The 57671-nt window shown below is 46.7% G+C and carries 52 protein-coding genes and 1 riboswitch (1 of these 53 running past the window's edge); of the genes, 17 read left to right on the top strand and 35 right to left on the bottom strand.

The window, feature by feature from the left end; all coding sequences use genetic code 11:
- Positions 1-170 precede the first annotated feature (170 nt).
- From AC58VC_RS24150 to AC58VC_RS24135, 4 genes are all read right to left on the bottom strand, one after another.
- Positions 171-716 carry a hypothetical protein gene (locus AC58VC_RS24150; RefSeq protein ID WP_497372110.1) on the bottom strand — a complete coding sequence of 182 codons (546 nt, stop codon included), beginning with the start codon at positions 714-716 and terminating at the stop codon, positions 171-173.
- A gap of 61 nt (positions 717-777) precedes the next feature.
- Positions 778-2208 carry a DEAD/DEAH box helicase gene (locus AC58VC_RS24145; protein WP_497372108.1) on the bottom strand — a complete coding sequence of 477 codons (1431 nt, stop codon included), beginning with the start codon at positions 2206-2208 and terminating at the stop codon, positions 778-780.
- A gap of 145 nt (positions 2209-2353) precedes the next feature.
- Positions 2354-2875: an RNA polymerase sigma factor gene (locus tag AC58VC_RS24140; RefSeq protein WP_497372106.1), complete on the bottom strand. Its 522-nt coding sequence runs from the start codon at positions 2873-2875 to the stop codon at positions 2354-2356.
- Positions 2876-3045: 170 nt separating this feature from the next.
- Entirely contained in the window at positions 3046-3855 is an 810-nt protein-coding gene (locus tag AC58VC_RS24135) for an alpha/beta hydrolase family protein (RefSeq protein WP_497372104.1), read from the bottom strand.
- A gap of 81 nt (positions 3856-3936) precedes the next feature.
- Between AC58VC_RS24135 and AC58VC_RS24130 the strand changes: the two genes are divergently transcribed.
- Positions 3937-4194: a DUF2573 family protein gene (locus tag AC58VC_RS24130; RefSeq protein WP_497372102.1), complete on the top strand. Its 258-nt coding sequence runs from the start codon at positions 3937-3939 to the stop codon at positions 4192-4194.
- A gap of 53 nt (positions 4195-4247) precedes the next feature.
- Here AC58VC_RS24130 and AC58VC_RS24125 read toward each other — a convergent pair whose 3' ends face one another.
- Both AC58VC_RS24125 and AC58VC_RS24120 read right to left on the bottom strand, forming a co-directional pair.
- Positions 4248-5024, bottom strand: coding sequence for an SDR family NAD(P)-dependent oxidoreductase (locus tag AC58VC_RS24125; protein ID WP_497372100.1), 777 nt, complete (start codon positions 5022-5024; stop codon positions 4248-4250).
- A 107-nt stretch (positions 5025-5131) separates the two neighbouring features.
- Positions 5132-5590 (bottom strand): chemotaxis protein CheX, encoded by a 459-nt coding sequence (locus AC58VC_RS24120; protein WP_497372098.1) that lies wholly within the window; start codon positions 5588-5590, stop codon positions 5132-5134.
- A gap of 286 nt (positions 5591-5876) precedes the next feature.
- On the opposite strand from AC58VC_RS24120, the gene AC58VC_RS24115 reads away from it, so the two are divergent.
- Positions 5877-7568, top strand: coding sequence for a PAS domain-containing sensor histidine kinase (locus tag AC58VC_RS24115; RefSeq protein ID WP_497372096.1), 1692 nt, complete (start codon positions 5877-5879; stop codon positions 7566-7568).
- The gene (locus tag AC58VC_RS24110; RefSeq protein WP_497372094.1) at positions 7565-8359 is read left to right on the top strand and encodes a TIGR01457 family HAD-type hydrolase; all 795 of its coding nucleotides are present in this window, start codon (positions 7565-7567) and stop codon (positions 8357-8359) included. The genes AC58VC_RS24115 and AC58VC_RS24110 overlap by 4 nt, the downstream gene beginning before the upstream one ends.
- 117 nt (positions 8360-8476) lie before the next feature.
- Here the strand turns inward: AC58VC_RS24110 and AC58VC_RS24105 are convergent, their stop codons facing one another.
- The 3 genes from AC58VC_RS24105 to AC58VC_RS24095 form a co-directional block, all read right to left on the bottom strand.
- Positions 8477-8635, bottom strand: a complete 159-nt coding sequence (locus AC58VC_RS24105; RefSeq protein ID WP_497372092.1) for a hypothetical protein — start codon at positions 8633-8635, stop codon at positions 8477-8479.
- Between the two features lie 88 nt (positions 8636-8723).
- On the bottom strand, positions 8724-9302 hold the full coding sequence (locus tag AC58VC_RS24100) for a PadR family transcriptional regulator (protein ID WP_497372090.1): 579 nt from the start codon (positions 9300-9302) through the stop codon (positions 8724-8726).
- Between the two features lie 13 nt (positions 9303-9315).
- The gene (locus tag AC58VC_RS24095; protein WP_497372088.1) at positions 9316-10842 is read right to left on the bottom strand and encodes an MDR family MFS transporter; all 1527 of its coding nucleotides are present in this window, start codon (positions 10840-10842) and stop codon (positions 9316-9318) included.
- 223 nt (positions 10843-11065) lie between these two features.
- Here AC58VC_RS24095 and AC58VC_RS24090 point away from each other — a divergent pair, with 223 nt between their 5' ends.
- Both AC58VC_RS24090 and AC58VC_RS24085 read left to right on the top strand, forming a co-directional pair.
- Positions 11066-11968, top strand: coding sequence for a LysR family transcriptional regulator (locus AC58VC_RS24090; protein ID WP_145657963.1), 903 nt, complete (start codon positions 11066-11068; stop codon positions 11966-11968).
- 27 nt (positions 11969-11995) lie between these two features.
- Entirely contained in the window at positions 11996-12802 is an 807-nt protein-coding gene (locus AC58VC_RS24085) for a histidinol-phosphatase (RefSeq protein ID WP_497372086.1), read from the top strand.
- Between the two features lie 51 nt (positions 12803-12853).
- On the opposite strand, the gene AC58VC_RS24080 is transcribed toward AC58VC_RS24085, so the two are convergent.
- On the bottom strand, positions 12854-15148 hold the full coding sequence (locus AC58VC_RS24080) for a bifunctional diguanylate cyclase/phosphodiesterase (protein ID WP_497372084.1): 2295 nt from the start codon (positions 15146-15148) through the stop codon (positions 12854-12856).
- Positions 15149-15369: 221 nt separating this feature from the next.
- On the opposite strand from AC58VC_RS24080, the gene AC58VC_RS24075 reads away from it, so the two are divergent.
- Positions 15370-16254: a helix-turn-helix domain-containing protein gene (locus tag AC58VC_RS24075; RefSeq protein ID WP_497372082.1), complete on the top strand. Its 885-nt coding sequence runs from the start codon at positions 15370-15372 to the stop codon at positions 16252-16254.
- Positions 16255-16282: 28 nt separating this feature from the next.
- Positions 16283-17353 carry a ParB/RepB/Spo0J family partition protein gene (locus AC58VC_RS24070; protein WP_497372080.1) on the top strand — a complete coding sequence of 357 codons (1071 nt, stop codon included), beginning with the start codon at positions 16283-16285 and terminating at the stop codon, positions 17351-17353.
- Here the strand turns inward: AC58VC_RS24070 and AC58VC_RS24065 are convergent.
- The 3 genes from AC58VC_RS24065 to AC58VC_RS24055 form a co-directional block, all read right to left on the bottom strand.
- Positions 17345-17848: a GNAT family N-acetyltransferase gene (locus AC58VC_RS24065; protein WP_497372078.1), complete on the bottom strand. Its 504-nt coding sequence runs from the start codon at positions 17846-17848 to the stop codon at positions 17345-17347. The two genes, AC58VC_RS24070 and AC58VC_RS24065, sit on opposite strands and share 9 nt — an antisense overlap.
- Before the next feature lie 28 nt (positions 17849-17876).
- Positions 17877-18383 carry a CYTH domain-containing protein gene (locus AC58VC_RS24060; protein WP_497372076.1) on the bottom strand — a complete coding sequence of 169 codons (507 nt, stop codon included), beginning with the start codon at positions 18381-18383 and terminating at the stop codon, positions 17877-17879.
- A 79-nt stretch (positions 18384-18462) separates the two neighbouring features.
- Positions 18463-19281 (bottom strand): AraC family transcriptional regulator, encoded by an 819-nt coding sequence (locus tag AC58VC_RS24055; protein ID WP_497372074.1) that lies wholly within the window; start codon positions 19279-19281, stop codon positions 18463-18465.
- 113 nt (positions 19282-19394) lie between these two features.
- Here AC58VC_RS24055 and AC58VC_RS24050 point away from each other — a divergent pair, with 113 nt between their 5' ends.
- Positions 19395-21101 carry a glycoside hydrolase family 2 protein gene (locus tag AC58VC_RS24050; RefSeq protein WP_497372073.1) on the top strand — a complete coding sequence of 569 codons (1707 nt, stop codon included), beginning with the start codon at positions 19395-19397 and terminating at the stop codon, positions 21099-21101.
- Between the two features lie 63 nt (positions 21102-21164).
- Here AC58VC_RS24050 and AC58VC_RS24045 read toward each other — a convergent pair whose 3' ends face one another.
- Together AC58VC_RS24045 and AC58VC_RS24040 are read right to left on the bottom strand one after the other, a co-directional pair.
- Positions 21165-21944 carry an APH(3') family aminoglycoside O-phosphotransferase gene (locus AC58VC_RS24045; RefSeq protein ID WP_497372071.1) on the bottom strand — a complete coding sequence of 260 codons (780 nt, stop codon included), beginning with the start codon at positions 21942-21944 and terminating at the stop codon, positions 21165-21167.
- A gap of 25 nt (positions 21945-21969) precedes the next feature.
- Positions 21970-22554 (bottom strand): P-loop nucleotide/nucleoside kinase family protein, encoded by a 585-nt coding sequence (locus tag AC58VC_RS24040; RefSeq protein ID WP_497372069.1) that lies wholly within the window; start codon positions 22552-22554, stop codon positions 21970-21972.
- Positions 22555-22829: 275 nt separating this feature from the next.
- Here AC58VC_RS24040 and corA point away from each other — a divergent pair, with 275 nt between their 5' ends.
- From corA to AC58VC_RS24020, 4 genes are all read left to right on the top strand, one after another.
- A complete protein-coding gene (gene corA / locus AC58VC_RS24035) occupies positions 22830-23780 on the top strand; it encodes a magnesium/cobalt transporter CorA (RefSeq protein WP_497372067.1) in 951 nt (316 codons plus the stop codon).
- A gap of 66 nt (positions 23781-23846) precedes the next feature.
- Complete coding sequence (locus AC58VC_RS24030; RefSeq protein WP_497372065.1) at positions 23847-24527, top strand: response regulator transcription factor; 681 nt, start codon at positions 23847-23849, stop codon at positions 24525-24527.
- Positions 24524-25888, top strand: a complete 1365-nt coding sequence (locus tag AC58VC_RS24025) for a HAMP domain-containing sensor histidine kinase (protein WP_497372063.1) — start codon at positions 24524-24526, stop codon at positions 25886-25888. The genes AC58VC_RS24030 and AC58VC_RS24025 overlap by 4 nt, the downstream gene beginning before the upstream one ends.
- Before the next feature lie 108 nt (positions 25889-25996).
- Positions 25997-27694, top strand: coding sequence for a S41 family peptidase (locus tag AC58VC_RS24020; RefSeq protein ID WP_497372061.1), 1698 nt, complete (start codon positions 25997-25999; stop codon positions 27692-27694).
- Positions 27695-27704: 10 nt separating this feature from the next.
- Here the strand turns inward: AC58VC_RS24020 and AC58VC_RS24015 are convergent, their stop codons facing one another.
- Positions 27705-28208 (bottom strand): DinB family protein, encoded by a 504-nt coding sequence (locus AC58VC_RS24015; protein ID WP_497372059.1) that lies wholly within the window; start codon positions 28206-28208, stop codon positions 27705-27707.
- A gap of 370 nt (positions 28209-28578) precedes the next feature.
- On the opposite strand from AC58VC_RS24015, the gene AC58VC_RS24010 reads away from it, so the two are divergent.
- Positions 28579-29484, top strand: coding sequence for a phosphotransferase family protein (locus tag AC58VC_RS24010; protein ID WP_497372057.1), 906 nt, complete (start codon positions 28579-28581; stop codon positions 29482-29484).
- A 59-nt stretch (positions 29485-29543) separates the two neighbouring features.
- Here the strand turns inward: AC58VC_RS24010 and AC58VC_RS24005 are convergent, their stop codons facing one another.
- The 15 genes from AC58VC_RS24005 to gcvH all read right to left on the bottom strand — a co-directional run bounded on the left by AC58VC_RS24005 (position 29544) and on the right by gcvH (position 48928).
- Entirely contained in the window at positions 29544-31388 is a 1845-nt protein-coding gene (locus tag AC58VC_RS24005) for a hypothetical protein (RefSeq protein ID WP_497372055.1), read from the bottom strand.
- Positions 31385-32128, bottom strand: a complete 744-nt coding sequence (locus AC58VC_RS24000) for a formylglycine-generating enzyme family protein (RefSeq protein WP_497372053.1) — start codon at positions 32126-32128, stop codon at positions 31385-31387. The genes AC58VC_RS24005 and AC58VC_RS24000 overlap by 4 nt, the downstream gene beginning before the upstream one ends.
- 37 nt (positions 32129-32165) lie before the next feature.
- A complete protein-coding gene (locus tag AC58VC_RS23995) occupies positions 32166-33665 on the bottom strand; it encodes an extracellular solute-binding protein (protein ID WP_497372051.1) in 1500 nt (499 codons plus the stop codon).
- 220 nt (positions 33666-33885) lie between these two features.
- On the bottom strand, positions 33886-34572 hold the full coding sequence (locus AC58VC_RS23990) for a FadR/GntR family transcriptional regulator (RefSeq protein ID WP_497372049.1): 687 nt from the start codon (positions 34570-34572) through the stop codon (positions 33886-33888).
- 341 nt (positions 34573-34913) lie between these two features.
- On the bottom strand, positions 34914-36620 hold the full coding sequence (locus AC58VC_RS23985) for a dienelactone hydrolase family protein (protein WP_497372047.1): 1707 nt from the start codon (positions 36618-36620) through the stop codon (positions 34914-34916).
- Positions 36617-37513, bottom strand: coding sequence for a ribokinase (gene rbsK / locus AC58VC_RS23980; RefSeq protein WP_497372045.1), 897 nt, complete (start codon positions 37511-37513; stop codon positions 36617-36619). Before rbsK ends, AC58VC_RS23985 begins: the two co-directional genes overlap by 4 nt.
- A gap of 26 nt (positions 37514-37539) precedes the next feature.
- Entirely contained in the window at positions 37540-39645 is a 2106-nt protein-coding gene (locus AC58VC_RS23975) for an ADP-ribosylglycohydrolase family protein (protein WP_497372043.1), read from the bottom strand.
- A 15-nt stretch (positions 39646-39660) separates the two neighbouring features.
- Complete coding sequence (locus tag AC58VC_RS23970) at positions 39661-40821, bottom strand: ADP-ribosylglycohydrolase family protein (protein ID WP_497372041.1); 1161 nt, start codon at positions 40819-40821, stop codon at positions 39661-39663.
- 81 nt (positions 40822-40902) lie between these two features.
- Positions 40903-42378 (bottom strand): extracellular solute-binding protein, encoded by a 1476-nt coding sequence (locus tag AC58VC_RS23965; RefSeq protein WP_497372039.1) that lies wholly within the window; start codon positions 42376-42378, stop codon positions 40903-40905.
- Positions 42379-42409: 31 nt separating this feature from the next.
- Positions 42410-43294: a carbohydrate ABC transporter permease gene (locus AC58VC_RS23960; RefSeq protein WP_497372037.1), complete on the bottom strand. Its 885-nt coding sequence runs from the start codon at positions 43292-43294 to the stop codon at positions 42410-42412.
- A gap of 12 nt (positions 43295-43306) precedes the next feature.
- Complete coding sequence (locus tag AC58VC_RS23955) at positions 43307-44233, bottom strand: ABC transporter permease (protein WP_497372035.1); 927 nt, start codon at positions 44231-44233, stop codon at positions 43307-43309.
- Positions 44230-44541, bottom strand: coding sequence for a DUF4387 domain-containing protein (locus tag AC58VC_RS23950; RefSeq protein ID WP_497372033.1), 312 nt, complete (start codon positions 44539-44541; stop codon positions 44230-44232). Before AC58VC_RS23950 ends, AC58VC_RS23955 begins: the two co-directional genes overlap by 4 nt.
- A 2-nt stretch (positions 44542-44543) precedes the next feature.
- Positions 44544-45905 (bottom strand): acyclic terpene utilization AtuA family protein, encoded by a 1362-nt coding sequence (locus AC58VC_RS23945; protein WP_497372031.1) that lies wholly within the window; start codon positions 45903-45905, stop codon positions 44544-44546.
- A 40-nt stretch (positions 45906-45945) separates the two neighbouring features.
- Positions 45946-46950 carry a LacI family DNA-binding transcriptional regulator gene (locus tag AC58VC_RS23940; protein WP_145658025.1) on the bottom strand — a complete coding sequence of 335 codons (1005 nt, stop codon included), beginning with the start codon at positions 46948-46950 and terminating at the stop codon, positions 45946-45948.
- Between the two features lie 1588 nt (positions 46951-48538).
- The gene (gene gcvH, locus AC58VC_RS23935; protein ID WP_497372029.1) at positions 48539-48928 is read right to left on the bottom strand and encodes a glycine cleavage system protein GcvH; all 390 of its coding nucleotides are present in this window, start codon (positions 48926-48928) and stop codon (positions 48539-48541) included.
- A 162-nt stretch (positions 48929-49090) separates the two neighbouring features.
- Positions 49091-49188, top strand: a riboswitch (glycine riboswitch).
- A 204-nt stretch (positions 49189-49392) separates the two neighbouring features.
- Here gcvH and gcvT point away from each other — a divergent pair.
- From gcvT to gcvPB, 3 genes are read left to right on the top strand one after another with little or no spacing between them, the layout of a single operon-like run.
- Positions 49393-50487 (top strand): glycine cleavage system aminomethyltransferase GcvT, encoded by a 1095-nt coding sequence (gcvT, locus tag AC58VC_RS23930; protein WP_497372027.1) that lies wholly within the window; start codon positions 49393-49395, stop codon positions 50485-50487.
- Between the two features lie 24 nt (positions 50488-50511).
- The gene (gene gcvPA / locus AC58VC_RS23925; RefSeq protein WP_497372025.1) at positions 50512-51864 is read left to right on the top strand and encodes an aminomethyl-transferring glycine dehydrogenase subunit GcvPA; all 1353 of its coding nucleotides are present in this window, start codon (positions 50512-50514) and stop codon (positions 51862-51864) included.
- Positions 51861-53354, top strand: a complete 1494-nt coding sequence (gene gcvPB, locus AC58VC_RS23920) for an aminomethyl-transferring glycine dehydrogenase subunit GcvPB (RefSeq protein ID WP_497372023.1) — start codon at positions 51861-51863, stop codon at positions 53352-53354. Before gcvPA ends, gcvPB begins: the two co-directional genes overlap by 4 nt.
- 61 nt (positions 53355-53415) lie before the next feature.
- Here the strand turns inward: gcvPB and AC58VC_RS23915 are convergent, their stop codons facing one another.
- The 4 genes from AC58VC_RS23915 to AC58VC_RS23900 all read right to left on the bottom strand — a co-directional run bounded on the left by AC58VC_RS23915 (position 53416) and on the right by AC58VC_RS23900 (position 57262).
- Positions 53416-53925, bottom strand: a complete 510-nt coding sequence (locus tag AC58VC_RS23915) for a DinB family protein (RefSeq protein ID WP_497372021.1) — start codon at positions 53923-53925, stop codon at positions 53416-53418.
- A gap of 74 nt (positions 53926-53999) precedes the next feature.
- Positions 54000-54974: a helix-turn-helix transcriptional regulator gene (locus AC58VC_RS23910; RefSeq protein ID WP_497372019.1), complete on the bottom strand. Its 975-nt coding sequence runs from the start codon at positions 54972-54974 to the stop codon at positions 54000-54002.
- A gap of 86 nt (positions 54975-55060) precedes the next feature.
- Complete coding sequence (locus tag AC58VC_RS23905) at positions 55061-55984, bottom strand: Gfo/Idh/MocA family protein (RefSeq protein ID WP_497372017.1); 924 nt, start codon at positions 55982-55984, stop codon at positions 55061-55063.
- 9 nt (positions 55985-55993) lie between these two features.
- The gene (locus tag AC58VC_RS23900; RefSeq protein ID WP_497372015.1) at positions 55994-57262 is read right to left on the bottom strand and encodes an MFS transporter; all 1269 of its coding nucleotides are present in this window, start codon (positions 57260-57262) and stop codon (positions 55994-55996) included.
- 132 nt (positions 57263-57394) lie between these two features.
- On the opposite strand from AC58VC_RS23900, the gene AC58VC_RS23895 reads away from it, so the two are divergent.
- Positions 57395-57671, top strand: the beginning of a protein-coding gene (locus tag AC58VC_RS23895; RefSeq protein WP_497372013.1) for a hypothetical protein. It continues 281 nt past the right edge of the window; only the first 277 of its 558 coding nucleotides appear in the window; its start codon is at positions 57395-57397; the stop codon falls past the right edge of the window.

Genomic DNA, 57671 nt, shown 5'->3' with positions numbered 1-57671 from the left:
CTTCTAACGATGTTTTACATCGTTGCTGCTGCCTCTGCAGTCACTTTCTCTCCTGTTACGATGTTTCTCATCGTTGCAGGAGAGAAAGCATCCATCAGGAAAAGCGTATACAAAAAACAAAGGAGCTAAGCGCCCATACCGCTTAGCTCCTTATTTAATTATACACGCCATTATCGTAGAGCCTTCAATTGAATGAGGACGGCTTTCTCCTCGAACCGTACATCCTTTACCCCTACAAGAAGCGGCAAGTGATCCTCAATTGAGAGCTCCATCGGAGCAAACTGAAGCCATTCCTTTGGGACTTGTATGCCTCTAACCATCGTGCTCTGATGCTGAATGACCACATTCGGCGGATCCCATGCTAGTGTAAAAAGCAATTGGGCTCCGACTGGCACCTTGTCCTGCCATCTAACATTGACGTCAGCCACGAGGTTGCTGCCCTGTAAAGTAAGTTTAGCCCCTTCGATTCGAACACCGTTAGGCAGATTTTGATGGGCAGATAGCTGTTTTTTCACAAGATTGTTCAAATCTTGCTCCGTTATCTGAACCTCGAGCTTCCGGTTCTTGACAATGTCCGCGATTTTACTGGCAATTGAAATTTCTTGATAATTCAAGTCTAGATCTTCAGTAGGTTGGATGTGCCGGATGAACATCACCATGGCGGCTGCAAGGATAAGGATAACCACGATGAGAAAAATAAATCGTTTTTTCAGCACGCTTCAACACCCCGCAGAAGATAGATTCGGCAAGCCGTACAATTGCAGATGCAAATTACGGCTACTCTTTGTTCTGCTGCTTTTCCTTCAGCCAGCGGGGAGCACCCTTGCTCTTGCGATCCCGCTCGCGCTGGGCTTTACTCACGGCCTTGCCCCCGGCGGCCGTGTGCTTCGGCGCTGCCGGCTTCGCCGGGCTAGCGTTTGATTCGCGCGCGTCCGTCGCAGGCGCGCTAGTGCGCACCGCGCCCGCAGGCGCGGCAGCATAGTGCGAGCCGGCGGAGCCGCTGCGCACAGGTGCTGCATCCCGCGGGCGAGCAGCTTCACGGCGGCTGCGCATTGTAGCCGCACTGCGATCCTGGGCTGGATCGACGAGCCGGCCCTCGTACATCGCCTTCGGCTCGATCGTGATACCGAGCTGCTTCTCGAATTTATCGAGAATGAACTGCTCCTTCGGGGTCACGATAGAAATGGTCGTGCCCTCGCGGCCCATCCGACCAGTCCTGCCTACGCGGTGGAGATAGTACTCCGCGTTAGTGGCAGGATCCAAGTGGAAAACGTGAGTCACGCCTTCTATATCAAGCCCTCTTGCTGCAACATCCGTTGCCAGCAGCAGTTGGAATTTCCCTTCCCGGAAATTCCCCATTACTTTAGCCCTATCTTGTTTGCTAGCTTCTCCGTACAAAGCCTCAATAGATAATCCAACATACTGCAGCTTAGCTACGACTTGAGCGATATCATCTGTGACATTGATAAATACAATCGCAGACTTCGGTTTAATTAAACGTACAAGTCTTCGAAGCGTATCCACCTTTTCGCGCTCTTGGCAGAGCACGTACATATGCTCTAGCGTTTCCGCAGTGCGCTGGCTTGGGTTGATTTTAATAATGACAGGCTCCTTCAACCATCTACCTGCCGCTTGTTCGGTGCTTTGCGGAATTGTCGCAGACACGAACACCTTTTGGCTGGACTTCAGCATTCCTTTTAGAACAGACTCCACATCTTGCATAGAACCAAGTTCGAAGACTTGATCCACTTCATCAATGACACCGACTTTCACATGGTGCAAAGTCAGTTTCTTTATTTTCATAAGCTCAAGCAAGCGCCCTGGAGTTCCCACAACAATATGAGGGTGCAGTCGAAGCTTCTCGACTTGTCTGACCACAGCCGCTCCGCCAATCAAAGACTGCGAACGAATCGGGCCGTCAGCCGTTAATTTTTCAATTTCCTGCATGATTTGCATACCCAGTTCCCTGGTTGGAACAACAACTAGAACCTGCAGCTGTTTCTGCGTTGGATCGATTTGTTCTAGTGCCGGCAGCAAATACGCTAACGTTTTGCCCGTACCTGTCTGCGACTGAATGATTGCATCGCTGCCTTGTTTCAAAACTGGAATTGCTTCTGCCTGAATCGGCGTTGGGTCACCAATACCCAGTTCTTTCAATTTATCTAAATAAGTTTGTGCGATTTGCAGTTGTTCAAAGCTTGTACTCAATGACGTAAACCCCTTTTCTCATTCAACCTAATGTCCTTATTATATGCCACGCCGTATATCGATACAAATCAGTACTTTGAAAAAGCCACCAATAAACTGCCCATTCCTCCTCTATATAAGCAGAAATAAGAGTCCTCATGGACTCTTATTTCCCCGTTCCCCATTCTTCTAACAGCTTCTGCTTGATGACATCTCTTGCCCGGAACAACCGCTGCCGCACAACACCTTCCGTAACCCCTAATTCAATCGCCATATCCCTGTAAGATAAATTATGTATCCATTTCATTGCAATAATTTGACGGTAGGAAGGAGTGAGTTGATTAATATAAGATATGATGGCTTCCCGCATGAGCTTCAGCTCGACTTCTTGATCCAGGGAACCCAAATAATCCGAGGTAGGTGCTGTTTCCTTGATGCACAGCATAAGTTCCGTTTCTAGTTCATCTCTGTTGCGTTTGTGCTTGCGAAGGTGATTCAGCGTTACATTCCGGGTCAGCTTCTTGACCCAACTTTCATATTTATCAATATCCTGAAGCAGCGGCGCTTTCCGCACAGCCCGAAGAAAAGACTCTTGAATAATATCCTCCACGGCCGCATGATCCCTAAGTATAAAATAAATCATCGGATAGACAAGGAGATAGAACTCATGATATATCTGTTCCTGCACGCTCTTCTCTAAAGTGTAAAAATCACTGCTAAATAACAGTCTGAGCGACTTCGAAATAAACGCCCCCTAGCCAACCAGGTAAAAAACAAATCTGTTTCTTACCCTTATTTTAGGGCAAAGCTAGGGAGTAAACAACAATAAAAACAAAGTAATATGGTAATAAAACCCACTTAGTGCTTATGTTGGTTTTTTTCGCGCAGCCAGGCAAAAACGTCATCAAGTGCCTTCTCATCTTCTTTGCGAGGAAAACGGTGGTCCAATCCTGCAAACAGCGCCATTGTGTAAGATTTACCTGCTTGTTCCAGGGCGGCAGCCAATTTCTTGGCGTGACTGATATCCACTTGTGAATCTAAAGTGCCATGAATAATATAGATAGGTGTGTCGATTTCGTGAACCCAGTACGCTGGAGACCGCTCCACGTAGGCTTCAATTTGTTTCTTCGGATGACCGACAACACGTTTTAGCATCCGCCGCAGGTCAACGCGCTGCTCATACGTGTCGAGCATGTCGCTCACACCTCCCCAAACAACAACAGGACCTACCCCGCTGCACTCTCTTGCCGCGCGCATCGCCATAACGGCTCCGCGTGAAAACCCGATTAAGGATACAGGTCCTGGTTGCACTTCCTCTAAAGACTGAACCATGGGGATCGCGTGAATTAGATCATACCTGTCTTCCCCGCCAAAATCCTCACGCCCTTCACCGCCTTCATTCCCTCTATAATAAGGAGCAAAGACGACATAACCACGCCTAGCCATGGATATAATTCGCCTTTTCCGAACCATGCCAACGCGCTTAATCCCACCCCGACAATAAATCACAGCTGGCCGAGGGCTTGTCCCTTCCGGAACGGCTAGCAGCCCTTTCACCTTCAACCCCTGACTTACATAAGTGAGAATAAATAACGAAATATGCTTAACAAAGCAGCGAATCTGCTCTCTGCCTATTAATTGACCATCTTGTAATTGTACTATGGACATGGGTCCCCCTATTTTGACAGCTGTCAGATCATCAGATAAACTAGAAGTGTCTTACTATTTTCCATCCGAAGGGATGAAACTATGAATACAGATTTTGAGAATGAATTCAACGCTCTTGTGTTAAAAACCGCAGAACTCATTACGGGAGATACGTCACCTGAAATGCTTGAGAAAATAAAAGTATGGGCATTTTTCAATCATGTTCATAAATCGCTCCCGGCACTTACTTCGCATTGGAATCAAACCCATCCCGAAAGCAAAGCGGAAGTGCGTCGTATTTTCGAAGAGATTCGTGATTTAAACCAAGCACTGCAAGCCAAAAAGCCTGAGCCCAAGTAACTTCGCTCAACGACGAAAAAAGCGGATTCCCAGTCCATAGACCGGGACCCGCTTTATTTTTTATTTAAAATTCCCGATGCCAGACGGTCGAACAGCCGCGGAAATAAGTGAAACAGCTTAATGCCAACGCCTGCTACAAAAGGGAGATTCTTCTCTGGTATTTTTTTCTCTATGGCATGGATCAATTCTTTCACAACTTTCTCTGGTTTGAGCATAAACCAAGCGACATTTTTAACATAGTTCCCGCTCGGATCTGCTTTATCGAAGAATGGCGTGGAAATTGGCCCAGGATTAATCGCCGTAACAGAAATCCCGCTTCGCATTAGCTCCTGACGCAAGCTGTTCGTGAAACCAAGCACGGCATGCTTCGTTGCCGAATAGCCCGTAGATTTGGCTGAACCGATTTTCCCTGCCATGGAGGCAATGTTCACGATATGACCGCTTCCTGCCTTCAACATATGAGGCAATACGGCTTGCGTACAGCGGACAACCCCCATGTAATTCACGTTCATCATATTTTCAAAATGTTCCAGCGGCGCGCCCGCAAACGACTCAAATATCCCATAACCGGCATTGTTGATCAAAATGTCGATACGACCGAACCTCGCCATAATCTGACTAACTACGTCATATACTTGCTGCGTGTTCGTAACATCAAGCGCATAAACAGCGTGCTGGCCTTGAATGCCTGCCGCAATCGACTCGAGCTTGTCTGTGCTGCGGGCTGTTAAAATGGGAATCGCCCCCAACGCCGCAAACTGTTGTGCCATGACAGCGCCGATGCCGCTTGACGCACCTGTAATCAAGACGATTTTGTTCGAAATGTTCAACGTCATTTCTCCCCATTCCAGTAAGTTACAAAAAAAAGAGAACCGCTTATTTGCAGTACTCCATTTCTTCAATCTTATGTATACAACATTATAATCCAATATTCATATTACGTAATTAACACTTGAATGTCCAGTTCCCCAATGCTATCCATAATCAAAGGAATCGTTAGCGCCTTCTTCGGTACAAAACCAGCCGCTGTCGCTGATTCAACAAGCTTCGGAGGCGTGATATCTACTCTTACTCCTTGATTAAATAACATGGTGCTCGCATTCCCGCTAATCATATTACCTAGCTCCGATATAGCGCTCTTGCCCATTTCGTCCATTTCCGTAATTATAAACCCGCCCATCATCGCGGAAACCATCTTCAAAGCGACGTCCTCAGCCAAGCCGAATACGATATCGCCTTCCATTTGTCCGGTCATCCCGATTTGGATCCAAATATACTTTTCCACAAATTTGACGTCTTTGACGCCGAGCTGCCCTGTAGTTGGGCGAATGTTAGCAACCTGCTCGATGACAATTCTAGCCGACTCCAAAAAAGGATTAATGTACTCAGCCTTCATAGCTCCGCTCCGATCTCATTTGTGAATAAGTTCCACGAAAAACGACCTTTTTCAACATTATACCTAAAATACTAGGACAAGTATACTGTATTTTTTCATAAAATAGTTCCTTATACTCACATACAGACACTCTTCCTGCCTTCATACTAAAATTGTCGAATCTGGATTTAATGATCTTAATCAGCAGGAAATACAGCAGGTAATCTGGAAGAATATATAAATATGTGTCGAATCCTGTTATGCTTGCAGGGTGTTCGTCCTTTTAAAGGAGAGCTGAAAGGCAACCATGATGAAACAGAAAACGACAATTAAACATGGCACGTTATATCAACTTACACTTGTCTATCATATTATCGCTCTGCTGCTAATAGGTGCGGACTTCTTTATTATTCATCAGCTTCCCTATGTCGACGAACACCATTTCATTCGGCTGACCATTGATATCGTCGTTCTTGGTACAATCGTTGGACTGGCTTGGTACGGACTCCGAAGAGTCAAAAAAGAAGAAGTGGCCATTCTGGAAACCGCAGAGCGCTACCAATCTCTATACGACAACCATCCGGACTCGATTATTTCTTTCAGCCTAGACGGTGAAGTGCTGTCAGCCAACCATGGGCTTGAAAGCCTGCTCGGTCTTGGGCGCGAGAACTCCACGACTTCTTTTATTCCAATGATCAGTCCGCCTGATTTGCTTAAAGCTTTGCATCATTTCCAAGTGGCTTCCGCTGGGATGCCGCAAAATTTCGAAGCTGCTTTTATTCATGCAAGCGGGATTCCTATCCCTTCTAACGTGACATTCGTCCCGACGATTATTGATGATCAAGTCGTAGGCATTTACGCGATTCTCAAGGACCTTACAGAGGTTAAAGAACAGAAGAAAGTCATCGACAAACTCTATAAGCAAAATCAACTCATCCTCAACTCCGTCTCAGAAGGCATCTATGGGATTGATATGAGCGGCCGCACGATCTTCTGGAATCAAGCTGCTGAAACAATAACCGGCTGGAAAGTGGATGAAATGCTCGGCAGGCAAATTCATAATCTGATTCGGCCTGAGAAGAGCGATGGCACTCCTTTTTCACGCGAAGAAAGTCCCATTCTGAACACGATTCTGAATCGGGATGCTCCCATTATGAAAGAGGACCTGTTCTGGAGAAAGGATGGCACGGCTTTCCCTGTCGAGTTCATGTCGAGTCCCATCCTGGAGGAGAAAGGGCACATCCTCGGTACCGTTATTACATTTAAAGATATTACCGCATTAAAAAAGACTCAGGAGCTGCTTATCAAGTCGGATAAACTTTCCGCTGTAGGTCAACTAGCCGCTGGAGTGGCGCACGAAATCCGCAATCCATTGACGGCCTTGAAGGGATTCCTTCAATTATTAAAAACGAAAAGTATAAAAGAGCAATACTACATAGAAATTATGCAAAAAGAGCTGCAGCGCATAGAGTTTATCGTGAATGAGTTCCTGTTCGTCTCGAAGCCTCAAGCAACCAATTTCGATATCCGAACCGTTGACTCTATTGTGATGAGCACGATCGAGCTTCTCCAGCCTCAAGCGTTATTGGATAACATTCAAATTGAAGCCGATATTGAGCTGGGTCTGCCTCCTGTCACTTGTGACGAACGGCAAATTAAACAGGTTTTCATTAATATTTTAAAAAATGCACTGGAGTCCATGGAAGAGGGCGGACTAATGCGTATCGAGGCCGCAGCTGACCCTATAAAGAAAAACATTATCATCCGTTTCATTGATCAAGGGTGTGGTATTGCACCGGAGCGGCTGCCCAAGCTGGGAGAACCTTTCTATAGTACAAAGGAAAAAGGTACCGGGCTTGGCCTCATGGTATGTTACCGTATTATTGAGGCGCATGGGGGCATGATGGAAATTCAAAGCAAACTGGAAGAAGGAACGACGGTTGAAATTACACTTCCTTCCACACAAGTCAAAATCACCGAAGGAGTGCCTGCAACATGAACGGTTTTCTCATAGATTTGGATGGTACGCTATATCGGGGGCATGAACCGATTCCACACGCAGCCACTTTCATTCAGTGGTTGCAGCAGCACCATTTGCCCTACTTATTGGTGACGAACAATTCGTCCCGTACACCTGAGCAGGTCGCCGAGCATCTGCTAGAGCTAGGCATTGAAGTGCCGGCGACGGCGGTCTATACCTCCTCGCAGGCCGCCGCCAAGTACTTGACCGAGCAGCCTGGGGGCACCCGGGTGCATATGGTTGGCGAAGCCGGACTGCGGATCGCCCTTGAGGCATCCGGCTTCGCCATAGAGGGGACGACGCCTCCGGATTACGTCGTCCAAGGCATTGATCGCAGCTTCACTTACGCGAAGCTGACTGAAGCGGTCCGCCACCTGAAGGCTGGCGCGACCTATGTGTTAACCAATCCCGACCGCATGCTGCCGTCGGATGGAGGGCTTATGCCAGGGGCGGGCTCCCTGGCCGCTTCGATCACCGCCGCCTCCGGCGTGGAGCCGGTGGTGATCGGGAAGCCCTCGCCGATCATCATGGCTTACGCCATAGAGCGGCTCGGTCTTCCTGCCGCCGATGTTTGGGTCATCGGCGATAACGTGCATACCGACATCCGCGGAGGCGTGGTGTCGGGGTGTCGCACGGCGCTCGTGCTGACCGGCGTCGCAACCGCGGATAACGTGCACGAGCAGATGGCGTCGGCGGGCGTGACGCCGGACCTTGTCTGCGATGATTTGGCACATTTCATCGCGCAGTTTACTGAGCTTAGTGGGTTGTAAGCCGCTTGCGTGCGGGGATGGCAGGATTTTCGCACCTGTAACGATGAGAAACATCGTTGCATCGCACATGAGCCACGCCGAAAGCATCTATAACGATGCAAAACATCGTTAGATGCCCTAGTTATGCGGGGATGGCGGGGTTTTCGCACCCGCAACGATGAGAAACATCGTTGCATCGCACATGAGCCACGCCGGCGCATCCATAACGATGCAAAACATCGTTGGACGCCGATTTGCGCGATAATGGCGGAATTTTTCGCACATTGCTGATAACACAAAAAACCTCCAACCCACACTACGTGTGAAATTGGAGGTTTTTTCAGCTATGCGGTTTCTTCTATTTAACGGTTTCTTCCGCACACAATCAATCTAAATGGTCCCAGTCCACATCAGGAGGAGAGCCTTTTTCCTGCAAGCGCCCCTCTCGGGCATCCTTTTGCAGCTGCTCGAGCCATTTTAACTCGCTGAAAGAACGTTTATAGGTGCCAATCATCATCTGTAAGACAACACGTGGAACCGTATTTTGATGTTCTTCATACAGGCTTTTCATTCTGTTCATGCTCATTTTCTGGGCCATAATTTTATTTTCAAGCGTATCGGCTATTTTGGTCTGATCGCCATGTACGGAAAATGGCAGAGCAACGTAGAGCGGGTGATAGTGCTTGATTTCTTCATGAAACTGCTCGATCAGCAGCTCTTGAAATTTAAGCTTCCCAGCCTCCGTAATTTGAAAGACGGTTTTCTCTGGACGATTCGTATCGCGCACAACTTCAAGTGCTTCCACATGACCGTCTTTGCGCAGTTGATCCATAGCATAATAAAGCGAGCCGTCTTGCAGCTTCATATAATTATGCATGCCTCTTTCTTTCATCGTTTGCCGAATCTCATAAGTATGCCGATTGGCTTCCATCAACAGACCAAGTATGACGAGCTTCATCGACATAGCGGTTCTCCTCCTAGTGTCCTACAGGTGCACTCCCTTTGACAGGAGCTTTGCCTACTTCCAGCTTCGCATTCCCCATAAGCAAGATAAACGCGAGTCCAATTACAGCTAAAACAATCGTTGTTTGAAAAACAACAGCAATGGAATCAGCAAGTGCGGTCAGCAGCTTATGCAGCACATCAACAGGAATATTCGCACGAACCTGAGGCTGCAGCAAGATGCGCGCATCATGAAACTTTTCAGCCATAACCGGATCTTGTAGGGATTCTGTAATGTTATCTCTAAGTGAGTTTACCTGAATACTACCGAATACTGCAACTCCGATGGCGGAACCTACGGAACGGAAGAAGCCAACAAGCGAAGTTACGGTACCTCTGCGTCGGAAGTCTACTTTATGCAAAGCGGACATAGAAGTAATCGGGAAGCAAGCTCCGATACCGAGTCCCATTAGAATCATAAAAGTCGTGATGACCCAGCGCTTGGAATCAATTGAAATGCCGCCCAGTAGCGATGTAGCAACAATCAATAGCGCTGCGGAAACCAACATGACATTGCGGTAAGAGAATTTGCCTATGAAACGTCCGCCTAACGCAGAGCTGACAACAACACCCAGCATCATCGGCGTGAGTGTAGAACCCGCGCTTGTAGCAGAACCCTCAAATACACCTTGAATAAACAAAGGAATGTACGTACCCGCTGAAATCAGAACAGCCCCGTAAGCGAAGCTGACACCCATGCTTGCGGTGAACAGGCGATTCTTGAACAAGTCGAGTGGGACGATCGGTTCAGCTGCATATTTTTCAATCGTCAGGAAGACTGCCAAGAGAACAGCAAACCCTGCGAAAAGACTAATGATTTGCCAAGAAGCCCACGCATATTCTTTACCGCCTAGCTCAAGTGCAAACATCAGAGATACAATCGCAGCTGTCAGTAAAATTGTACCGCTCCAGTCGATTTTGGCCTTACTGTGCTCCACTTTCTCATGGTAGGAAAAAATAATGACTAACAAGGACACAATGCCAAGTGGCAGATTAATGAAGAAAATCCATTCCCATGTTACATAATCCGTGAAATAAGCGCCAATGATCGGACCGAGTACACTTGATAAACCAAATACGGCCCCGAAAAGCCCTTGCATTTTACCCCGTTTCTCCGGTGGGAAAATGTCAAAAATAATGGCAAATGTAATGGGCATCAAGGCACCGCCCCCGATACCTTGGATCGCACGATACACGATCAGTTGAGTCATCGATGAGGCTGTTCCGCATAGGGCAGATCCGATCATGAATACGATGATCCCTATGATGAAAAATAACTTACGACCGTACATATCCGAGAGCTTTCCGAAAATAGGCATGGCTGCCACGTTAGCAATCAAATAGGCTGAGAAAACCCAGACGAACTGGCTGAACCCCCCTAGTTTGGACACAATGGTTGGCATCGCTGTAGAAACGATCGTCTGATCCAGCGATGCCAGCAAAAGTCCTAACATCAACCCGACGACTGTCCAGGTGGGGTTAGACTTGCGTGATAACGACATGAAATGAATCTCCTTTATCATTCAATTTATTATATACTAATTATTATAATCAAATTTGAGTATATGGCAACGAAATTCGACAGGCCGTTGTCCGTGTTTTCCGGGAAACATTGCCGACCCCCTCCTTCCTATCATATAATAAGGTTAGAAAAGGTTTTTATGCCCTTTACAATTTCGATAAATTTTTTTTGTAATTACAATTTGAATAGCAGGAGGTAATCGCATGAATATGAACCAGTTGGAAACGTTGCTCACGATTTCCAAGACGATGAGCTTCCGCAAAGCTGGCGAAATTCTCAACTTGACCCAACCTGCCGTTTCCGCGCAAATTAAGAGCCTAGAAGACGAATTCGGCACGATTCTCATCGATCGCAACCAGCCTGTCACTTTAACGGATAGCGGAAAGCTATTCCTGGAGCACGCTGAGAAAATGCTGCGGATCGCCAGTGACCTCAAGCAGCGCTTGTCAGATTTACACCAAACACCTCAAGGTCATATCCACATCGGCACGACGACCTCAATTGCCATGCAAATTTTACCTCGGGTGCTTTCTTATTTCCAAGACCAATTCCCTTTGATCAAAACGACCATTCACTCCATGACATCTTCGCAAATTATGACCTCTGTTGAGAATAGTCAAATTGACATCGGGATTACTTATTTATTCGAGAAAAATCAAGCCTTAGAAACTTCCGTGCTGTATTACGACAATTTCGAGCTCGTTGTATCGACGCAGCACCCACTCAGCCGATTCGCCCATTTGTCCATTGAAAAACTGCGCAATATTTCATTCATCATGCTTTCTCCAGAAACCGCTGGGCGACGCTTTGTCGATCAAGTTTTCAAAAACTATGATGTCTCACCGCATATTGTCATGGAGCTGTCCAGCAGTGAAGAAGTGAAGCGGATGGTCGAGTTAAATCTCGGCGTCGCCATCATTTCCAAGCTGTCTGTAGCGGATGAGCTGCGGCATGGCACTTTGAAAATAGTAAAAGTAAATGAGTTGGATATTACCCATCCTGTAGGTGTAGTATATAAGTCGGGACGTTACTTAAATTCTGCTATGCAGCAGTTCCTTCGAGATTTAAAAGGTATGCCAGAAACCCAATTTCTTGGCTCAGAATAAACTAACAGGCTTAGGAGGTATTCTCGTATGAAATTCGACCTACATACCCATCACGACCGGTGCGGGCACGCCCAGGATAAAATTCGCGACTATATCGAAGCCGCCATTGCCGGCGGTTTAAAGGCGATTGGGATCTCGGACCACTCTCCTTATTTCGGAAGTCCGGAAGATCACGCACAACCTTTAATCGCCATGGCCAAAAGCGAATTTCCCAGATATATCGATGAAGTGCTTCAGCTTAAAAAAGAATACGAAGGTAAAATTGATGTATTGTTAGGCGTAGAATCCGATTATTTCCCTGAGCACGTTGACGTTTACCGTCAAGAGTACGCCAAATATCCGTTCGACTACATTATTGGTTCTGTGCACTTATCCGGTGGTGTCAGTATTTTCAATCGCAACAGATGGAAACATTTAAATGATGCACAGAAAATCGAGCATAAAGAAGAGTACTATCGTCTTATTGCAGAATCCGCTCGCTCCGGCATGTTTAACATCCTTGGGCATATTGATGCTATGAAAGGCTTTTATCCTGCTTTCTCTGACATCCCGACACCAGCAGTCAACGAAACTTTGAAAGTCATTGGCGAGTCCGGTGTAGCCATCGAAATCAATACGTCAGGTAAGACCAAAGATGTTGGAGGTTGGTACCCCTCGCACGCGATGTTAGAACAAGCCCTTCACTATGGCGTTGAGGTAACGTTCGGCTCTGATGCGCATATCCCAAGCCGTGTTGGCGATGACTGGGAAGAAGTGAGCAAAACGCTGAAAGAGATCGGCTTCAAACATTGGGTTTATTTCAAAAATAAACAAAAACAAATTGTCGCTCTATAAAAAAAGGCTGTCCCAAAAGTAGATTATTCTACTCGGGGCAGCCTCTTTCGTTTAAGTTGTTTTCATGAAACCGAGCTTCGGTTGCAAACTCTCTTGTAGCATGGACTGCGCCCTATCGGCCGACATGGGTTGAAAGAAGTAGTAGCCCTGAATTTGACTGCAACCATTGGCAACCAGGAAGACCGCCTGTTCTTCTGTCTCAACGCCTTCAGCAATGATTTGCAGTTGAAATGATTTGGCCACAGAGATGATCGCTTTGATCATAGCCCTATCCTTGTCATCCGTTTGCACGCCGCGGACAAATGATTGATCCAGCTTGATTTTGGTAACGGGAAACCTTTTTAAATAGCTGAGCGAGGAATAATGCGTGCCGAAATCGTCAACGGATATCGCAATACCTAACTTGCGTAAACGGCCGAGAGCCTCCAACTGATCATCCCGCATCGCGACATTTTCAGTGATCTCAATTTCCAGATACTTCGCATCTAGACCTGTCTCTTCCAAAATTTGAATGACTTTATCGACAAACCGATCATCGTTCAGCTGCTTAACGGAGAGGTTAACGGATATCGTGAGCGGTTCTTCCAAGATGTCATGCCAAGCCTTCATCTGCAGGCATGCTCCCCGCATCACCCACTCACCGATGGCCACGATGAACCCCATTTCTTCAGCAATCGGAATAAATTCGGAAGGGGAAATGTATCCCTTCGTCGTATGTTTCCAGCGCAACAAGGCTTCAACACCAATGACTTTACCTAGTATGCAATCAACCTGAGGTTGATAAACAATCTCAAGTTCGTTCCGATCCATGGACTGACGAAGGTGGTTCTCCATTTCAAGCTTTGATACGGAATTCATCGCCATTTGCTTATCGAAGAAGCTGTAGGAGCTGCCGCTCTCTTTTTTGGCGATATACATCGCGATATCCGCATTTTTAAGCAGTGATTCCCAGGTCACTCCGCCGTAAGGATATTGCACAATCCCTATGCTTGCACTGATGAAAAAAGCACGACCCGCAATTAGGCACGGCGGCTTCATGATCTCAATTAACTGCTCGCAGAAGTCCTGTGCGTCCTGTTCATCTGGACAATCTTCGAGCAGAATCGCGAACTCATCCCCGCCGAATCTGGCGAATGTGTGATAGCGGAGCGCGGATTGCTGAATCCGGTTTACAACTTCACGCAGCATCAGATCGCCCATATGATGACCATGCGAATCATTGACCATTTTAAAATTATCCAAGTCAAAAAACAGCACCGCCAGCGAAGTATGATTGATTTCGTTGTAGACGATCTGTTCCTTCAATACCATTTGAAAATACGCACGATTATGAATCCCTGTCAGCACATCATGGTAGGCCAGATAAGAAAGCATTTGTTCCGATTCCAGCAGCCTTTTGGTCGAATCCTGCAACTCCTGTTGTCCGGCTAGCAGCTCCTCGTTCACTGCCGTCAAATCTTCATTGGCGAGCTGCAGTTCTTGCGTACGCTCATTGACAGCCTTGCTTAACGTGTTCCGCTGCCTAACCATATAAAGGAAGAAGAGCAAACCGAGCACCAATATCGTAATGAATGAAGCTCGCGTCACTACAATCTGCTGATTGATGCTCTGAGCCGCACTGCTCGGAGGAAGCGCACCCAGCTCCCAATTATTATCCGCAAGCTCAATAACGGCCTTCGTGTGTCTTGCTTGGAAAACCGAGTCATCGCCAAAAAAGGCAGGTTGACCTGGGTTACGGATGGCTAGTCGATCATTTCTTGGATCCCCGTTCTTCATGCCCGCTTCAGCAAGCAACTGATCCACATCGACTCCAACAGATACGAATCCCCAGAATTCTCCTTCTTGGTAAATCGCTTTGCGCGCAACTAACCCGTTCATCCCCTGCAGGAGCTTAAACGGACCATCCATGGTCATTTTCTTAGTTTGAAGAGCATGTAAAATTTGCTGCTGCACATTCACCCTAGGATCGTTCAACAAATCCCAATTCATTATGCTTTCATTGCCCTTAAGGGGAAAAACGGCTTTCACAATCCCTTTGGGCGCGATAATTAAATTAAGTGTAGAAGCTTGAGCGCCAAGATACAGTGAAGCAATGTAATTCAAAACTTCTTGGTCGTCTTTGTTTTCCAAGTAGTTAGAACTGACATAGGCCTCTAAACTGACCATTAGGTTAAAATTACGGTCAATCACGGATTGCAATACCAAAGCCCTCGAGGATAATTGCGACTGTTCGGTCATTCTAAGCTCATTAAATAAGGAGTCTTTATACTTACCGAGAACAAACTCAGAGGAAGAGACCAATAGGATGAAAACTAGAGCTATTATTGTGTATTGCATCGTTTTCATGCGACTCTGCTCCCGTCAATCCTAAACTTTTACGTCATAATTCGACATGATTCCTCTCTATTATTCCATCTGCGAACCACTAGATCAATCTTTTTTATTCGAATTACACGACTTCCAAAATTAGGATATAGCAAATAGCTTCGAGTCGGAATAGGTCTTGCACTTTTCACAGATAGTGTGAAACAATAGAGGCAAGTCACACCCTTGTGGGGGGATGTCCAATGAAAACTCATCTCGGATCACTCGGAAATCTGCGTCCTACGGTTAACTTTAGTAATTATTTTCAAGCTCCAGCGGGTACTTTTTGGGGTCCACGCACGATTCCTGACTGCCAGCTCATCCTCTTGGTAGCTGGTTCTGCCAGTTTTGAATTCGCAGGGAAATGCCTGAATTTACTGCCGGGGAATTGCCTGTTCTATGGTTCAGACACGCCGCATCGTTTGGCCATTTCATCAAGCGGTCCCTCGACACTGGGCAGCATCCATTTTAGCTGGGACTCCGCCTCGAGTGAAGCTATTCATCCAGAACCGACCATCATTTTACATACGAGAGATCAGTTGGTAAGACCTGCCAAAACCTACACCGTTCATGTGGAAGGTCACGGAGACGTGGATATGTGGCATTTCTATGAGTTTACGCAGCTGGAAAGCCTGTTCGCGCGGATTGCCAAGGAATTCGTTCATCAGGAGCCTGGTTATGGTTCGATTGCTCGCGGTTATCTCATTCAAATTCTTACGTCCTTGTTACGTTACCAAATGGACAAACGTTTTCGCGCTGCAACCGAGCACAGCAAAATTGCTGCATCCATTGAGGCGATTCAGCAAGATGCGTCCCGAAATTGGTCAACGCCCGAGCTTGCTGCTATAAGCGGTTACCATCCCACTTACTTCGCAGAGCTGTTCCGCGAAGCAACCGGCTATGCCCCGAAGCACTATTTGGTTCTGGAAAGAGTGAAACAAGCGCAGCTGCTTTTGCTGCAGGAACCCACCATTGAAGCTGTTGCGATGAAATTAGGGTATTCCAGCATTCATTATTTTTGCAGAAATTTCAAGGCTGTTACTGGATTGACCCCTACGGAGTTTAAACAACGCAATGTCGAGCTTTAGATGAAACCTGAACGATTGGAGATATGTTATGGATATTATTGAAATTCCTATCGCATTAATTGATGAAGACACAGACCAGCCCAGATATCAGTTCGATGAAGAAGCTCTTCAAGAACTCATGAAAAGTATTGAGGAAATTGGTTTGCTTTCTCCGATTAAAGTAAGAACGACGGCAAACAACCGCTACAAAATCATCTATGGGAACCGCAGGTATAAAGCTAGTAAAATGCTCGGAAAGCCAACCATGTCCTGTATTGTATCTACGGTTACAGATGAGATGGAAATCTATTTGGAGCAAATTGCGGAGAACTTGACGCGGGAAGGCTTTTCCCCGATTGAGGAAGCCGAGGCTTTCCATAAGCTGATGAACGATGCGAAATTCAGTTCTTCAATTAAGTACCTCTCCAGTAAACTGGGTAAACCTGAATCTTACATCAAAAATAAATGTGATCTATTAAAATTCGGCAACGCCGTCAAAAAGCTGATCGTTAGCGGCACAGAAATTCGCAAGGACAAGCTGACAGAAGATCAGCTGCTGCCAATCAAAGATTTGGCCATCGAGTATCGCGATCCGCTTGCCTTGATTATTGCGAGAGACGAAATGCCGGTTAGCGACGTGAAAAAAATCGCAAAAATGTTCAAGGATAAAGATATTTCGGAGAGCACCAAAGGGAAGCTTTTGTACAAATCGGGGCACGAATTGGTCGAAACGTGGTCTGTTTTTCAAAACAACCGCGCAGAACGGGCTAAACCTGCTCCCGCAAAGGCTCCAACTAAAGCGCAAAAAGCAGAAAAAGCCAGCACGGCAATCGATACGCCTCTGGCGGAACAAAGCGGGCTATCCTCGCCAAGCAGCCAATCTCAACAAGATGAGACTTCGACAACTGCGACAATGGCAATGGCTCCTATTCAAATTAAACTGCAGCAACTACTCTCCGTTGTACAAGCTCCATGCGAGAGCGATTTACAGAACGATGCTACCAAGCTCGACAACAGCGAAAAAGACAAGTTTCTGAACGATGTCAATACGCTAGTCGAGCACTTGGAAAAGCAATTAGGCGAATGGAAAAAAGTCAGAGAGCTAGCTCTTTCAAAATAGCTTCTTAGCATAACACTGCCTCGGTAGACCACCGTACATCGGGCGGGAGAATTGCAGCGTTAATCCAGCTGATTCTAGATTTCGTCGGCTTATTACATTGTCTGGGTGAACAGTAGCATATATGTACAGCATATCTTTCTCCCGCGCGCGCTGTTCTCTCCAGCCATGGAAATGACGCTGCAGTCCTTGTCCTCTCGCCGATTCGTGGACAATGGTGCCTTCCAGCGAAGCAACTCTTGGTAATTCTGCTTCCGGCACGCCAAACTCACGTCCGAGATTACTGGCGCTTAGCCCAGGGAATGCGATCACCGTATAAGCAACAAGTGTATCCCCCTGATAAGCGCCGTACATCTCACCTTTTTGTTCAACTTTTTCGTATAGCCCTTCCAAACGATCCATCGAATACAGAGCGCCAGACGGCAGCCGTGAAACCACATCCACCATAAGTGCTTGCACCTTCGGCACATCCCGCTCCCCTAATCGTCTTATGTCCAAAATGAGATGATCCTCCTTCAAATGTCCTCTAATCCCCCATGGCTGACTTTTTCTGCAATGCAACCCACATGGACTTGTTACGGAATTCGTCCTCTGAGCCCAGCTCACGCCCGAACCACGCAGGTGCTTCAAATTGCTCAGCTGCTTCGATGCTTGGAAACTCGACCTCAACCACCGCTAAATCTACTTGCTTGTATTCGTCAATTTCAAAGTATAGCCCCGCATGTTCAACCGTAGTACGAATCTTCTCTAACGGGATCAAACCCGTGTGGTCCAACAGCTGCTTATAGACAGTCTCAGAGATGTTGTACTCAATTTCCTCCCGAACCATCCCGTGACCGGATTTGAACGTATGTGTAAAATGCGACTCGCCAGAGCTATCAACCAGCTGACGCACCCGAATTTCCTGATCCTCCGAAAAAGCTAAATATGTTTGATAAATGTACTGCTTGGATACTAGCTTAATTTCTTGATTTTCCAATTTAGTTGCAGGAAATACAGGCAATAAAAATTTTTTCTCAATTTCGGCACTCATCGGTAAAGCCCCTCTCCCAAACCAAATCTTATTTTAAACACCATTTTACCATAAAAATGCATATACAACCGATACCGAGCTATTTATACAAAGCTCTGAAACGAGCCGGGGAAACTTCATTCCATGCCCGAAACATTTTACCAAAATGAAACTCATCGGCAAAACCGCAAGCCACCGCGATCGCTTTCATCGGCTCTTCCGTCAGCAGCAGCAGCGTTTTGGCTTTCTCATTGCGAATTCGGTTCAAGTACTCCTTGGGGGATATACCGGTTTGCTGCATGAACATTTTCCGTAATTGAGAAACAGAGATGTGAAAATTCCGCGCCAGCTCCTCCATCTTGAGTGGACGGTTGTAGCAGGTTTCCATCCAAAACTTCGCTTGCTGAAAAGCTTTCATATACGGGTCGGTTGGCGCCTGCGTATCTCTCATATAATGAAGCAATCTGGATAGCACATATTGAAACTCTGCTTGTCTTTCATGCGGATCGGTCCCCTGGATCGACCACATTTGCTTAAATTGTTCATGAATCCAAACCGCTTGTTCCGGGGCGTACAGTTTAATAAAAGGCAGGTTCAGCGTGTCCAGATACACAGGTTTTTGCCAGATCGCATGCTCGTAAGGCACATCAAAAGCATCAAATAAAAGCATCCGGATGTAAAGCGGTTGATCAGTGGAAGATGACATCGTCAGAGAAAAACCGGGCTTTAGGTAGATCAGCGTCCCTGTCTTCACTTTAATGGGCTCCTCTTCAGGCGAATGCGAAAATTCCCCCTCCCCGCTCATGATCCAGTAAAGCGAATGAACATCCATCGTATTGCGAATATCCTTCCAGCCAGGTACGGGAAGTTTCTCATATGTCAGACGAAGATGATAAATTCTGTGAGCTTTCGATTCCATATAGCCACCACCTGCAAAGCGATTTTGACAAATAATAAAATACTTTATCCATAGATAATACCCATTCCTCCATGATACGCTTTACGAAACAGACATGAAAGGGGCTTTTTCCTTTGATTCGTACTTTTGGACAACATATCCTTCGCAAAACTCGCACACTTGATGGTCTATGGGATTTTGTCACAGATCCAAGCAATTTGGGCACTACACAAGAATGGTACAAGAAATTTCCTTCTGACTCCCGTAAGCTCGTTGTTCCTTCCTGTTGGAATAATGAATTAGGCTTATTCGAATACATTGGCGCTGCTTGGTACCGCACTTATTTTGATACAACACAAGATAGCAACATTCGTTTGATCTTTGAGGGCATTCTTCATCATGCGGATATCTATGTAGATGGTCAGCATCTCGGGTATCATTTTGGAGGATATACACAGTTCAGCATGCTGCTTCCGCATTTGGCCCAAGGCCAGCATGAACTTATTATTCGCGTAGACAGCACGTTGGATTGGCAGACACTCCCAACCGATGTAGCGGATTGGTACTCTTACGGCGGTATTATCCGTTCTGTCGAGTTACAAGAGCTGCCTGATGTCTATATTGATACGATGAAAATTGATTATCATCTCACAGGCGATCAAGCGGATATCAGCTTACAAGTACAAGTCAACTCGCTCAGCGGCATAAACAGTGAAGTCGAGGTTAATGCCTCTACAAATGGACTCGTTTTCCCAGCTGTTACTGTACATCTGTTAGCAGGTCAATCTACACAATTGACCCTGCACGGAACCCTCGCTAACATCCGTAGATGGGATGTGGGCAGTCCCGAGCTGTACACGTTCACCGTACAAGCTGGTGAGGACGATCTTATCGACCGTACAGGATTCCGAACCGTTGCCGTCGACAATGGCCAGATCCTTTTGAACGGGAAACAGCTTTATCTGCAAGGGGTTAACAGACACGAAGAGCATCCAGAGTGGGGCTTTGCTTTCCCTCCTAAGCTCATGCTGAAAGACCTCTCTATTCTGCAAGATCTAGGCTGCAACATCGTGCGCGGCTCGCATTATCCGCAAAGCCAGTTCTGGATGGATCTCCTCGATGAACACGGCATGCTTTTGTGGAGCGAGATTCCGATGTGGGGCTGTTTTATGAGTACAGAAACGCTGGCTAGCCCTCTCTTTGCAGAGCGTGGCGTTAAGATGCTGGATGAAATGATTACCCGGGATTATCATCATCCTTCTATTATTTTCTGGGGAGCTCATAATGAAATTGATACACGCACGACGGAGGCGCTTGAGCTTACGAAAAAGTTTGTGGGTAAAATCCGCAGCATGGATAAAAGCCGTCTAGTCACCTATGCTACCATGCACCCCGTGGAAGATATTGTCCTCTCTTACTTCGACGTCATCGGCATCAATAAATATTACGGCTGGTACGAAGGGAACGTAAACGGATTCCGCGATATGCTGCAAAATTATTATCGCAATGCCGAAGCGCAAGGCGCTGGGGACAAGCCTCTGATCATGAGCGAGTTCGGTGCTGCCGGTATTTTCGGAGACGCAGGCTGGGAACCGCGCTTGTTCAGCGAAGACTACCAGGCTGACGTTGTGCAACAGGCGCTGCAAATTTTCCGCGAGGATCCGCGCATCGTCGGAACGCTGATTTGGCATTTCGCCGATATCCGCGTCGATGTGCGCAGTGACCGCCCTTATTTCCGCGATCGCGCGCGGAGCTTTAACAACAAAGGACTGCTGAATGAGTACCGCAAGCCTAAGCTGGCTTACCGGATCGTGAAGGAAATCTATCGTTCGCAGCGATAAGTAAGAAGGGACCTGGCCTTGGCGGCTGGGTCTCTTTTTTTGGGGGACTGTAGTTCCTCTCATTTAGAAAAACTCATCCATGAGTTGATAGTAGTGGACTTTGGCCTCATCTACCGCTGTTAGTCCATAAGCATCAAGGAAAGCTTGCACATACGCATTGCCAAAGTTATACCCTATACTTCGGATTGCCAGGGCTACATCCTGATATCGATCTGCGATTCCTGCCCTGCCCCAATCAATAAAACCGTGAACGCTTCCATCCTTGAGGATGATATTGGGTAAACAGTAGTCCCCGTGCGTAAAAACCAAATCCTCGGTTTCCGGCTTCAGGTGCACAAGCTCCTGCGCTAAATCTTCCGCTTTGCGTCCTTCTCTTTGCCGGTCAAAATCTTCTTCATCAACAAGCTGCTGCTCCACTCGTCTCCTGGCTTCCACGATCTTCGCATCCAGCGTTTGGTCAAAAGGACATCCTTCAACGGGTATTTCATGTATAGTTCTTAGACCAATGGCCAATTGCTGCATTAATTGCGGCAGCATGCTTTCATAGGACTTATCCGAGGCATTGATTCCCTCGATCTCGGTCATTAGCAAGAATTCATTAGCATCGTCTTTTCCATCATACACGATCTCTGGGACAGGCAGCTTGCCTTGCAGCCAGACTAACCGTTCTTTCTCACGATGAAGGCTTTCAGTTGCAGTTAGGGATTGGATTTTTATGTATAAATTCGATGTGGCACCTGACAATAAGTACGTTTGAGATTGGGATAAACCGAGGGTGATTCGTTGCCATTCGTAACCGCTGATCAATCTCGACAATTCTGCTGGAAGCATCATATCTTGCATGCTGGCTGTTCCCCCGTTTTCTAATTTAGATGGTTTGAGAGTTCAACAAAGCTGTCTGAATCGATTTCATAACAAAAACATAATCAAAACCGTCAGGAGTGGTTGTGTCAATTTCTACGATTGTACCGCCAAGAGTTAGCGGAGTAAGATGCCCGAACAAAATCCGCTGCTTGTTTTCTTCCTGCTCAATCCATGCCAAGTCAGAGTGAGCGGCATGGCGTTCTTTTGCCCCCATACGCGTAAGGAATCGCTCTAGAAGTACTTTCCCATCCGCTTTACACAAGATTTGAAAAGGCTCGAATCCGTAAGCATCCTGTAATTTCAGAAATTCAGCGCTTCTTAACTCAGGTCGGCCAAAAAAACCTTCAATGATCATGGATTGGCCTGCTGCTAACAAGGTGCTTGCTACGGAGTAAAGCATAGTAAAAGCAGCAGGTGCCATCAATGGAGGGCATCCATGCCTCTCGCAATCTAACGCATCATAAAGGGTTTCATATATACCGTCCCGCGAGAATAAAGGTAAACGCAGGTCTTGTTCAAGGCGCTTCGCTAGCGTCGTTTTTCCTGTACCTGGAAGACCATTGACTATAATAACTAAGGGCTTTGACACAAGCTGCACCTCCGATCCCTAAAAAAAGGGACCTAGCCAACGGGGCCAGGTCCAAAGTTTATATTAAAAAAGGGGGTCTTGTTTATTATAATACCCCACGAATATTAGAGGACTGTAACAGAAATATTCCAATTGTGTTACAAAAAATTTGTTATTGTTACTTTATTCTGTAATTAGACAAAAATCGCCTGATTATTGCCCAGGAAATTCTGACTTCATGTCATTGTATGGTAAAATAAGAAGTTAATAACGTATTTGAACCTAGGAGTTTTATTATGATTCGATCTCTAGCGATTACAACCGATAATACCGTACATCATGATATCCCTCTTCGCCAGCTCGACGACGCCAGTATTAAGTGGTATTGGGTTGACTTTCATAATCCCAGCGAAGAAGAAGCATTGGAGTTAAAAGACCATTTCCATTTTCATCCATTAGCCATCGAAGACTGCTTCTATTTGCTGCAAAGACCGAAGATGGACCATTACGAAAATGTCCATTTCTTTGTCATGCACGCGATGAATGCTAAGACACTAGATGCGGAAGAAGTGGATATGTTTCTGGGAAACAACTTCATCGTCACGTTCCATCTACATGATTCCAGAGAAATTGAGGATGCCTGGTGTCGTCTGTCCGAGCTTGAAAACTTGCGAAGCGAAGGCCATATTTATGCCGCCTACTTAGTGCTCGACAATTTGGTTGATCAGTATTTCCCGAGTGTATATCAATTAGAGGATCAACTCAACGAGATTGAAAATAATGTGCACTCTGAGAGCATTGAGGTGCTCATGAATGATATTTTTGAAATCCGCTCCAAGCTGCTAAAAATACGCCGGACCATTGTGCCTATGCGCGATCTTCTGTACAGGGTCATCAATACTGATCGAATTGAACAATTTCGCCAGCACATTGTATTTTTCACGGACATTCATGATCATTTGCTTAAACTTTCTGAGATGATTGAATCCAACCGAGACATGACGGCCGATATGCGCGACAGCTACATCTCCTTGAACTCCAATCGAATGAATTCAATTATGAAAACATTGACGGTCATAACCACGATTTTCATGCCATTGACGTTCGTTGCCGGATTATACGGGATGAATTTTGCCTATATGCCCGAATTGGAGTGGCACTGGGGGTATTTTGCTATTCTCATCATCATGTTCGGCATAGGTCTTGGCATGTTCGCCTGGTTCTGGAAAAAGGGCTGGTTTAAGTAGCACTTTTCAAGATCAGCGCATAGATAAGAAACTCGAAAATGGTTTTCAAAAGGAGTTCGTATACAAGTGACCAAAATACTTATTGCCGATGATGACCGGCATATTCGTGAGCTGATGAGTTTTTTTTTGCAAAATGAAGGGTTTGACATTATTGAAGCAGGAAATGGACAAGAAGCGCTCTCGGTGCTGGAAGATACAGTCGTTGAACTTGTCATCCTTGATATTATGATGCCGCTGCTGGATGGCTGGGATTTATGCAAAGAAATCAGAAATCAGAATCCTCATATCCTCCTTTTAATGGTGACGGCGAAAGGAGAATCCGCACATAAGGTGAAAGGCTTTCAGCTCGGGACAGACGATTATCTGGCGAAACCATTTGATCCGGTAGAGCTTGTGCTGCGAGTCAAAGCGCTGTTGAAACGCTCCCGGATATTCTCCTCCAAGCTCATACAACTGGGTGACATTGTGCTGAATCTTAACACTTACAAAGTCGTTCGCGGAAAAGAGGAACATTCACTACCTTTAAAAGAATTCGAATTGCTGTTCAAGCTAGCCAGTCATCCAGGCCAAATTTTCACACGGGAGCAACTTATCATTCAAATTTGGGGGATGGACTACGAAGGCGACGACAGGACCGTGGATGTGCACATCAAGAGGCTGCGACAGAGATTTGCCAGCGATATCAAGCATTTCTATATTGAAACAACACGAGGTCTTGGATACAGACTTGTGGTTGTTCCACAATGAAGAGTTTATATGTCCGTGTGGTGCTAACCTTTTTAGCTGCAATCGTCATCGGATTAATTTCATCCTTCATTATCGGGGTCGCCATATTTCAAAAAGAGTTAAATGAAATCGGACAGAACGATATGATGAAGGTAAGCAATAATATTGTGGGGCTTTATCAACAAACGCAGCCTCAGGATCTGGAAGCTTTTATGGAGAAGGCATCCCAGATGACCGCGTACCCGATTCAAATTTTCTCTATTTCTGGTGAAATGAAATTATACGGATCGGATATTAAAGGGCAGGTTGTTGCTATTGACCAAGCCCCCCTCCAACAGGTGCTTAAAGGTGATATATACCGATCAAAAGTTAAAGCTGAAGGAGCCATGTATGTCGGGCTTCCGTTTGCGTTCAATGGTGAAAATTATGCCCTTTTTTTACATTCATCCACCAAAAATGAGAAGACTCTACTTCGATTTTTAATTACTATTCTGCTACTCGTACTCGTTATTGGAAGCTTATGCATTCTTATTGCTGCCCGTTTTCTGGTGATGCCCCTTAAATTATTGACCAAAGCAACCAAACAACTTGCTAAGGGCGATTTCGAGGTGAAATTAAAGCTTAAGCGAAAAGATGAATTAGGGATTCTTGCTCGAAGCTTCGACGAGACGGCTCGTGAGCTTAAGCAGTTAGAAACGATGCGCCAGGATTTTGTTTCAAATGTTTCCCATGAGATCCAGTCGCCGTTAACTTCCATTTCGGGTTTTGCGAAAGCGCTGAAGCTTGACCATCTGGTAACACCTGAGAATCGGAAACGGTATTTGGATATCATTCTGATGGAAAGCGATAGACTGTCACGACTTAGCGATAATTTACTCAAGCTTGCTTCCCTCGAATCTACGCATCATCCTTTTGTTTTAAAAACCTTTAACCTCGATGAACAAATCCGACAGGCTGTTGTTTCCTGCGAGCCGCTCTGGACTGCCAAACATATTCGGATCGACTTGACGCTGCCCATTGGCGCTAAAATCACGGCGGATTACGATCAGCTCAATCAAGTGTGGATTAACCTGCTTGGAAACAGTATCAAATTCACACCTGATCATGGAACGATTCGGATTGAAGTTTTCACAAATAGCCATTCGCATACAGTTACCATTAAAGATTCAGGGATTGGAATTAAGCCTGAGGAATTGAGCCATATTTTCGTGCGCTTTTACAAAACGGATAAATCGCGTAACAGCATGGGCAGCGGTCTAGGTCTCGCCATTGTGAAGCAAATTATTGTGAATCATCATGGAAACATTGAAGTAGAAAGCACAGTCGGTCAAGGTGCGAAGTTCACCGTACTTATTCCGATCTCCCCGCCAAATAAGCTTTAACTGACAGCCAGTACCTGAGGGTACTGGTATTTCTCATTCACGCTCCGTTCATATTTCTTTTCTAAGCTTTAAAAAGCAACCTAAGCTTGGTATGAAGGAGATAACGAAATGAGTATTATTGGAAATCTGTTTGGTTCATTGAAATGGTTCACTGATTATGAATTACTATTACTTGCTATCGATCTCATTGTTTTGGTGTGGTATGCAATACCTATTCAAAAATATGGTAGATGGTTTGATTTTCTGCCCAGCGCTGGCCTCCTTATCGCAATTGCAAGTGTGTTACATGGTGATACAACTATTCTGGCTTTGTTACTCTACGCTGTAACCGCGGTACTTTTCTTATGTACAGTCAAGAAAGTATTTAAACCTGTTCGACGCATCCCTATGCCCAAATACAGAATTCTAAGAGTCGTCCTATGTCTAATTGGTTTCACCCCTCTTGTCCTATCCATGATGTTGGCAGGTGAGTCTCATTTCAATCCGGTGAGCCATTTCAGCAAATTGAGTTATCCCCAAGCCTTTGTACAATTGAACGAGCGACTCTCCAGAGAATACCCTTTTGGTGAATGGAAAAAAGTGAACTGGACGGCATTGAGAGATAAGTACGAACCCCTTTTTCAACAAGCAGAGCAGCAAAAGAATAAAGATTTATATTATAAAACGTTAAGATCATATCTTTATTCTTTTCGAGACGGGCATGTCAAAATCGTGAATGAGAAATTGTACGATGACAATCTGGTTTTCAAACAAGAAGTCGGCGGCGGCGTTGGTCTTAGTACGATTCAATTAGATCAAGGCAAGGTATTGGTCAGTTTACTTTTAGCGGGCAGTCCCGCTGACAAAAGCGGCATCAAGCTTGGGGCGGAGATCATTTCCTGGGATGGAAAAGAGGCACGAGAAGCTTATCGTGCTACCAACTGGAGCGAAAACCCGATGGCTACGGATGGAGACCGGAATGATAATCAAGGAAGGTTTATGGTAAGAGCGCCAATTGGGAAGGACATCCAAGTGACTTTTAAAAACAAAGGCGATACTGAAATAAAAAAAGCAACTTTAACGGCATATGACGACAATTACGAGACACTAAAGAAGACAAGAGTAAAATTAAAAGAAACGGATGCGCCTGTAGAGGGCAAAGTTCTAAGTAACGGATATGGCTACGTGAAGATTAGATACTTTCTTCCAAGTGCGACCATGCCTCATCCGGAACAAGTATTGGGAAACCTCTTAAAAGAGTTTCATGAAAAACAAATAAAAGGCCTGATTATTGATGTTCGTGACAATCCGGGGGGAGATGATGACCTGGTTACTGCGATGGCAGGTTATTTGGTGAAAGAGCCGAAGTTTTATGAATATGTAAGTTATTATAATCATAGGACTGGTAAATTTGAAATTAACCCTAATGAAACTCGCACAATTAAACCCATAACGCCTTACTATGACGGAAAGTTAGCTGTTCTGATTAATCAACGAACTGGAAGTTCTGGAGAAGGTATACCGATTGCAATTAAGGGCTTGCCCCATGCCCGAATTGTCGGATTTACATCAACAAATGGTTCATTTGGAGTTGTATCAAGCCCTATAGAAGTTGAAATGCCGGAAGGTTACGTCCTGCAATTGCCAGATGGCAGATCGCTGAATCAAGAAAAAATGATTCAAGGCGATAGTGACGATAAGGGACTCGGAGGGGCAATTCCCGATATTAAGATCCCCTTAAATGAACAGACTTTCGAAGAAAAGTATATGCGAGGACAAGATGTTGAGCTGAATTATGCGATTGAAGCTCTTGAAAATTGGAAGTAACACGATTCATTTATCCAGCGTACCAAAACAGCGCGTACTCCGTCATCACAGAGGCGTGCCCTATTTGGCGCAGCATCGCTGTAATATTTCCTCGGTGATAGGTGCCATGATTGACCACCTGAAGGAGCATTTCCGCGCGGCTGGTATCGCGCACCCCGGCATAAGGATTATCTAGTACAATCGTTTCCTCCAATGATTCTTGCGCATCCAGAAATGTTTTGAACCTGTCTGCCAATTGAGCATACATGATTTCAATTTCCTCGATGCTCTTGGTTTCCGCGTCAGCCGTCAATTGGGTCGAATCCGCCATGGCTTCCTTCATGCTTTTACCGTTCATCATATCCAACCAACCGGAATCCACAACATAAATGTGAGCGATGGTCTTAGACACTGTAGGAAAAACACTTTGAATCTCCCTTGTGTAAATGTCCTGGCCCAGTTTTTTCAAGTGATTCAGCATCGTTTGATTTGCCCATACATGGTAATCGTACATGTTCCGTATTTGTTGTGTCATAGCAATCTCTCCTTCTTTCCTTCGGCTCAATGCTTACTGGCTGGCCTTTCTCATTGTTACCTTAATCATACAGGAGATACCCTGACAGCGTGCTGTCAGTATTGATTCGTGAGACCAAATTCTTATCCTAATTCAAATGCGCGAACTTCTTCCAAACACACTAATTCCGCTTTCTTCACTAAAATGAAATAAGTTCATTGTTCACTCCTTTTAAAATAATCGCATGTCGAATTGTTTTATTTTTCCTGCTACAGATTTTCGTGATAGACTAGGAAGTATCCTGCTTTCATGTATCATATAGCCAGGCTGCGAATAACAAACATAGGATGAATAAGGGAAGGTGATGGCAATGTCCGGCATTAAACCCAACATGGATACCAGATCAGCAGAAGCTTTCTTGCAGCAGATTTTGAACAAGCCGGTTACCGATGTACGGCCGATCGAGCAGGGCGAAGTGAGCAAAGTGTTCAGCTACAGTCAGCACGATGAGGAATTTATCATTCATTTTAATAGTGGCAGTGAAGGTTTTGTTAGAGAGCGTTATGTGCATGAAACATTCTCGTCTCAGTGCCTGCCGGTTCCTCGTGTTATGGAGATTGGCCGTGTGAACGAAGATCTATGCTATTCCATTGCTGAAAAGGTACCGGGACGCACCATCATTTCCTATGTGGAAGCCGAAATCAAGCAGATTCTTCCCGATCTTGTTCAGCATTTTAAAATAATGAATGAAGTCCAGCTTGGTCAAACCAACGGGTATGGCTGGATTCAACCTTCGGGTGACGGCACTCACGAGAGTTGGCCTGATTTCCTGGCTTCCTTCTTTCGGGAGGAGCAGACTGGCTTTTGGCATAACTGGTATGATCTGTTCGCGGACACTTTCTTGGAGAAAGACGTTTTCCAGCGCCTATATGACATTATGATAGAGTTATCCACATACTCCCCGCAGCAGCGTTATCTCGTGCACGGTGATTTCCATTTGGGAAATATGTTGACGGACGGGCATCGTGTCACGGGCATCGTTGACTGGGAGATGGCCTTCTATGGCGACTTCGTGTTCGACTTGGCGACGCAGCATCTCTGGACGCCACAACTGCAATTTCCAGAAATGGTGCGCAGCGCTTGGGCTAGTGAGGGGCGAGACATTCCTCATTTCGAGGAGCGGCTGAAGTGCGCGCTGCTTTTCAAAGGCGTAGATGGCCTTCGATTTTATGCTAAAAAAGGCGATCGGAACGCTTACGATAGTGTGAAGGCTGAGCTTTTGCGGTTGGTGGATTGAGGTAAAAAAGGGCTAAGCGATTTCAATCCGCTTAGCTCTTTTGTTTTTGGCGTCCGCCACTAGTAACAAAGTTTAATAATCGACAACTCTTTAGACTTCACAGTTCCGCGAATAAGATCATACCCCTCCAGCTGCTCCACATGCACCGGAAGATCATCCCACAGCTCTTCTACACTCGTGATTTCCGAGCTCGTACATGTCAACAAATCCCCACGAATCTCTTCATTCGTGTCGTTATAGACCGAGTAGATGACGCTCTTCCCATCATCGCATGGGAAATAATTACAATATAATCCACTCTGTAGAGTGGGATATAACGGGATAGCACTTGAGCTCTGATAGTTGGCCTTGTGCTCCCGCCAAATGTGCTTCCACTTCTTAATTGCTGCCTGTTGAAGTTTGTTATAGGGCAACCAACTGCCAAAAACATCCTGCCAAACCAGTATGCCTGTGCCATTAAAGATAGCCCGCTTAATGAGCAAATCCTTACGGATGCCAACGTGCCACCGCGAAATAATCGGTGAAAAATGCTCGGTCATCACATATCGGAAGATATCGGTCTCCGGCATTGATTCTTTATTCTTAAACTGGTTCCACGAACCAGTGATGATTTCAATTTGATGCTTCTTTTTCGGGCGCCCTTCAGAGCAGAAAACGAAGTCAGGTTTGATTTCATGAACCGCATCGCGGAAACTGTCGGGAACACTGTCCATCGTATCTAGGAATACGCCGTCGATATTCGTTTCTCTCACGATCTCCACGATACTCAGGGTGGACTGCTTCACAGACTCATCAAAGCCAATATCCCACGGTTTAAAAGGTAAAAATACTTTTACACCGCGCTGATGAAACTGCTCAACCGTGTTTTTCAATCCAAGCATGCCTCCAGGAAACTCCCCGAAAAACTCCCACTGATTTCTGCTGTCTACTCCAAGGCGCGGATACTGATGCCATAACAGCACAGAATCGTAGCCTCCGAATGCTTCACCTTGCTGAAGTAAACGTTCCACGTCAATCTGTTTCTTGTCAAAGTCATAAACTTCTTTGCTGAAGATATACGTAAAATGCTGCAAAAACATATCGTTGTACCATTTCAACTCCGGCCGCTCGTACTCTTTAAAGGAAATCAGCTTGCGGGCATTCTGCCTCCAGTTGTTGAAGAACTCTACCCACCCGCGCTCAATCGCCGAGAACTTGATTTCCATCACATCCGCCGGCACGGGGTCAGGACGAAGTAATAAGCGGTGCTGCTTAAGCTCCGTAAGTGATGTCATTTGTTGTAATTCCATATTGCGATTTTGCACCCAAATGAACCAATATTCATTTAAATTGGGGAATTCCAAGCTCAAACCATGCTGCTGATTGGGATGGAAAATTCCGAACGGCATCGTAAACTCAACGTGCATCTGCATCATACTGCTGCCATCTCGTTTAGCTTGAGGATTGGACGGAAAATAGTAATGGTTCGGCTGCTCTTCGTCCAATCTAAGGTTCGCTAGGAATGGCATGTGCAAGTAAACTTCCTTGGGCCCTGATTCATCCCACTTAGCCCCAAGCTGGATCAGGTATCGAATCGATTGCTCCTCGAGATGATGAAGAAAAATGACTTTGGCCATCAGTTCATCCTGCCCGCATTGAATCGATAATGAAACGGATACTAGTTCTTCCGTTTGATCACCGCCAGACTCAATCCCGGTAATGAGCCACTGGCTGCAAGGAAGCATGTATCCTCCTTCAAGCTCCATCGTGAACAATTCAGCTTCTTCAGATGTCAACTCAGCTCGCTGCGGGATGCCACTGTGAAATACCTGATGCAGAATTAGATGGCCGTCATGCTTGATAGCAAACCCCATCTTCTCATTTTGAATCGTTGTTATGTTCGTCACTTTATCGGTCAGAATCATCGTGTCACCTCGTATACGCAGCGGAAACCAACGGTTTCGCAGCGGTTTAACCCTTCATTCAGCAGTTGGAATTTCAGATGATAGTCAGTAGGATGTGGACCGCCTTCCGCATGCCACGTATGTGGTGCTTTATAGTAAGATCCTCCCCGTAAAAATGTGAATTTGTGCTGATCATCATTTACAGTGTCATCCATCCATTCCCAGGCATTTCCGGACAGGTCAACACAGCCATAAGGACTAATGCTTGCGGAAAAGGCATCAACCGGCATCGTATCGAAACCAGAAGAATGACACTTATCGGCGTTATATTGATCGCCCCAAGGCCACTTCAATTTCTGGTTGCCTCCCGCCGCGAGCTGCCACTCCGTCTCCTTCGGAAGTCTTCCGCCTTTCCATTTTGCATAAGCTCTTGCATCCTCTTGACTGACCCAAATGACCGGATGTTTCTCCTTGCCTGGAGGGATACCATTTTCTTGCCAATGCTTGATGAAATTGTGACTGTCCTCTGGATAATAGCCGCTCACATCAAGAAACTCTTTGTATTGCTCGTTCGTAACAGGGTATTTGTCCATATAAAAAGCCTGCACTGTAACTAGAAATGGGCCATGATCACACTGGCAATCCCCCTCCATTATGCGATGTTGAACACGATAAATGTACGATGTTTCTGGAATGAACACCCGATTGTCATCTTCAGTATGAAATGCCTGTGTTTCCATTGCCTTCACCTCTCTATTCATTGGTAAAAAGTGGGGCTTGCGCCCCACCCAAAGTCGTTTATTTGATCGTTTTATTCGCGTATTCCGTCACATCTTTACCGCCTGCTGCGTTCCAATCCTGAACAAACTTATCGAAATCTGCTGCGCTTTTCTTGCCAGTTACGAGATCCGCTGCAAACTCTTTGTACTTAGCAGTGGAAGCATCCCACTTGGAAGCGAGCTCAGCAGGAATCACAAAAGTATTGTCTTTCGTCGACATAGAAGCGAACAATTGTAGAGATTTGCTTGCCGGCTCAGAGAAATAAGGTGTCGCTGGGTCAAACTCTTTATCCGGTTTGAAGTTAACTGTGGACTCTACAAAGTGCGGGAACCAAGCTGCAAATTTGTCTGTTAATTTGATTTTGTTGTTCACGATTTGGTATTCATCGCCTTCAACGCCAAGCTTATCTAGCATTTGACCTTTTTGTCCTGCCATATATTCCAGTACCGCAAATGCCATTTCTTTGTTCTTGGATGTCTTAGCAATAGCAAAACCGCGGCTTTCCTTACTGATATCTACCGGGGTATAACCTTGTGCTTTGCCTTTTGCTGGCGGCAGTGTCATGACCTTGGCAGCTGCTCCATTTTGACTAACCGATTTGTTATTGTAGATGTCGATAACCTTGCCTTGTGTGCCTGCCATGATAGCCGCTTGCCCATCATAAAATGCTTTCTCTTTCGTATCCCACTTCTTGGTCAGGAACTCGGGATCCAGAAGGCCATCTTTGTACAATTTTGCGTAGAATAGCAGCTTATCTTTTTCAAACTGTGTTGTTTTACCGAAGGTATATTTACCGTCATCACCTTTGATCCACGTGGATGTCAGACCGAAGGACTGACCGAACATTACGTCGAGCTCATCGAGTGTTCCAGCCACCGTGTAAGCATATTTCGCGCCGCTTTTCTCCTTCAAGTCCTTGAAGAAGGTATAGTAATTGTCACTCGTTGGATTGGAAATCAGATCTTTGCCCGATGCGGTTTTATCAAACCAATCTTGACGAACGACAGGCACAGCGCTATTCGGAGGCGACAGCCATAGCAGATACGGATAATTCTTCATTCTCTCTTGGTTAAAAACGTTCATCGATGCCTTCACATTCGTCGATTTATCGATAAATGGCGTCAAATCCTCCAGAATTTTTTGCGTAACGGCAAATTGGTAGTCACCGCCTTGGAAGTAAATAAGATCAGGAATATTACCGCTTTGCAGCAGCAAGCCTAGCTTCTCCGAGTAGGTTCCGCTTTGTACAGGGACTACTTTCAGCTTAATATTTTTGCCTTCCGCCTTCATTCCTTCTTCGATACCTTTCAGCAGCTTCTGAACACCAGGGTCATCCCCCATTAAATCTTTAGCTACAATGGAGAGAGTTACCGGCTCTTTATTCGCATCCCCCGCCGTTGTTGCAGCTGGTGCAGACGTTGGAGCTGCCTCGTTGCTCGGAGATTTGCTGCCGCCGCTGGAGCATGCGGTTGTTACAACCATTAAAGCCGTGACCACCATAAGAAGAGATTTTTTCAATTCTATTTCCTCCCTTTTTTTGTCTATCTATATATTCTGAAGCCGTCTTCCATTCCTTTATTCGTATCGTAGTAGTGCCTCTAGAAGAATGGGATACGGCACGAGAATCGAAATCGATATACTTGTAGCCGCTTACAATTCAGATAAAGCGATTACATAAATAATTTGGGTAATTGGATGACCCAATTACATCAGACGGATAAACTTCATCCGTTTTCCGCTACTTTATTTGAATATTTTGTTTAACCTGTTTCAAATGGTACAGCAGCGTTTCTTTGGCTTTAAGTGGATCTCTCTCTTTTATAGCCTGGAAAATGTTGTAATGTTCCTTATACACTTCACTTCTACGGCCAGGTATTTCAACTGTCTTCGTAGCCGTTCTTTTCAACAAATCCATGTTCAGATCGATGAGATTCACGAGCACCACATTATGTGTTGCTTTAGCTATGGATAGATGGAAAGCTTGATCTGGAGAAACCGGATCATCCGATTCGCTGTCAATGGTGCCCCACTTTTCGAGAGCGCTTTCAATATCTAGAATATCCTGTTCGGATGCTCTCAGCGTTGCCAATTCCACGATGCCTGTTTCAAAAATCTCCCTAGCCTCAAGCAGCTCAATAATTGTAGCTCTCTCAATATTATCGAGGATTCTAGTTTTATCTTCCGCTTTGCTGAGGTTCTTGTTAAGAAATCGACCGCCACCCGGACGAGTCTCGATTAGCCCTTCTCGTTCCAAAATTCGGAATGCTTCACGCAAAGTCCCGCGGCTAATCCCGAAAGCTTGGGCAAGCTCTCTTTCGGTTGGCAAAACGTCTCCAGGCGCAAGGTTGCCTTCAAGGATCAGTTTTTCAATCTGCTCAATGACATCCTCATACACTCTATGGTACTTAATTTTCTTTATTGTCATTATGAGTACCTTCCGTCTGGCAATATGCTGATAATTGGATCATCCAATTACCCACACCTTTATAGTAGTAAGTAGCTCAGATTGTGTCAACAGTTATTTTTACCAATGATAGCGTAGTCATGCGGCTTGGAGTGCTGCTTTGAAAAATAAAAGGGACTACGGATTTGATACCGTAGTCCTGTGAAGTACTTCTAGTTTATTTATGCGAGCGATCGTTCTCTATGCTTGCCAAATTCAGCAGGGTGATCCCTTTAACTAGCCTCAGCTGGAATAGATGGAAAAACTACCGTTAATCTACGCTGAACTGTGGCAGAGAGTGAATTAGCGGTAGAACCTCCATCTTAAACAAAACGAACCGAACCAAGAGCCGGCCTACAACCGCTGCTGGAGTCCACCTGTTCAGGAAGAAAAGTCACGCAGATCTTGTGCATTTTCTCCCAAGATGACAGCGCCTTGCCGTCTGCATGGCCAAACGACTGCCTGGCTAGTCGCACAACCGTCCAACCGAGTGCTCCCTCTACCTCGCTCGCCCAAACGATCTGGCCCGCTTGATCCGGCCGATAGAAAACCGATACCTCCCACACGCCTGGAACGTCCGTAAACAGCCTGAACTGCAGCTGCAAATGGTCCTTATCCCCTTGCATAATCGGGTCGACAGGCTTATGCGTGACTAAGGCAAACCTCGATTCCGGCTCGTCCAAAGATAGCGCTTTGCCTCCCTGCGGGTCATCCATAAATACGTAGCGGAAATCAGGATCAAATGGCTCCGTCCGCTGTTCCGGACAATGCCATCCATCAAGCCCGCGAGTGAAATCAGCCAACTCCAGCGTTAAAGGCATTCCGGATGCAACTGCTCCCAGATAAATGGGAGAGAACCGCAGCGGGAAGCTGCTCGTTTTTACGCCATCCTCATAGATGGCATCCACATAGACGAAACCGCTTATTGCAGGATCAATAATCGGTATCTCCACACTGAAGTCGCTGTCTTCCGAACAGTCGTGCTCCTTCACGTGCCAGTATCTGCCTGGCGGAAGCACCTCGCTCCAGTCATACCAAGACCAGCAAAAGCGAAGCTTTTGCGGAAGCTTCAGCAGTCCATCAGCAGCAAATTTGGCGGTCACCCGCAATGCTCCCTCGCTAACAGAGACTGCTGCGGACGGAGCTTGCGGCCAATGCCCGTCTCCTTTGACAAGCGCATCCATCCAACAGTCCAATGTTGCGCCTGCCCAGCCATCCAGATGATGATTCTGATTGGCCGCGAAAAACAGCCCACGCTTCGCCTTCGGAAGATGTGCAGCACCTTCGCAGATGGCATCCATCCAGCCCCAATAATCGTTCGTTGCCGACATGATCAGCATCGGTGACTGCTTCCGCTCGGCTAGCTTCAAACCGCTAAGCAGCTGCTCCCATTGGTAGGTGTCTTCCAACGTATGCGGCCTGCGAACGTTACGGTTCAGCCGTCCTGGCGACATGTGCTTGCCGCAGCCATAAATAGGTGCCACCGCCTGCAACCGGCTATCCCAGGCGTTAAGCAGTCTCGTTACCGTGCCTCCTCGGGAAATGCCGAAAGCACCCATCCGCTCCGCGTCCACTTCTGGCAGCTGAGCCAACCACGTTACCATTTTCTTCGCGTGAATGAGACGCGTGAACATCACAGATTGCAGTGGGTCAAACTCTTCTTCCATGTCTTTCGTGGGCATGTCCGCCAAATCGGAGTAAAACTCCTGCCCGGATAGTTCCTCTTTCCAATCATAACTAAGCGCGACATACCCTTTGCTCATCCAATGCCGCACATGCTCCAAATTAGCCGTCTGCGAACCTCCCCCGTGGATGTGCAGCATAGCAGGAAAAGGCGTTTCCCCATAAGGAACGCCTATCCAGAAATACGTTTTCACCCACTCACCCGGGATGAGCTCGGTCTCCAAATACATAGCGGCATAGTCGCCGTATGGGTCTGATCTCCGCTCCACCGTACGAATACGGTGTTCACCTAAATGCTCAGCAGTTTTCAACAACTCATGAAAACGGATTTCCACTTTGTTCATCATAGATCCGAAAGCTCCGATAAATACGGGATCGAATGCTGTGCACCCATGCGGGTAACCGATATCGAAGACGCAAGCTGCGCGATGTTTACCGCTTCATCGAGGGATTTGCCTGAAGTAATCATAGCCGCAAGCGTCCCAGAGAACGTGTCTCCAGCAGCCGTTGTATCTATGGCCTTCACTTTCCGACCTTCCATATACACATTTTCGGTGCCGTTATAGTACACAATGCCTTTTTCACCAAGTGTAATTAACGGGAAGCGAATACCTTTGCCGCGCAAAATATCCAGCGCCGCAAAAGCATCTTCCGTGGTTTTGACTTCCACATTCGTGTACAACCGGCACTCGATTTCATTCGGTGTGAAATAATCCACACCATCCAACATTTCGTCATCAAGTGGAATGGCAGGCGCCGGATTTAGGAAAATCGGCACCTTGCCTTTCGCAAGTCGAATGGTGGCATAGACAGTTTCCACCGGAATTTCCAGCTGCAGCATAATCGCCGAGGCCGAGAGCAACTGATCTTCATAGCTTTCAATATAGTCAGGTTTAACTAGGTTATTGGCGCCGCCGTCTAGAATGATCGCATTATTCCCATCGCAAACCGTAATCGCGGCTACACCTGTCGTAACTTCAGGTTCAATTCCCACATACTCAGTTTTCACACCGAACCCTTTGAGGCTGCCGATCAACGATTGCCCAAAAATATCGTCGCCAACTTTCGCCATAAACCAGGTATCAGCGCCCATTTTTGCGCAAGCAACTGCCTGATTGGCTCCCTTGCCTCCGGCGGATAGCATAAATCCATCGCCCCGCATTGTTTCGCCCATTTCTGGAATACGGCTAGTCCGCATGACCATATCCATATTTGCACTGCCAATTACGATTATTTTCATAACGTTCCCCGCTCCACCTACAATTTCTAAATTTCCGTAAATCTAACATGTCTGAAATAAGTTCTAGCTGCAGTTCTTGTGCTTACGCCAAACATCCCGTAGTCGAACGTATCGTCAGTGTGCTTCAAAACTTCTTGTCCGTCAATAGCGAAATTAATGGAATTACCCTGCACCGTCACTTTGAAGTCGTAGTCTTTGCCAAGCTGCCACGGGAACTCCGCACTCGCTAGCTTCGTGAAACCGAAGTTATTGATATACAGAGATACTTGATTAGCTCCATCAAATCCTACATGATAACCTCTCATTGCACCTTGTGCACGAACAGCCACTAAGTGTGAATGTCCGCTTTGCGGGTTGAGTTCTACAGATACGGAGTAGTCTTTGGCAAAATAGTTACCTGTATAGGCTTCGCTTGGCTCCGCCGTCATAAGATACATCGCGCCTTCTTCTAAACTCCAAGCCCCATTGTTGTGCGCAAATGGCGTAATACAACCAAAATTGCTCAATTGCTTGTTGAAGTCAATGGTGTAATCTGCGTTGCCGTAGATGCGGAATTCATCAATGAAAATGCGTCCCAAGCTTTTCGGCTTGCGAGTCGAATAAGCCTCTAACACGATACCGACTTCATCAATCAGCTCGCCCTCGGAATCTGGGATTACAAATTCAACATGAACCCACTCTTGATCAACGAGCTTCACATAACCTTGTACAAGCTCTTTTTTGCTATTGGACAGGCGCACATAAGGTGCGATGCCCATCGTTTCATTGCCGCCCCACTGATCCAAGAAGATTTGCATGGATACTTTTTGACCAGAGGATGCTTTAGGCGCAAATGTCGGTGAGTATCTTTCGTCACTGAAATCATCGCGTGTATAGAATGGTTTGTAGAATACTTTTGATTTTTCCCCACGAGTCATACGGTCAAACACAACTTCAAGCGATCCCGTTCCTTTGAAGGATTTCTCCGTTGAATGCTTTGCCTGGCAGAAGAACGGATCCGAGATACGGATGTTATGTGTGGAACCTGGTAGTTCGAAGTCGAAATAAATATCGTGCTCTGTGAAGCTCTCTACAAGACCCTCTGGGCAAGGAACATTCGCCAAGCGATAGCCTAGAATCGCCAATTCTTTCGCGTAGGTCGGAATATCGAGAATATTCATAAAGCCCGAAATCCCTGACATCACGATGGAATCGTTGATCGGTTTACGATACTTATCTGCAATACCTTCGAGACCACAAGCTACACCCAGAACCGTACCAACGTTACCGGCGTTGCAATCCGTGTCCCAACCACACATCGTTGCAATTTCAACCGTTTTGTTGAAGTCGCCTTGGCCGTAGATCATGGAAAGCACGCAGACGCCTGCGTTAGGAATGATGTGGCATACGCCCGTATATTTGTCGTAGCCCCAGTCTCTTTCAAGCATGTCTCGGCATGCTCTGAAGTCATTCGGATGTTGCTCGTGGAAAGCAAGCACCGCTCTGGACACTTTGGCATAGATCGAGTCAGCTGGAATTTGAGCCAAACCTGCTTCAATAATTTCATTGATGTCGCTTGTTTCGAATGCTTTGGAAATTGCTGCACAGAAGAATCTTGCGCCTAACACACCTTCGCCATCATGAGAAACACGAGCTGCTGCTTCTCCGAAATCCGCTGCCTTTTTCGGGTTGCCTGGATTGACAAGGCCCCATGTGTCGATGAAAATTTGACCGCCAATTTGTTCGGCGATAATAAGTCCATTTTGCTCAATAGAACCAGACTGTGGAGCTTCAATTCCTTTTTTCAAATTGATGTAGGCTGTATGCTCTGTACTTACGCCGTAACCGCCCCACCAGAACATCCCGATTCCCTCACGAGCATAGTTCAACCAAGCGCGAGCTACATCGTTAGGCGTAATATCGCGGTCCTTGGCATCGTCATACAACGCGCGCAAGAAGTAGAATGGACCGTTCGCATCGTCGTCCGCTGCGAAGTTCTTAAACTCTTTGACATAGTCCGTAATGTCGCCATATGTGCTTTGTATTCTTTCATAAGTCCAAATCGTCGGTTCAACCGGAGCGCCTAGTCTTATGCCAATGTTCATACCTAAGTAACCAGAATAAATTTTTTCCAAATAATTAGAAGGAATCAACGATTACACCACCTTTTAAATAATAGAACGAATCTGTTGTTGTCTGCGGTTGCTGAGCGCAAGGTCTTGCTCAATAATAAATGAGGCAGCTTCGATAAATGCATGGCAATGCTTCTCAATTTCTTGCTTATTAATCTGTTCAATAACAGCAATTTCAGCTTGCGGAATAGCCGCAACGCCATGCATAGCTCCAAGAATGGCACCAGCCATAACACCAATAGAATCCGTGTCGCGACCAGAGCTCACTCCGTCTTTAACAGCCTCCAATAAATCCCCATCATGCAAAATAATGTAAGCTAATGCTAAAGGAAGTTCCTCAATCGAGAACAATCGACTTGGGGTATAGTGGTTAGAAGGGATGCCTACTTTATCAATGCTACGGTTGACATCATCACCCATTGGCGAATATTTGCCCATTGCAGCGTGCAGTTGCCCTACAACTTCAGCCCGGTTATGCTTAATTGGCTTCAGGGATCGAGCTGTGTCACATAGGTCTTGAATCGCCTGCTTAGTACCATCTTTCGCATACATTAAAGCAGTTTGAATGATGTCTTCTACCGTCACACCGGGTTCAAATGCTTTCGCAACACAAGCTGCCAAAACGCCCGCCGCTTCCAAGCCATAGCTGACTTGATGACCGGATGCAAAAAGAATCGCTTCATCATAGGCTGCCTTCGGATTGCAGGCATTCACAATGCCGATCGGTGAGATATACATGGCAGCACCGCAGTTAACCATATTGCCATAACCGCCTTCGCGAGGCTCGCAATTGGCAAGCACATGACGGTTAAAAATATGCTTCTCTGGATAAAACAAGCGATCCATAACCATAGCTACTTTTCCCAGTTCGGGAATATATTTAGGACGGAACGAGATCTCTTTGACAAACTCATTAGCCAGATCATAAGCATCCAAATGACGGCGTTCAATACCATATACATTCATAAGCGCAAGCGTCATGAGCGTATCATCAGTAACGATGCCTTCGCCTCTCATCCTGCCGAGCCTCTTGTCTTCCGGCCAATCTGCTTTCCACCATTTGGTCATCGTCGTTTCTACCCGACCATACTTTTCATGAATTTCATTGAACGTCATTTTCTCAACAACAGCGCCCATCGCATCGCCATAAGCCGTGCCGAAAACAACGCCTTTCACTCTATCAGCAAAAGTAACCATTTGACTTACTCCCTTCTACAGGGAGTGCAGGGCTGTTACGCCCCACACTTTGCAGTTCATTTATTGGCTTCAAAGCCCGATTTACTTAATTGTTTTATTCGCATAATCCGTTACTTCTTTACCGCCTGCAGCGTTCCAGGCTTGAACGAATTTATCGAAATCAGCACCTGTTTTCTTACCAGTTACGATATCAGCTGCGAACTCTTTGTAAACAGCCGTAGCTGCATCCCATTTCGCCGTCAAATCGGCAGGCATAATGAAGGTATTGTCTTTCGTGGAATTGCTCTCGAAAAGTTTGAGCGATTTCGCTGCCGGTTCCGAGAAGTAAGGCGTAGTCGGATCAAACTCTTTGTCCGGCGTGAAGCTGATAACGGACTCGACAAAGTGCGGATACCAAGCAGCAAACTTATCTGTCAGTTTGATTTTGTTATCAACGATTTGATACTCGGAGCCTTCAAAACCAAGCTTATCCATCATTTGACCTTTTGGACTAGCCATGTATTCTAATACAGCAAAGGCCAGATCTTTGTTTTTGGACGTTTTGGAAATCGCGAAACCGCGGCTTTCTTTACTTGTATCAACCGGTGCGTAACCTTGCCCTTTACCTTTTGCCGGCGGCAGAGGAACGACTTTCGCGCCTGCGCCATTTTGTGCAGTTGATTTGGAGTTGTACAGGTCAATTACTTTACCTTGTGTACCCGCCATGATAGCTGCTTGGCCGTCATAGAACGCTTTTTCTTTCGTATCCCATTTCTTCGTCAGGAACTCAGGATCAAGCAAGCCCTCTTTGTACATCTTAGCGTAGAACTCTAGTTTGTCTTTTTCAGACTGTGTTGTTTTACCGAATGCGTATTTACCGTCTGCACCTTTGAGCCAAGTTGTCGTCAGTCCGAAAGCTTGCCCGAACATAGCGTCCAACTCATCAAGATTGCCTGCTGTTGTATAGGCATATTTCGCACCGCTTTTTTCCTTAAGCTCTTTGAAGAACGTGTAGTAGTTATCGATTGTTGGGTTTTCCAAAGCAGCTTTACCGGATGCTGTTTTGTCCATCAAGTCTTGACGCACGACAGGAATAGCACTGCTAACCGGTGACAACCATAGCAAGTAAGGGTAGTTCTTCATTCTTTCAATGTTATAAGGATTCATAGAAGCCTTAACGTATTTGGATTTATCGATATATGGAGTCAGATCCTCCAAAATTTTCTGAGTCGTTGCGAATTGATAATCTCCACCTTGGAAGTAGATAAGATCAGGGATGTTACCGCTTTGTAAGAGCAAGCCCATTTTCTCGGAATACGTTCCGCTTTGCACAGGCGTAATTTGCAGCTTAACATTTTTGCCTTCTGCTTTCATGCCATCTTCGATACCTTTAACCAATTTCTGAACGTTAGGATCGTCTGGTGCAAAATCCTTGGCTAAAATGGAGACTGTCGTAACCGCCTGGCCATTTTGTGTTGCAGATGGTGCAGACGTATTCGTTGAATTGTTCCCACCGGAACTGCATGCTGTTGTAGTGACCAGAACGACTGCAGCCATTGCAAAAAGCGCTTTTTTCATTTGGATTGCCTCCCAAAATAATGTTTGAATACTATTCTTTTACGCCGCCTTCCATTACTCCTTTGGTATAATGCTTCAGAATAATGGGATATAGCATCAGAATCGGAACCATAGCAATGACAATCGTAGCGGCCTTCAAGGACGAGAAGTCCAATTGCGCGATATTGTTGTTTTTCATCAAATCAGCCGCACCGACTAAGGTCGTCGTATCTCCTTCAACAACGAATTGCCTGAGCAGTACTTGCAGCACGGTGTTGTCTCGGCTCGATAAGAAAATGCTCGATTTGAAGAATTCATTCCATCTGGCTACCGCATAGAACATACCGATCGTCAGAAGCGGAATGCGGGACAGCGGTAAGATAATCCGCATGAACACGGTCATGTGCCCAGCGCCATCGATTTTCGCAGCCTCAACCAAGGAATCAGGTATTTCTTCAATAAACCGCATCATAATGATCAAATAAAATACGTTAATCGTGCGGTAGAGCACCATCGCCCAAAGATTATCCAGCAAGTGCAGGTCTTTGATGACCATATACTCTTGCACGATACCCGGTTCAAAAATCATGATAATGATGAGGAAAATCATGATAGGCGTTTTGCCGACCAGATTTTTACGCGTCAATACGTAAGCTGTAATCGTTGTGAAGAAAATGCTGAACGCCGTACCGACAATCGTAATAAATAAAGAGTTCATTAACGCTTTCCCGACAATCGGATTGCTGAGCACCACTTGGAAGTTGATGAACGAGAAACCTTTTGGCAAAATGTCATAGCCATGCAGCATATGAACTTTGCTGGGGTTCGAGAAAGCTTTGGCGATCAAGTTCATAATCGGTACAAACATCGTCAGCGATAAGAGGACGAGTACGGCACCGAGCACTAATTTGGTGAACGAAAATTTTTGGACACTCATGCTAGCTCCTCCTTACCATGCGCCTTTCGAGGTCAGTTTCTTGGATATGAAATGCGTGGAAAGCACCAGCACGACCCCAATCATACTTTTGAACAAATTAGCCGCTGTAGCGAATGAATACTGACCGTTGATCAAACCAACGCGGTAAACATAAGTATCGATAATATCGATACGGCTATTGACGGAATCATTCGTGAAGTTCAACACTTGATCCAGCCCTGCATTCATAATAAATCCGACATTTAGAATGAAGATGGTGACCATCGGAATGTACAGATGAGGCAGAACAATTCGCGTTACAATGTGCCAGCGGTTGGCTCCATCAACATGTGCCGCTTCGTACAAGCTTTGATTCACACCCATGATGGCCGCAAGGAAAATGATCGAATCCCAGCCGATATTCCGCCATGCTTCACTGGCAACAAGCACCCATCTAATCGCTGATTTATCTGTCAAGAAGTCGTGCGGTTGAAACCCGAAGGCTTGAATAATCTCATTCACGACACCGTTTGACTTGGATAAAAAGTCGAACCATACCCCGGCGATAACGACCCAGGACAGAAAGTGGGGTAAATACGAAATGACTTGAATCGATTTCCGGAACTTTCCGTTAATGAACTCGTTAAGGATGAGCGCAAAGATGATCGGAATTGGAAAAATAAGAAACATTTTCATCGCGCTGATAATGAGCGTATTTTTTAATACCTGCTCAAAAACTGGCGTACTGAACAGCTCCCGAAAATATTTAAATCCAACAAAAACGTTATCTCCGAGAATTTGATAATCGTAAAAGGCTAACTTCATGCCGATAATCGGCCAGATGTGAAAAATGATAAAATAAGCGATTCCCGGCAAAAGCATCAAGTAGAGGACTTTGTCACTCCACATTTGTTTAACTTTCGAATGCGTTCTGATTTGAATCGACTCCTTTCCCATCATACGTCGACTTCCAATTCCATCAGTGGGGCATGCTGTTGAGCGCCGTATACGTCACGATCCAAGAACGTGCCTGAAGAAACTTTCCGCGCGAACGTAATTTTGAAGCCGAGCGCTTGATCGAAAAAGACGATATGCATGATCTTATCTTGCTCAATGTTGTAAAGCTTCGATACCAAATCTTTGTTAATGATGCCGGAATTCTTTATTTTGTAATAAATCACCGGATCTGTGAAAAGGGCATCCACGGTAATTTCAAACGGCCCGCTGTTTTTACTTCTCAGTACTTTCGCTGCATCTACTAGCTTCATAATTACACCTCGATATATTCGTTACGGAACATCTCTACGCCATCCGCAACTTGCATCAAATGATAAACAGAGAATTCATACACAGCACCGAAAGGGATATCGCTTGGAGCAAAAGGGAACGCCAGATTGCCAGCCGTCGATTTCCTGCCCTCATAGCCGTAATGCAAGAAGGTAGATCTGACGGAGCTGCAAATCGTGTTCGCCAGCTCTTGTGTCTTCGCAATAACTTCGAATACAACACCTAACTCGTGACCTGCTGTTTTCTGCGGTTCCAATTCACCCAACACGCCGTTGAGGCCGTAATTGATGAAATTGATTTCATAATCCTCTTGTGGGACTTCGCTGTAGTACTCCCAAACCTGCTGCTTGACTAAATCTTCAACTTCTTCGATTCGTTCGATCAAAAGCGGGTCGCGGATACCTGCGACGACGAGTGTTCGGTAAGCAACTTTCATTGCACCCTCAAGCTTGATTTGATACGCAGGAGATGGCAAGATTCGGCTGCCTCGCACTTCTACGCTATCATCTCCCAATTCCTTGAACTCGCAGTGTTCAAGATCCAGAACAAGTCCTGGACCATGGAGCAGATAAGGATGATCCTTCTCATAAAATGTGTGTGCAGCTACGGAAACTGCCGTACATTTACGTTTATCGTTCAGTGGTTTAACGATAAATGAATCTTTAGTCAGAATACCCAGCATGCAGTCTTTCGTTGTCCCTGGTTCTGCACAAAGCGCTGAGCATTCGAGAATTTTACCCAAATGATAAGCAAGTGCAGTATCAAAACCATTATGCATCGCTACCGCGGCAAACGGCGAAGGGTCGTAAGCGCGGCCACAGATGATAATGTCAGCGCCTTCTTGAAGTGCCGCGATAATGGGTTCGTGTCCCATTTGGGCGACAATACCATTGGTAGCTTCCAATCTTTCCTTGGTAAGCGTCTTCACAGCAATCCCAAGCGGCTCACACTCGCCTGCTTCTAATTTAGCTTCCACGACCTCTTTAGGAATGTCCGCCCAGATTGTCGCGACTTTCAGTCCCGTAATATTGTTTTCTTCAAGAATTTCCATAATGATTGCTCGTGTCCATTCAACATGGACCTTGGCGCCGCTTCCTCCGGCAGATCCGATAATGACCGGAATCTTAGCTTCAGCACCAGCTACAATCATCAGTTCCAAATCTTTCTTGCAAGCTTGCTTGCTGACAATCGCCGTACCAGCTCCTAATTTATGAGGACCAGCATCCGTTGATCCGGCATCCACGACAATTGCATCAGGTTTATGCTCCATGCCTCTTATAAACGATGATTTCGGAAATCCGTAACCTAACATCCCGCAGGGCGCCAAAATTTTGAATTGTTCCATTGTTTTACAACCTCCACTGTCCATCATCCGATTCGATGGTTCATTCTTTTCTTTTTCTTCTCGTTGATTCGCGAGGTATGAGTTTGACATCGAATAGATGCGTTTGATCTTCGCTGTTGTCACCCTCGATTTTCTTGATAAGAAGCCGTGTTGACAGCATCCCCATATCATAAATCGATTGTGCGACCGTCGTAATTTCCGGCTCGACGATGACCGTTAGGTCGATACCATCGAAACCGCACAACGCAACTTGATCAGGGACGCGCACGCCCATTCGCTGTAATTTCTTAAGTGCTCCAACAGCCATCGTATCATTGCCGGCAAAAATTCCGTCAATATCAGGATGGCGTTTCATTAGGTTTTCAACCGCTTCCATTCCGCCGTCAACTCGGAAATAACCAGGTTCAACGAGGCTTGGCGAGTACCAAGGAAAATGTTTCACAGATTGCTCGTATCCCATGAACCGCTCTCTTCCGGTTACCGTATCCTGCGGGCCATATATATGAGCAATTTTCGTGCAGCCCTCATCGAGCAGATGCTGTACAGCTTGCTGTGCCCCTTCCAAATGCTTGGAGCTTACGACCGTGCAAGAGGTCTCGCGCGGCGCTCTATCCAGCATAATGAAAGGAATTTTCTCATTATTCAAAGCATCAACATCGTCAGAGCGAAGGCTGTAGGAAGCAAACAAAATGCCATCCACATACCGCTGCTTCAATACCCTAATGTAGGTTTGCTCTTTATCCGCTTGATTATCCGAATTGCATAGGATTACTGTATACCCATACATGCGGGCAACATCCTCAACAGCTCTGGCTAGCTCCGCAAAGAATGGGTTCGTGATGTCTGGGAATATTAAGGCAATCGTGCCTGTTTTTCTTCCTGCAAGTCCTCTTGCCATTGCGTTCGGCTCGTACTGAAGCGTTTTGATCGCTTGCTCTACTCGCAGTTTTGTTTCTTCATTGACATATCCGTTTTTGTTCAAGAATCGGGAAATAGTCGCTACGGAAACGCCTGCCAACTTTGCTACATCTCTAATTGTTGCCACTGGTTACGACTCACTCCTACTAAAAAGCAAACCCGTACTCTCAGCAAAGTAATTCTTGCGTAGGGTACCGGTTACATGCTCCCGAAATTTTCCTTTATCTCGATAAATACTATTATTTACACATTATAAATTAATTATTTATGTTACCGTGATAAACGATGTGTAACCGGTTACCTATTTCATGTTTCTTATTATATTCCTCAACTTTAAACGCTGTCAAGTTCAAGCTCAGTTTCGACGACAAAAATCGACTTTTTTCCCAAGGCGGGTGTTCGCACGAAATGGACAATGTAAGTCCTGATTTATGCGGTGGAATTAAGGGCAACTATGGTGTCAGGAGTGACAGAAGTTGAGGCTATGATAGTTTGAGGAAGACCACGTTTACATTGTTTTACCCACGACCGTCCGGGTTCAAGTGCTATGTTGTACTTTGTGCAATTTGAAAGCACTTAATGAGCGCGGACTCATCACTTCATTGCACTTTGTACAACAATTTGAACTCTAAAGGACTGTTTAGGCGCCTTTTTCCCAAAATGGTTGTATTTTGTACAATGAAGCGGCCATTTTGCAGAGAAAATAGGTGTAAAGGTTGTATTAAATACAATATAAGCTTGATGCCTGCTTACCTGAACACTGGATTGTAACAGTTTGTGCAAAGCAAGTGCTTGGGGCTGTAACAGTTTGTTGGAAGGCGAGTACATCGAGATGTAACAGTTTGTGCAAAGCGAGTGCTTTGGGCTGTAACAGTTGGAGGAACGTTTACGTTGTTTTACCCACAACCGTCCGGGTTCAAGTGCTATGTTGTACTTTGTGCAACTTGAAAGCGCTTAATGAGCGCGGACTCATCACTTCATTGCACTTTGTACAACTATTTCAACTCTTAAGGACTGTTTAGGTGCCTTTTCCCCAAAATAGTTGCATTTTGTACAATGAAGCCGCCATTTTGCATAGAAAATAGGTGTAATGGTTGTATTAAATACAATATAAGCTTGATGCCTGCTTACCCGAATACTGGGCTGCAACAGTTTGAGGAAGCCGAGTACTTTTGGCTGTAACAGTTTGAGGAAGCCGAGTACTTTTGGCTGTAACAGTTTGAGGAAGCCGAGTACTTTTGGCTGTAACAGTTTGAGGAAGCCGAGTACTTTTGGCTGTAACAGTTTGTTGGAAGGCGAGTACATCGAGATGTAACAGTTTGTGCAAAGCGAGTGCTTTGGGCTGTAACAGTTGGAGGAACGTTTACGTTGTTTTACCCACAACCGTCCGGGTTCAAGTGCTATGTTGTACTTTGTGCAACTTGAAAGCGCTTAATGAGCGCGGACTCATCACTTCATTGCACTTTGTACAACTATTTCAACTCTTAAGGACTGTTTAGGTGCCTTTTTCCCAAAATGGTTGTATTTTGTACAATGAAGCGGCCATTTTGCAGAGAAAATAGGTGTAATGGTTGTATTAAATACAATATAAGCTCGACGCCTGCTTACCCGAACATCGCTTGCTACGAATAATTCGGCAAACAAAAAAAAACGAGTCCTACCATCGAAGAATCGATGACTAGGAACTCGTTTTTAAAAGGACCGAAGACCGTGTCTTATTCGTTGCCAATATACGAAGCATACTCATCAGCCGACAGCAAGCCTTCAAGCGCATCCGCGCCGGATACCTCGACCTCAACCATCCAGCCTTCGCCAAACGGTGCACTGTTTACCAGCTCTGGTGATCCTTCCAATGAACTGTTCACAGCAGTTACCTTGCCGGATACGGGTGAGAAAATATCGGAAACCGTTTTGACGGATTCCACACTGCCGATGCTTTCATTTGCGGTAATGGATGTCCCAGCCTTAGGCAGCTCAACAAACACAATATCTCCCAATTGATCTTGGGCAAAATCAGTAATACCTACACGGACAACCGTGTCCGAAAGCTTCTCTACCCACTCATGCTCTTTGGTGTATAACAAATTGGCTTGTACATTACTCATCGTTTTACGCCCTCGCTTACCAGCAAATTTTGATTTTAGCTTAATCTAATGGGAACATTAAAGTCAAGGCGGACGAAGGTAAATTTTATGAAAAGTAACAATTGACAATTCACACCTCTGTGGGCAAAAATTAATACAATACTAAAAACTGAATATTGGCGAATGATGGTGCAGGGAGAGACCGCAGTGAAATATCGCGGCGCCGAAGGAGTAAGCCCAATAGTGGTGAATCTCTCAGGCAAAAGGACTTGTACCGGACGCAACTCTGGAGAGCTTTGAATTAACGCGCGAGCGGGAATTCGGACACCAACGGGGAAACTTGATGGACCGTACATAGGTCTAATCGGGGTAACTCTCAGGTAAAAAGGACAGGGCAAAAGGTATGTTTGTGTTGCATATCTTTTGCTCTTTTTTGCATTTTGGGCAAGATATGGGATGTACAAAATCGAAGGTGAGGTAAACGCATGCTGAAACGAACACCGCTCTTCCCTGTTTATGCGGAGCATGGAGCGCGAGTTATTGATTTTGGAGGCTGGGAGCTGCCAGTGCAGTTCACGGGTATTCAAAAAGAGCACGATGCCGTCAGACAGCAGGCTGGGCTTTTTGATGTGTCGCACATGGGCGAAGTCCGGGTTACCGGGGAAGACGCCCTCCCTTTCCTGCAAAAGATCACCACGAACGATGTGGCAAAGCTCGAAAACGGACAATGCCAATACAGCCTCATGTGCTACCCGGACGGTGGCGTCGTAGACGATTTGCTCGTTTATAAACTGGGCGATAACAACTACATGCTAGTTATTAACGCATCCAACATCGACAAAGATGTGGCATGGATGCAGCAGAATCTAACTGGACACACCGAGATCACCAACATTTCCGATGAAACCGCTATGCTCGCTGTGCAAGGTCCTCACGCTGAACAGATTTTAGCCAAATTGACAGACGCACCTATCCAGACTTTGAAAACGTTTCGCTTCCTCCCCGATGTGAAGGTATCCGGCATCAACGCCCTGCTGTCCCGCACTGGCTACACCGGAGAAGACGGCTTTGAGCTTTACATCGATCAATATGATGCCGTTCAGTTGTGGAAGCTCCTGCTAGAGGCAGGTCAAGAATATGGTCTCGTCCCGGCTGGCTTGGGCGCTCGTGATACGCTGCGTTTTGAAGCACGCCTTCCCCTTTACGGGCAAGAGCTCTCCAATGAAATCTCACCTCTAGAGGCCGGGCTGAACTATTTTGTGAAATTGGATAAAGGAGACTTCATCGGGCGTGATGTGATCGCTGGGCATAAAGCGAACGGTGCACCGCGCAAACTCGTCGGCATCGAAATGATCGACCGTGGCATTCCGCGTCCGCATTATAAGGTTTTCACGCTCGAGGGTGCCCCAATCGGGGAAGTAACAACTGGCACACAGTCTCCTACATTCAAAACAAATGTTGGCCTCGCTTTGATTGATTCCGCCTACAGTGCGCTGGGCACGGAAGTAAACGTGGAAATTCGCGGGGCACAGGTCAAAGCGAAAGTCGTGGCCACCCCTTTTTATAAAAGAAAGCCGTAACCCGGAGAGGAGCAAGCCCCCATCATGAAGCACCGCTATTTGCCTATTACCGAGCAAGATCAGAAAGAAATGCTGGAAACAATCGGCATCTCCTCCATGGAAGAGATGTTTCAAGATATTCCGCAAAAGGTTCGCTTTCAAGGCGAACTGAACGTGTCGAAGGCGCTGGATGAGCAAGGACTGCTGCGCTATATGCGCGACTTGTCCAGCCGCAACGCCGACTTCGACAGCTACGCCAGCTTCCTCGGCGCTGGCATCTACGATCATCACCTTCCCGTGGTGATCAATCATGTCATCTCGCGTTCGGAGTTCTACACCGCGTACACGCCCTACCAGCCGGAGATCTCCCAAGGGGAGCTGCAGGCGATTTTTGAATTTCAGTCGTACATCTGCGAGCTCACCGGCATGGCCGTAGCGAACGCCTCGATGTACGACGGCGCCACGGCGCTGGCCGAAGCCGGCGCCCTTGCCAGCGGAGCGACGAAGCGCAGCCGTCTGCTCGTCTCCCGCGCGGTGCACCCAGAGGCGCGCGCCATCTTGCGCACGACCGCCCGCGGGCTGAACTTGGAAGTGGTCGAGATTGGTCTCACGCCAGAGGGCGTGACTGACCTCGATGACCTCGCTTCCAAGTCTGCCGACGCGGCCGCCGTCATCCTCCAATCGCCGAATTTCTTCGGCTGCTTGGAGGATATCGGCGCGGCGGAGCCGATCGCGCACGGCGCGGGCGCCCTGCTCGTCGTGAGCGCGAATCCGCTCACGCTCGGGCTGCTCGAAGCGCCGGGCAAGCTCGGCGCTGACATCGTTGTCGGCGACTGCCAGCCGCTCGGCATCCCAGCTGCGCTGGGCGGGCCGACGTGCGGCTACTTCGCCGTCGCCGAGAGCTGGATGCGCCGCATGCCTGGGCGCATCGTGGGCCAAACCGTCGACCGCGCGGGCAAGCGCGGCTTCGTCTTAACGCTCCAAGCGCGGGAGCAGCACATTCGCCGTGAGAAAGCCACGTCGAACATCTGCTCCAACCAAGCTCTTCTCGCGCTCTGCGCATCCGTGTACTTGTCCACGATGGGCAAGCAAGGCATTCAGGACGTTGGCAAGCTCAACGTCCAAAAAGCTCACTACGCGGCGAATCGCCTCACCGCGTCCGGTAAGCTCTCGCTGCCGTTAGCCGGCAGCTTCTTCAATGAATTCGCCGTCAAGCTTCCGGACGGCACGAATGTGCAGGAGCTCAGCAGCAAGCTCCTGCAGCATAACATCATCGGTGGCTATGACCTTGGCCGCGACTACCCCGAGCTCGCCGGCCATATGCTAATTGCCGTCACCGAGCAAAGAACGCGCGAAGATATCGATGCCTTCGCAGATGCACTGGAGGAACTCGTATGACGATGAGCACCAGCGAAAACAACATAAACGTGAAAAATGACGGCAAAGCGCTCATTTTTGAAATGAGTCATCCGGGCCGCGTCGCCTATTCCCTGCCGGAATCCGATGTGCCGGAAGTGAACCTGAACGACGTCCTGCCTTCCAAGTTCCAGCGTAAGAATGCGCCGGAGCTGCCGGAAGTGTACGAAGTGGATGTCATCCGCCACTATACGGCTCTCTCACGCCGCAATTTCGGCGTGGACAACGGCTTTTACCCGCTTGGCTCGTGTACGATGAAATACAACCCAAAAATCAATGAAGACGTAGCCCGCTTCCCAGGCTTCGCCAAAATACATCCCTACCAGCCGGAAGAGTCGCTGCAAGGCGCCTTGGAGCTGCTTTACAACCTCCAAAAGGATCTTGAAGCCATCACCGGCATGGATCGCGTAACCCTTCAGCCTGCTGCTGGTGCACATGGCGAGTGGACCGGGCTCATGATGATTCGCTCTTACCATGAAAGCCGCGGCGAAAAGCGGACCAAAGTCATTTGCCCAGACTCCGCGCACGGTACGAATCCAGCCAGCGCTACGGTCGCAGGCTTTGAGACCATTACAATCAAATCTAACGAACGCGGTCTCGTGAATCTGGATGAGCTTCGCAAAGCCGTTGGCCCGGATACGGCCGCCCTGATGCTCACCAATCCCAACACACTCGGCTTGTTCGAGGAGCAGATCGTAGAGATCGCCGAGATTGTCCATGCCGCAGGCGGACTCCTCTACTACGATGGCGCTAATGCGAATGCCATTATGGGCATTACCCGCCCCGGCGACATGGGCTTCGACGTCGTGCATCTCAACTTGCACAAAACGATGAGCACCCCGCATGGCGGCGGCGGCCCTGGTGCCGGCCCTGTCGGTGTCAAAGAAAAGCTCATCCCGTTCCTGCCTACGCCGCTCGTGGCACAAAAGGAGAACGGCAGCTTTTATTTCGATTATAACTACCCGCAGTCGATCGGCCGTGTCAAAGGCTACTATGGCAATTTCGGCATCTTGGTCCGCGCCTACACCTATATCCGGACGCTCGGTCCAGAAGGTCTGCGCAAAGTTTCCGAGTTTGCCGTGCTGAACGCCAACTATATGCTGGCAAGACTGACGCCTTATTATGATGTGCCGCATCCCCGCTTCTGTAAGCACGAGTTCGTGCTGTCGGGCAACCGTCAGAAGAAGCTTGGCGTGCGCACTCTCGATATCGCCAAACGATTGCTTGATTTCGGCTATCATCCGCCGACGATCTACTTCCCGATTAGCGTCGAGGAATGCATCATGATCGAGCCGACTGAGACGGAAAGCAAGCAAACGCTGGACGAATTCATCGATACGATGATCGCCATTGCCAAAGAGGCCGAAGAGAATCCCGATATCGTCAAAAATGCGCCATATACCACCGTGGTCAGCCGCATGGACGAAGCGCTTGCCGCCCGCAAGCCTGTCCTGAATTGCAGCTGCGGATAAAAAGATGGGGCTGCCGTAGAAGTCTTATGTTTCTTAGACTTCTACGGCAGCCCCTTTTCACTTACTTATTGACTTCGTATAAATAGAAGACGAAGTCACTTGATGCCCCCGCGTGTCCCTGCTGACGGAGCATCGAGGAAATATTACCGCGGTGGTACGTGCCATGGTTCACGACATGCTGAATCAATTCGTTAATGCTCCCTTTCAGCACGCCAAAGGTTGGATGCGGAAATTGCATTTTTGCTTGCAGATCGTCGACGCCATTCAAAAAAACGCGATATTCCTCTGCTTTTTCCCAATAAGCTGATTGAATTTGTTTCAGGCTTTTGCCCGCTGTCTTAGCTTCAATCGTGCAGATCAGCTCCTTAATCTGCTCATAGCTGTTGCCCATCATGCCTGACAACCAAATCGTATCTACCTGGTAAATGTGAACGAGCCCTTGGTAGATCGTTGGAAACACATTACCAAGCTCCTGATGCAGGACTTCGTCCGGCAACTCCTCTAGGCGTTCGAATACTCTTTTATTGGCCCAGACGTGATAATCATAGGTTTTGATCGTTTGTTCTCTCATGCTTCATCCTCCTCGGAATGGAACTCTATGTTAAACATGAGCTCATTGTACCTCGTCTTCACTGACAAAAGCGGTCAGTCAATTGGCATCGAAGCATAATATTGATGTAAATTTTGCGTAATGTCCCGCAGCATCTGGATGAGCATCTGGGGTTCTTTAATTTGAATCGTGCCTCCATAACTGAGGAGTTGATAAGGTAGATGAGCGCGAATGGCTTTCTCCTGCAGTTGAAAATGGGCTTCATGCTGTGAGCGCTCCACCAGCGCATGAACTAGGAACCAATGCCCGCAGAGATCATCCAGCGCTTGCTCTTTCCCTGTGATTTTCACAGATATCAGCTCTTCCGGCTTATCGGAATCTGGCAGGATACCTGCAAGAATGAACTGGCGTGCTGAGAAATCGGTCGGCCTCTCAAATGTCATGTCCGTCCTTGACAACTCCCGGATTCGATCCACGCGAAAGCTGCGAATTTCTTTCCGCAAATGACAGTACCCAACGACATACCATTTACTCTTCCAGCAAACTAGTCCATAGGGATCTAGATGGCGGGTTTCTACTATAGAACCGTAGCCTTTTTGATAGTGCATGCTTAGCGTGACCCGCTGTGCAGCAGCGACCTCCACTTCTTGGAGGAAGGAAGATTCGGCGGCATCGGCCTGCGGCGAAATGACATCTAGCCCCTGCTCATGAAGATAGATTTGCGCGAGCTGCGTTTGATTGGTGTATAACTTAAGTTTGGCAACAGCCTGATTCAGTTTCTCTCCAAACGGATATCCTGCCTCCAAGGCAAACGAGGCAGCGTGAATGAGCGCCTTCTGCTCGTCCAGATCAAACACGAGCGGAGCCTCATTAAACTGGCCGAGCAAGCGATAGCCGCCGTGGTGCCCAGAATCCGAAATGATCGGAACACCGCTCGCACATAACGCATCGATGTACCGGTACACCGTGCGGATATGAATTTCTAACTTCTCGGCTAATTGCTTTGCCGTTATTCGTTGATGTGATTTGATGAGCCATAGAATGGCTAGCATTTGATCCGCTTTTGACATTCGGGGCTAGTCCTCCTAGGAATAGTTTCCAAAAAAAGACTCCCCCAAGTAGAACACTCTACCCGAAGACAGCCCCTTACAACATTTTAAACAGACAACCGCTCAACCAGCTGATGAGACGCCAGCACAAGATCGCCACGAATCGTGCAGGCATTTGGATCAGCCAAGCTGTCCAGGAAATGCTGAACGACGCTGGCAAAGCCCCTTCTCTCCAGCACCGTGTCCCAGCTTCCGAAGGTCCGTATGCGCGGTGCAATGCCTTTTTCATAAAAAACCGCTGACTCCAAATTCGTCACCTCAACCGAACGACCGCTGCCGTGCAGCTCGACTTTTTCCAAATCCACGCCAGCAAGTCTCACCATGCTATAGGTGCCTTGCGATGAGCCGAAGGATAGCGTTCCTGATGCATGAAGCAACTTTCCAACTTCATCCACTTGTTGATGATGCGAAGCCACTTCATAGGGACTCTCCCCCAGCCAGAGCAAAAGATCCAACATATGGATCAAATCATCATACAATGTCTCTTTCGCACCGTGACCCTGCTTCTTAATCCGATGCTTAACTGCTGAACACCAATCGAAGCCGCCGGCTTCGCGCAGCCAATCTCGTGCCTCGATATAAAGCGGAGCAAATCTGCGATTAAAGCCCGCTGCGAGAAGCACGCCTTTTCGTTCCGCGTAAGAAGCCATCTCTACCGACTGTGCCCAATCGTAGGACAATGGCTTATCTACATAAACTGCTACTCTCTGCTCCATGCTTTTCATAGCAATTTCGTAATGCGTCGGTGTGGGGCTATGCACGAAAACAGCATCCAATTCAAGCGCGAGAAGTTCTTCCAGCTTCGTCGTCCCGAAAGGGATGCGATACTTGGTCTTCATTCGTTCAACCGTTGCAGGTGTGGAGCTCATAATGCCAGCGATGTCTACTTGTTCATTAACGGAAAGAAGCGGAAGATATACTTTTTGCGCGATATCCCCAAGCCCGATGATTCCGATTCTTTTTCTTGTCATTTTGAAAAGTCAGCTCCTTATTTGTTTCCCGAGTACCATGCGTCCAACAACTAATCCAAGTATCAACAGCACAGCGCCGACAATTGTGGAAACGCCATAAACCTGCACCCACATCGGGGCCTCTGCAATGAGCGCGTATACTTTTCCGCCAACAATCGGTCCTAAAAAAGCGGCAAAACCCGTAATCGCCGAGTACGTTGCAATGTACATAGGGCGTTCACTTTTCGGCGTGTCGCCAATCGTAAAGGTAAAGACCATCTGATTAAACCCGCCGAGTCCAATGCCGAGCACGATATGAACCGCATAAAGCACGACAATCGCCGGTATAAAAGCAATCGCCCCCCACAATAGACAAGCAAGGGCAATGATCGGTAAAGACCATAACAGCAAGGTTTGTGCGGTATAACGTGCGTTAAGGTTCCCCCAAACATAGTAACTTGCCATCATGATTAGCGTATGGACGACGGTTATGTAGGAGACTGTTTCATAATTTATTTTCATGAGCTTTAGCATGACATAGGAAAATAGCGGCACGGTCAAACTTTGCACAAATAAAAAAACAGCTAAAAAAATAATCGCTTTTATAAATGCGCGGTCCTTCAATGGCTTCCCAATCATTCCAATAGGATTCGATTCCTTGGACGGTTCGAAAGGTGGATTCGGGTATAAGCAATACGCCAGGATATTGAGGAGCGCGCAAACGCCGACGATCATAAATAAATAGGTAAAACCCTGCCCACCAGGATATCGATCCAGAATCTGCCCGCCTATAAAAAGAGCAAGTGAGCTGACTCCGCCTAGAATCGTATTGCGAAGCCCAAAATACCGTCCGCGAACAGGCCCCGGAACAGCATCACTAATCAGTGAGGTCCACACGACACCCCCTGCAGCATTGCCTAAATGAGCCACCGTATACAGAATGATATACATCACGACCCACAAATCTTGCGGAAACAGAAACGGGATCAAACCCACCGAAGCCCACAGCAACCTGTGAGAGGAGCCGAAAATGAGCAGCATCCGCTTGCGGTTCCTGAATTTCTGCATCGCCACAGCCATCCCAATTTGGATGATGTTAACCACTGTTGTGATCGCTAGTATAAACCCAATCTCAGTCGATGTCGCACCAAGGTACAATAAATAACCGGTTAAAAAAGGACCGCCCAACAGCTGAAAAATCACAACGGCCGGGAATCCCTCCAGCGTAGCGATGAGGAGGCTTTTTCGGTAGTAGGACATTTTTTTTCTAGGATTCCACAAACTGTCCAGCATTTTCATAAGTATGATCGCCTCCATTTTGTAAGGGTAAAGCCTATTGACTGATCTAATAGTTTACAAGATATAGGGCGCTTATGGTAAAATGGGACAGACTACCTAATCTATCATGTCAGGCGGGATCATCGACATACTATGAAACCAAACCATTTTGGTCTTATCACAAGCTCAATACTCTTTTTGACCTTTATTGTACTCTCTCTTGTGTTCCAGTCAACAACTTATTTGTACATTGCCAGCGTAGGCCCGCTTCTCATTGTTCCTTTCATCCCTGATATTCGTTCGGGCCAGTACATCAAGCCGAATCAAGCCAAAGGCGCTGTCCGACTCATCACAATGGAGAACAAGGACAAATCAGGATCTGATTTCCTAGTGATCTTGTTCGATCAAGGTTTTGTTAAATGGGACCGTC

This window comes from Paenibacillus sp. J22R67 (genome assembly GCF_059692175.1).
Note: the sequence above shows the minus strand (reverse complement) of the source record. Positions and strands in the feature narration are given on the sequence as shown.

Excerpts from the sequence above, each read along its gene's own strand:
- AC58VC_RS24135 (WP_497372104.1), bottom strand. The coding sequence starts at position 3,855 with ATGTCCATAGTACAATTACAAGATGGTCAATTAATAGGCAGAGAGCAG.
- AC58VC_RS24130 (WP_497372102.1), top strand. The coding sequence starts at position 3,937 with ATGAATACAGATTTTGAGAATGAATTCAACGCTCTTGTGTTAAAAACC.
- AC58VC_RS24120 (WP_497372098.1), bottom strand. The coding sequence starts at position 5,590 with ATGAAGGCTGAGTACATTAATCCTTTTTTGGAGTCGGCTAGAATTGTC.
- AC58VC_RS24115 (WP_497372096.1), top strand. The coding sequence starts at position 5,877 with ATGATGAAACAGAAAACGACAATTAAACATGGCACGTTATATCAACTT.
- AC58VC_RS24110 (WP_497372094.1), top strand. The coding sequence starts at position 7,565 with ATGAACGGTTTTCTCATAGATTTGGATGGTACGCTATATCGGGGGCAT.
- AC58VC_RS24100 (WP_497372090.1), bottom strand. The coding sequence starts at position 9,302 with ATGTCGATGAAGCTCGTCATACTTGGTCTGTTGATGGAAGCCAATCGG.
- AC58VC_RS24095 (WP_497372088.1), bottom strand. The coding sequence starts at position 10,842 with ATGTCGTTATCACGCAAGTCTAACCCCACCTGGACAGTCGTCGGGTTG.
- AC58VC_RS24090 (WP_145657963.1), top strand. The coding sequence starts at position 11,066 with ATGAATATGAACCAGTTGGAAACGTTGCTCACGATTTCCAAGACGATG.
- AC58VC_RS24085 (WP_497372086.1), top strand. The coding sequence starts at position 11,996 with ATGAAATTCGACCTACATACCCATCACGACCGGTGCGGGCACGCCCAG.
- AC58VC_RS24080 (WP_497372084.1), bottom strand. The coding sequence starts at position 15,148 with ATGAAAACGATGCAATACACAATAATAGCTCTAGTTTTCATCCTATTG.
- AC58VC_RS24075 (WP_497372082.1), top strand. The coding sequence starts at position 15,370 with ATGAAAACTCATCTCGGATCACTCGGAAATCTGCGTCCTACGGTTAAC.
- AC58VC_RS24070 (WP_497372080.1), top strand. The coding sequence starts at position 16,283 with ATGGATATTATTGAAATTCCTATCGCATTAATTGATGAAGACACAGAC.
- AC58VC_RS24060 (WP_497372076.1), bottom strand. The coding sequence starts at position 18,383 with ATGAGTGCCGAAATTGAGAAAAAATTTTTATTGCCTGTATTTCCTGCA.
- AC58VC_RS24055 (WP_497372074.1), bottom strand. The coding sequence starts at position 19,281 with ATGGAATCGAAAGCTCACAGAATTTATCATCTTCGTCTGACATATGAG.
- AC58VC_RS24045 (WP_497372071.1), bottom strand. The coding sequence starts at position 21,944 with ATGCAAGATATGATGCTTCCAGCAGAATTGTCGAGATTGATCAGCGGT.
- corA (WP_497372067.1), top strand. The coding sequence starts at position 22,830 with ATGATTCGATCTCTAGCGATTACAACCGATAATACCGTACATCATGAT.
- AC58VC_RS24025 (WP_497372063.1), top strand. The coding sequence starts at position 24,524 with ATGAAGAGTTTATATGTCCGTGTGGTGCTAACCTTTTTAGCTGCAATC.
- AC58VC_RS24020 (WP_497372061.1), top strand. The coding sequence starts at position 25,997 with ATGAGTATTATTGGAAATCTGTTTGGTTCATTGAAATGGTTCACTGAT.
- AC58VC_RS24015 (WP_497372059.1), bottom strand. The coding sequence starts at position 28,208 with ATGACACAACAAATACGGAACATGTACGATTACCATGTATGGGCAAAT.
- AC58VC_RS24010 (WP_497372057.1), top strand. The coding sequence starts at position 28,579 with ATGGATACCAGATCAGCAGAAGCTTTCTTGCAGCAGATTTTGAACAAG.
- AC58VC_RS24005 (WP_497372055.1), bottom strand. The coding sequence starts at position 31,388 with ATGATTCTGACCGATAAAGTGACGAACATAACAACGATTCAAAATGAG.
- AC58VC_RS24000 (WP_497372053.1), bottom strand. The coding sequence starts at position 32,128 with ATGAATAGAGAGGTGAAGGCAATGGAAACACAGGCATTTCATACTGAA.
- AC58VC_RS23990 (WP_497372049.1), bottom strand. The coding sequence starts at position 34,572 with ATGACAATAAAGAAAATTAAGTACCATAGAGTGTATGAGGATGTCATT.
- AC58VC_RS23985 (WP_497372047.1), bottom strand. The coding sequence starts at position 36,620 with ATGATGAACAAAGTGGAAATCCGTTTTCATGAGTTGTTGAAAACTGCT.
- rbsK (WP_497372045.1), bottom strand. The coding sequence starts at position 37,513 with ATGAAAATAATCGTAATTGGCAGTGCAAATATGGATATGGTCATGCGG.
- AC58VC_RS23970 (WP_497372041.1), bottom strand. The coding sequence starts at position 40,821 with ATGGTTACTTTTGCTGATAGAGTGAAAGGCGTTGTTTTCGGCACGGCT.
- AC58VC_RS23965 (WP_497372039.1), bottom strand. The coding sequence starts at position 42,378 with ATGAAAAAAGCGCTTTTTGCAATGGCTGCAGTCGTTCTGGTCACTACA.
- AC58VC_RS23960 (WP_497372037.1), bottom strand. The coding sequence starts at position 43,294 with ATGAGTGTCCAAAAATTTTCGTTCACCAAATTAGTGCTCGGTGCCGTA.
- AC58VC_RS23955 (WP_497372035.1), bottom strand. The coding sequence starts at position 44,233 with ATGATGGGAAAGGAGTCGATTCAAATCAGAACGCATTCGAAAGTTAAA.
- AC58VC_RS23950 (WP_497372033.1), bottom strand. The coding sequence starts at position 44,541 with ATGAAGCTAGTAGATGCAGCGAAAGTACTGAGAAGTAAAAACAGCGGG.
- AC58VC_RS23945 (WP_497372031.1), bottom strand. The coding sequence starts at position 45,905 with ATGGAACAATTCAAAATTTTGGCGCCCTGCGGGATGTTAGGTTACGGA.
- gcvH (WP_497372029.1), bottom strand. The coding sequence starts at position 48,928 with ATGAGTAATGTACAAGCCAATTTGTTATACACCAAAGAGCATGAGTGG.
- gcvT (WP_497372027.1), top strand. The coding sequence starts at position 49,393 with ATGCTGAAACGAACACCGCTCTTCCCTGTTTATGCGGAGCATGGAGCG.
- gcvPA (WP_497372025.1), top strand. The coding sequence starts at position 50,512 with ATGAAGCACCGCTATTTGCCTATTACCGAGCAAGATCAGAAAGAAATG.
- gcvPB (WP_497372023.1), top strand. The coding sequence starts at position 51,861 with ATGACGATGAGCACCAGCGAAAACAACATAAACGTGAAAAATGACGGC.
- AC58VC_RS23915 (WP_497372021.1), bottom strand. The coding sequence starts at position 53,925 with ATGAGAGAACAAACGATCAAAACCTATGATTATCACGTCTGGGCCAAT.
- AC58VC_RS23910 (WP_497372019.1), bottom strand. The coding sequence starts at position 54,974 with ATGTCAAAAGCGGATCAAATGCTAGCCATTCTATGGCTCATCAAATCA.
- AC58VC_RS23905 (WP_497372017.1), bottom strand. The coding sequence starts at position 55,984 with ATGACAAGAAAAAGAATCGGAATCATCGGGCTTGGGGATATCGCGCAA.
- AC58VC_RS23900 (WP_497372015.1), bottom strand. The coding sequence starts at position 57,262 with ATGAAAATGCTGGACAGTTTGTGGAATCCTAGAAAAAAAATGTCCTAC.